The following is a 55,601-nucleotide window of genomic DNA, read 5'->3' as shown; positions in this document are numbered from 1 at the left end:
TCGCATCTGAAATTCACCACCTCGTGGTTCTGCTCGGCGTCGACGGCGTGGATGACCACTCCGGCCAGGAAGCCGGTGTCGAGTTCAGCCAGTTCCTCGACCGCCAGCGCGACCGCATCCGACAAGGATCGGCCAAGCTTCATGGCCAGCACGACGGTCCGTGCGGTGGCGCAGCGCATCGTCATCTCGCCGGTATGGGTGCACGCCGCCGCGCCATAGCGGCTGTCGGCGTAAAAGCCTGCGCCGGGAATGGGAGAATCGCCGAGCCGGCCCGGATATTTCCAGGCCCAGCCCGAGGTCGAAGTCGCGGCATGGATGCCGCGCCGCGCATCCGCCGACAGGAAGACGGTGGTGTCGCGGACGCGCTCGGGATCGGTGATAGTACGGCTGAGCGGCGCCAGATCGATATTGGGGAATTTCGCCAGCTGTTGCGGTGTGAGTTCCTGTTGCAGCCGCTCCCACCAGACGCGCCTGGAGTCCTCGAACAAGACTTTGTCTTCGGCAAAGCCGATTTCGCTGGCAAAGCGCTGCGCCCCTTCGCCGGTCAGTATCACATGCGGCAGGCGCTTCATCACCTGGTGCGCCAGGGCAGCGACCGCCAAGGTCCTTGGCACAGCGCCGACTGAACCGACCTCTCTTGTATTGCCATCCATGACGCCGGCGTCGAACTCCATCTCGCCCAGCATGTTCGGCCAGCCGCCATAGCCGACGCTTCGAACCTTGACCTCTTTCTCCACCATGCCGATGCCGGCAACCATCGCGTCCAGGCTGACGGCGCCATCGCGCAGCATTTGCACCGAGGTTTCGAATCCCGGCCATGCTTCGTTGTTGGCTAACAGCAGCATTCCTAGTCCTTGCGCATCTTGGAGAGAAACTGCGCAACCCGCGGCTGCGCCCGGCCGCCGTCCGCGGCGAAGAAACGATCCGTTGGCAGATCGACCACCAGCCTGCCCTTGTCGAGGAAGACGATGCGGTTGGAAATCTCGCGCGCGAATTCGATCTCGTGGGTGACGAACAGCATCGTCGTGCCTTGCGCGGCGAGCTTTGCCAGGATGGCCAGCACCTCGGAAGTCATTTCCGGGTCGAGCGCGCTGGTCACTTCATCGAGCAGCAGATAGCGCGGCTGCATGGCGAGCGCCCGGCAGATGCCGACACGCTGGCGCTGCCCGCCCGACAACTGCGCCGGGTAGGCGTTGGCCCGATCGGCGAGGCCGACGGACTCGAGCAGCTTGCGCGCCAGCGCCTCGGCCTCAGGGCGCGGCATCTTCAGCACCTCGATCGGGGCGAGCGTAATGTTCTGAAGCGCGCTCATATGCGGATAGAGGTTGAACAGCTGGAAGACGGTGCTTGAGCGCTTGCGCGCCTCGGCCAGCTCCTTCGGCTTGCTGACATCGAAATCGTCGACCGTGATGCGGCCCGACTTCAGCTTTTCGAGGCCGTTGATGCAACGGATCAGTGTCGACTTGCCGGACCCCGACGACCCGAGGATCGAGACCACTTCGCCGGGCGCGATCGTCAGGTCGACGCCGTCCAGCACAGTGACCTCGCCGAACGCTTTGTGCACGTTTTCGATCTTGAGCATGTTAAAGCCCCCGCCAGGCGCTGTGCGCCCGCAGGCGGTTTTCAAGACGCTCGCCAAGCAGGGCGACCAGCTTTGCCGCGCCATAGTAGAGCAGCCCGACGACGGTCCAGACCGCGAACGGCTTCAAGGTTCGCATGTTGAGGATGTGGCCAATCTTGGTCAGGTCGACGACGCCGATGACAGAAATCAGCGACGTCACCTGAAGCTGGTTGACCAGCAGCGCGACGAGCGGGCCGACCGCGAAGGCGGCAGCCTGGGGCGAAACGATATGGCGCAGGACCTGCCACCGGGTCAGGCCGAAGACACGCGCGGCCTCGACCTGCTCGCGTTCGATCGACTCGATCGCCGAGACCGCGATGACATAGACGAATGCCGCGGTGTTCGCCGACAGAGTGATGGTCGCTGCGGTGACCGGCGTCACCCTTATATGCAACAGCGCCGGCAGGCCGAAGAACACCAGGAACAGCTGCACCAACACCGGCGAGTTCTTCAACAGCTCCGACAGGAAGGTGACGACCTGGGCCAGAACCGGCACACGGTAGAACCGCACCAACGCCCAGCTCAGGCCAATCAGCAGTCCGATCAGAGAGGTGACGAGAAACAGCGCGACGTTGGTGCCGAGACCTTGCGCCAGCAGGATCAGGTCGTAGGAGGTGAAATCGCTGAACCGCATCAGCCGACCGCCTCCATCATGTCCCGATTGAGATGGCGGTGGAGCAGGGTGACGCCCAGCGAAACCAGATAAGTCAGGGCCGCATAGGCACAGAGCAGCACCACATAGACCTCGAAGGGCCGATAGGTCTGCGAGACCACGATCTGGGCTGAGCCGGTGAGCTCGTTGAGCGTGATGGTCGAGAGGATCGAGGACGTAAGGATCATGTTGATGAGCACGGATCCGAGCGGTCGCACGGAGGTGCGCAGCGCAATCGGCAGCACGATGCGGGTAAAGACCTTGCGCCTGGACAGGCCGCTCACTTCAGCGGCGTCGATGATGCCCTGGTCGATGGCGAGGATGCCGGCTCGAATGATGTCGGAGGCATAGGCGCCGCCGGCAATGGAAAGCGCCACGACGCCGGTGGTGAAGGCGTCGATGTAAATGCCGAGCTCGGGCAGGCCGTAATAGAAGAAGAACAGCTGGACGATGAACGGCACATTGCGGAAGAGATCGACGTAGACGAAGGCGATCCGTCGAAGCAGTGCCGAGGCGGAGGTGCGTGCGATCGCCACCAACGCGCCCATGACGACGCTTCCCACCAGCGACAGCGCGCAAGCCGCCGCCGTAAGTTCGGCGCCGCGCGCCAGAAAACCCAGATGCGGGAGCAGAATGGACAGATCGAAATGCACCGGCGGTCCCCAGTGAAACCGGTTTCACTCTTTTGGCTTTCGCCTCGTCTGTCAAGATGCAGGGTCTGGTTGCCGCCTGTGGCTTGCATTCGTTGCGATGATTCCGGTTCGCCTCATGCGCGCTATGTCTCAAGCGCCGGCAATTCGCCGCCGGCTTTCAGCTCGAGGACGCCGCCTATGCCAGCCGCGCGTCGCCGCAATCCCTCGGCCATGGCGGCTGGGGGCGGCGCCCTCGATTTTGCCGATCCCGGCGCCGGTGTCGGATTCGGCTACGTCACCAACCGCATGCTGGGTTTCGACGACGTCGATCCACGCCGCAAGGTGTTGATTGATGCCGTTTACGACGCGCTCTGACGTTGGGAGCCGTTATGCGCGGATGTTCCACATGGCGTCCGGCACAACCACCAGCTTGCCGACGAAATCCTTGGCGATGAAGTCGGCCTGCGCCTTGTGGAAATCGGACAGTTTGTAGACACCGGCGACCAGCGGCCGGATTTTCTTCGCTTCGATGTATCCAACGATGCGGCGGAAGTCGGCGCGCGTCCCCTGGCTCGATCCGTGCAGTTGCAGCTGCTTCAGATACATGGTCCGGAGATCGAGCTGCACAACCGGACCGGCAATCGCGCCGGCGGTGGTGTAGCGGCCTTCGGGCCTCAGGATGCGCAAGAGGTCGTTGAAGATCGCGCCGCCGACGAGATCGGCGACCACATCGATCGGCTGGCCGCCAGTGGCTTCATTCACGGCGGCGGGAAGATCGGCAACCCCACGGGTAATAACCGCTTCGGCGCCGATGTCGCGCACCGCCTGCTCCTTGCCCTTGCCGACGACGGCGTAGGGAATGGCGCCGCGCGCCCGCGCCAGCTGCACGATGCCGGAACCGACGCCGCCCGAGGCGCCGGTGACCAGCACGCGTTCGCCGGTTTTCAGCCCGGCGCGCTCCAGCATCTGCTCGCCGGTGAGGTAGGCGCAGCAGAAGGTGGCGAGTTCGACGTCGCTCATGTCAGTATCGACGACATGCGCATTCTCGCCCGGCACCGTCTGGTACTCGGCGTACCCGCCGTCGCGACCGTGGCCCATATAGTCGATGTCGGCGAGGGAATCGTCGTCGCGGTTGTAGATCGAAAAATCGACCATTACCCGTTCGCCGATACGGCCCGGGGAAACGCCTTCGCCGACGGCAGCGATGGTGCCGACCGTGTCGGTGCCCTGGATGCGCGGGAAGGTAAGCGTGTTGCCTTGCCGCCGCCATGTCGACACGGCGGCAGCGTCCTCCTCGGTTCCGTATGCGCCCTGGCGCACCCAGACATCGGTGTTGTTCATACCGCAGGCGCTGACCTTGACCAGCACTTCGCCGGCGGCAGGCACAGGCACTTTCACATCGGTGCGATAGACGAGCTTTTCCGGTCCGCCATGCCCGGTGAGCAGCACGGCGGCCATGGTGGCGGGGAGGGTCTTGGTCATGGCATTCATGGGTCGATCTCAGAGATTGGAAAACACGCTGTTGACGGCATCGGCGGTTTTCGAAACGACGATGTCGGCTTCCTCACGCGTCAAGCAGAGCGGCGGCGCGAAGCCTAGTATGTCGCCCTGCGGCATGGCGCGGCCGATGACGCCGCTGGCGGCAAGTGCTGTCGCCACTTGCGGCCCGATCTTGAGCGAGGCGTCGAAGAACACCCGGTCGTCCTTGTCGGCGACAAATTCGACTGCCGCCAGCATGCCATCGCCGCGCACGTCGCCGACATGTCTGTGGCCGCCGACAGCCTTGGCGAGTTCGGCGCGGAAATAGGCGCCGGTCTCGCGGGCATTTGTCACCAGGTCCATCTCGTCGATCAGTTCGAGATTGGCGACGCCGGCGGCAACGCAGATCGGGTGCGCCGCATAGGTCCAGCCATGGCCGAGCGAGCCAAGCTTGTCGGAGCCCTGCACCAGCACCTGCCACATCTTGTCGGCAACGATGACGCCCGACAGCGGTGCATAGGCCGAGGTCAGGCCCTTGGCGATGGTGATCAGGTCCGGCTTGATGCCGTAATGGTCGGAGCCGAACATGGTGCCCAGACGGCCAAAGCCCGTCACCACCTCGTCGGCGACCAGCAGCACGTCATATTTCTTCAGCACCGCCTGGATTTTCTCCCAGTAGCCGGCCGGCGGCGGCACGATGCCGCCAGTACCGAGGATCGGCTCGCCGATGAAGGCGGCGACGGTTTCGGGACCTTCGGCCAGGATCATCTCTTCCAGTCTGTCGGCGCAATGCTGCGAGAACTGCTCCTCGCTCATCGAGCGGTCGGCGCGGCGGAAATAGTAGGGCGCTTCGGTGTGCAGGACCGGCGCGCGCGGCAGGTCGAAGGCGTTGTGGAACAGGTCGAGCCCGGTCAGTGATCCCGTCATCACGCCCGAACCGTGATAGCCGCGCCAGCGCGAGATGATCTTCTTCTTCCCCGGCCGCCCAAGCACGTTGTTGTAGTACCAGATCAGCTTGATGTTGGTCTCGTTGGCATCCGAACCCGAGAGGCCGAAATAGACCCTCGACATGCCCTTCGGCGCGCGGTCGATGATCATCTTGGCCAGTGTGATCGAAGCCTCGGTGCCGTGGCCGACATAGGCGTGGTAATAGGCGAGGTTCTTCGCCTGGGTGGCGATGGCATCCGCGATCTTTTGGCGGCCATAGCCGACATTGACGCAATAGAGACCGGCAAAGGCATCGATGCTCTTCTTGCCATTGTTGTCCCAGACGGTGACGCCTTCACCGCCGGCCATGATGCGGGTCGGGCTCTCGCCCCGCGCATGCGTGCCCATATGGGTCGAAGGATGGAAGAAATGGTCGCGATCCCAGGCGTTGAGTTCGTTGGACTGGTCGAGCATTTTTTGACTCCTTGAGAGATGGCCGGACGGACTATGTGACGTCCAGACAGAGGTACTTCAGATCGGTGAAAGCTTCGAGCCCGTGGCGCGAGCCTTCGCGGCCGATGCCGGATTGCTTGACGCCGCCGAAGGGGATCGGCGCTCCGGTGATCTTGACGCGGTTGATGGCGACCATGCCGTAGTCGAGCGCGCGGCCCATACGTTGCTGGCGGGCGCCATTCTCGGTAACGACATAGGCGACGAGGCCATATTCTGTGGCGTTGGCACGGGCGATCACCTCGTCCTCACTGTCGAACGGCGTGACTGCGGCGACCGGCCCAAAGGTCTCCTCGCGCATGATCAGCGCTTCGTCGCTGACATCGGCCAGCAACGTCGGCTGGTAGAACAGCGGCCCGGCCTGATGCCGCTTGCCGCCGGTGAGGCAGCGCGCGCCATGGGCGACGGCATCGGCGACCTGTTCCTCGACCTTGGTCACGGCGCGCTCATGCATCAGCGGTCCGATATCGATCTTTTCGACAAGCCCATTGCCGGTCCGCAGCGCCTCGATGCGCTCGGCAAAGGCGGCGCAGAAGCGATCGTAGATCGGGCGCTGGACATAGATGCGGTTGGCGGCAAGGCAGTCCTGGCCTGACGTTGCAAACTTGGCATCGATGGCAATGCTCACTGCGTTGTCGACATCGGCGTCGGCAAAGACGATCAGCGGCGCATGGCCGCCAAGCTCCATCACCAGCCGCTTCATCGTCGGAGCACACTGTGCGGCGATCAACCGGCCGATCTCCGTCGAGCCGGTAAAACTCATGGCGCGGACGCGCGGGTCTTCGCACATGCGCCCGACGATCGTCGCTGCCTTGCCGGTGATGACGTTGAAGACACCGGCGGGCAGGCCGGCGCGCTCGCCGAGTTCAGCCAGCGCCAGCGCCGACAGCGGCGTCTCCGAGGATGGGTGTGCGACGATGGTGCAGCCGGCGGCGAGTGCGGCGGCCGCCTTGCGGGTCAGCATCGCCGCCGGAAAATTCCAGGGCGTGACGACGCCGACAACGCCGAGCGGCTCGCGCCTCACCATCATCTCGGCATTCGGCAGATGGCTGGTGACGCTCTCGGCGTTGAGGCGCTTTGCCTCTTCGGCATACCATTCGACGAAAGAGGCGGCATAGTCGATTTCGCCGAGCGATTCCTGCAGCGGCTTGCCTTGTTCCAAAGTCATCAGCAGGGCAAGGTCGTCTTTCGCCGCGATGATCAGCTCGAACCATTTTCGCAGAATTCTCGACCGCTCCTGCGGCAGCAGTGACCGCCAAGCCGGGAAGGCACGCGCGGCGGCACCGATTGCCCTTGTCGTTTGCTGCGCATCGAGCGCGGCGACAAACGCGACCGTCGCGCCTGTGGCCGGATCGGTGACTTCAAAGCTTTCGGCCGCTTCGCTCGCGGTCCAATGCCCATCGACATAGGCAAGCTCGCGCAGCAGCCGGCGGTCGGAGAGGCGGTCGAGCGCCTCATGGCGATGCGAGCGGGCAAAATGCGCGGACATGGTCGAGGCCTCCCGGTTCGGACGATGCGGGAAGACTATCCGTCACATGCAGACAGAGAGACTGTTTCGACGCCCTGAAGGAGAGAGACTCTCTCTATTGTGCCGTCCCGACAGACATTCTCTCCGGGCTTATGCCGACGCCGGCAGCAGGTCGGCTATCGGCAGCACGATTTCGTCCTTCACCGTCTTGGTGACGATGTAGGTGAAGTAGCGGTCGATGCCGATCTCGCGCTCCAGCAGGTCGTCGACCAGCCGCTGATAGGCGTCGATGTCGCGCGTCATCACCTTGACCACATAGTCGACGCCGCCGCCCACCGACCAGCAGGCGACGATTTCGGGGATGTCGCGGATGACGCGTTCGAAGCGGTCGAAATCGGCCTGGCGATGGCTGGCCAGCGTCACCTCCATCAACACGGTGGCGACCGGCGCCACCACGCGCATGGCGATCCTGGCGTGGTAGCCCGAGACGATGCCTGCCTTCTCCAGCTTGCGCAGCCGCATCCAGCACGGCGTCGGCGACAGCCCGACCTGTTCGGCCAGCGCCAGCTTGGTGATGCGCCCGTCGCGCTGGATGGCGTCGAGTATCCTCAGGTCGACCGCGTCGAGTTTCGATGTCATCGGCGTCCGCTTTTTGTCGGCATCACCATGACGGCGCATTATTTCGATTGTCAATTGCACTGATTTCGATCTCTATTAAGTCATGACATCATGGCAACCCGACCCTGCGCTCATCCGCCGGCCAGCCTATCAAACGCTGGCCGACCAGTTCGCCCGCGCCATTCATGACGGGCGGCTGGCCAACGGCGCGCGGCTTCCAACGCATCGAAGGCTGGCAGACGATTTAAAACTGTCGGTGCAGACGGTCAGCCGCGCCTACGAAGAACTGATCCGGCGCGGCCTGATTTCGGGCGAGATCGGCCGTGGCAGCTTTGTCCAGACGCAGCGCCGCGACCCGGAGCCGCCCTATCTGCCGGAGCGCCTCGGCGAGGTCATCGATCTGTCAATCCTGAAGCCGGTCTGCGAGCCGATGCATCTGGAGCGGCTGAAGCAGGCGCTGGGCTGGCTGGCCGAAAACCTGCCATCCAGTTCGGCGTTGTCGTTCCGGCCCAACATGGTGTTCCCGCGTCACCGCGCGGTGGCTGTCGAATGGCTGAAACTGTGTGGGCTCGACACCTCCGCACAGAATATCAGCCTGACCAATGGCGCGACCGCCGGGATGACCGTGGCGCTGATGAGCGTTGCGCCGCCGGGATCGGCTGTCGCCACCGAGGCTATCGGCCACCACACGCTGGTGCCGCTGGCGCGCTATCTCGGCTTCAACCTGGAAGGCCTGCCGATCGACGGCAATGGCCTGATCCCGGAGGCGCTGGACGAGGCCTGCCGGCTCACCGACATTCGCGCGGTATTCGTGCAACCGTCGGTGATCAACCCGACGGCGACGCTGATGGACGCTCGGCGGCGCGAAGAGATCGCCGCGGTCGCGCGCAAGCACGACATCGCCATCATCGAGAACGATGTGCTGGGTCCGCTGGTCGAGGACCGGCCGCCGCCGGTCGCCGCCTTTGCGCCGGAGCGCACGCTCTACGTCACTTCCTTCACCAAGATCACCGTACCTGGCCTGCGCATCGGCTATCTCGCTGCCCCCGACCGCTATGTCGCCGCCGTTGCCAACCGGCATCTGGTGTCGAACTGGATGGCGACGCCGCTGGTGGCCGAGATCGCCACCAAATGGGTGACCGACGGCACGGCGATGGAACTCGTTCGCTGGCAGCGCGCGGCATTGCGCCGCCGCCAGGACATCGCAGCCGAGGTGCTGGGCGGGGTTGGTTATCGCGCCAGGCGCGACGGGCTGCATGTCTGGTTGCAACTGCCCGCGGACCGTGCCGAGGAAAGCTTCGTCGCCCAGGCCCGCCTGCAAGGCGTGGCGATCGCGCCCGGCACCTCCTTCCGCATCTCGGATGCGCCTTGGCATCCGGCGGTGCGCATCTCGCTCGGCTCGACCACCGAGGGGGAACTGCGCGCCGGCCTCGGCGTTGTCACCAAGTTGCTGCTTGGCGATCCGGAGCATCTGCTGCTCGCAATCTAAGCGGGAATTGCTCTGGAATCATGCAGTGCCGGAAATATTGTCATGATTTTATTTTCCCAATTGACATGATTTGGCGCGTTCCGCATCGTTAAGGGCACAGGCTTCTCCAGCAGGGGAAATTCATTTGTCCTCACCCATCATCAAGGTCGACGCCATTTCGAAGAGCTTCGGCTCGTTCAAGGTACTGGACGGCCTGTCGATGCAGGTCATGCCCGGCGAGAAGCTGGCGCTGATCGGCCCGTCCGGCTCGGGCAAGACGACGATCCTGCGCATCCTGATGACGCTGGAGAAGATCGACGGCGGCCATATCCAGATCGATGGCGAGCAGCTCTACCACATGGAGCGCAACGGCCAGCTGCTGCCCGCCGACGAGCGGCACCTGACCAAGATGCGGCAGAAGATCGGCATGGTCTTCCAGCTGTTCAATCTGTTTCCGCACAAATGCGTCATGGATAACGTCACGCTGGCGCCGATGCTGACCAAGGGCACGCCTCGCGCCGCCGCTGAAAAGCGGGCCATGGAACTGCTCGACATGGTCGGCATGGCCGACAAGGCGAAGTCGATGCCGGCGCAGCTGTCCGGCGGCCAGAAGCAGCGCGTGGCGATTGCCCGTGCGCTGGCATTGTCGCCGAAGATCATGCTGTTCGACGAGGTGACGTCGGCCCTCGATCCGGAGCTGGTCGAGGAGGTGATGAATGTCATGCGCAAGCTCGCCGCAGAGACCGACATGACCATGCTGCTGGTCACCCACGAGATGGGCTTTGCCCACGACTTCGCCGACCGCGTGCTGTTCTTCGACCGCGGCAAGATCGTCGAAGAGGGCAAACCAGACGAGATTTTCCGCCATCCAAAGCAGGAGCGCACGCAAGGCTTCCTGAAGAAGATCATCGCGGCCGGACATCGTGTCTGACCGCTTTGCGGGGCGGAAGACCGCCCCAGACAAAACCAAGAAGACAACAAGGAGTTGGGAACAATGAAGAAACTTGGCATTCTGGCCGGCGTCGCCGGTCTCGCACTGACGGCGGTGCTCGCCGCGTCGAGCACCGGTTCGGCCGATGACAGCAAGCTCGAGCAATTGAAGGCGCAGGGCTTTGCCCGCGTCGCGATCGCCAACGAGCCGCCCTATACGGCGGTCGCCGCCGACGGCAAGGTTTCGGGTGCGGCGCCCGACGTGGCGCGCGAGGTCTTCAAGCGTCTCGGTGTTGCCGACATCGTCGCTTCGATCTCCGAATATGGCGCGATGATCCCCGGCCTGCAGGCCGGCCGCTTCGACGTCGTCACCGCCGGCCTGTTCATGAAGCCGGAGCGTTGCGCGGCGGTCGTCTATTCCGAGCCGGTGCTGTGCGACGCCGAGGCGATGCTGGTGAAGAAGGGCAATCCGAAGGGCTTCAAGAGCTACGAGGACGTCGCCAAGGACACGTCGGCCACCATCGGCGCGCCCGGTGGCGGCACCGAGGAGAAGCTGGCGCTCAACGCCGGCGTGCCGCGCGAGCGCGTCATCGTCGTGCCGGACGGCCAGAGTGGCCTGAAGATGCTGCAGGACGGCCGCATCGACGCCTATTCGCTGCCCGTCCTGTCGATCAACGACCTCGTCAAGAAAGCCAACGATCCGAACCTCGAAGTCATCGCCCCGGTGGTCGGCGCCCCGGTCTATTGCGACGGCGCCGCCTTCAAGAAAGGCGATGAGGCCCTGCGCGATGCCTTCGATGTCGAGCTCGCCAAGCTGAAGAAATCCGGCGAGTTCGCCAAGATCATCGAGCCCTACGGCTTCTCGGCCGCAGCCGCGATGTCGACCACGCGGGACAAGCTCTGCGCGGCGAAATAGGGCCGTTTTGCCTTCTCCCCGTTAACGGGGAGAAGGTGGCCCGAAGGGCCGGATGATGGGCGGCGCCAGGTTCTGAGAATTTAGCGCTGCCCCTCATCTGCCTGCCCGTCCTCCGCAGCAGCTGCGCTGCAGCTACGGAGGGTGGACTGGCATCTTCTCTCCGTGAACGGGGAGAAGGAAGCTAACCGCCAACGTTGGAACCCGAATGACCCAGTGGTCCGGCTACCTCGGCCTGATATTGCAGGGAGCGCTTGTCACCATCGAGCTGACGCTGATGGGGTCGGTGCTCGCCCTGATCATGGCCTTCCTCGCCGGCATGGGCCGCGTGTCGCGCTTCTTTGCGCTGCGCTGGCTGGCCACCGCCTATATAGAATTCTTCCGCGGCACCTCGATCTTCGTGCAGCTGTTCTTTGCCTATTTCGTGTTGCCGTTGATCGGCCTCGAACTGACCCCCCTGCAGGCGGGTGTGCTGGCGCTGGGCCTCAATGTCGGCGCCTATGCGGCCGAGGTGGTACGCGGCGCCATCCAGTCGGTCGGCCGCGAACAATATGAGGCCTGCATCGCGCTCAACCTCGGCCGCTGGCAAGGCATGCGCCATGTCATCCTGCCGCAGGCGCTGCTGGTCATGCTGCCGACCTTCGGCAACAATGCCATCGAACTGCTCAAGGCGACCTCCGTGGTGTCGCTGATCTCGCTCGCCGATCTCACCTTTCAGGCGCAGGTCGTGCGCTCGCAGACCGGTAACACGCTGGCGCCGTTCACCACCATCCTGATCATCTATTTCGCCCTGGCGCTGATCATCTCCTGGGGCGTGCGTTCTCTGGAACGCCGCATGGCGCGCGGCCTGGACGGGGTGCGCGTCTGATGGCCAATGCCCTTCTGATAAATTGGGCCTCCTGATGGATTGGGATTGGAACTTCGTCTGGGAGATCCTGCCGACGCTGATCCAGGGCGTGAAGATCACCATCCTGGCAACGCTGCTCGGCTCCGTGCTGGCCGCTGTCGTGGGTCTGGGCATCGCGCTGGCGCGACGCTCGCCCAACAAGGTCCTGTCACGCAGCATCGGCTGGGCGGCCGAATTCATCCGCGGCACGCCACTTCTGGTGCAACTTTATTTCATCTTCTATGTCCTGCCGGATTTCGGCATCCTTTTGCCGCCCTTGGTCGCCGGCGTCATCGGGCTCGGCCTGCACTACGGCACCTACACGGCGGAAGTCTATCGCGCCGGCATCGACAACGTGCCGCGCGGCCAGTGGGAGGCGGCCAAGGCCTGCAATCTGAGCGCCACGCAGACCTGGACCAACATCATCATTCCGCAAGCGATCCCACCGATGATCCCGGCTTTGGCCAACTATTTCATCGCCATGTTCAAGGAGACGCCGCTCCTATCGGCGATCACCGTGCTGGAGCTGATGAACCAGGCCAAGAGCGTCGCCAACACCTACTACCGCTACATTGAGCCGATCACGCTGGTCGGCGCTTTCTTCCTCGTCATCAGCCTCTTCTCGGTCGTGCTGCTGCGCTGGCTGGAACATCGCTACGGCAAGATCGAAAGGTAATTCTCAAGATGAAACCGCTGCCCGAGATCAGGCTGATGCCGACAAGGCCGGCGCTCGATGCGCGCCCGCTGGAAAAGCGTGTCGGCCTCATCATCCTTGCCACCGACCACACCAGCGAGCCCGATTTCCGCCGCATGGTGGCGAGCGAGCGGATCGGCGTCTATGTCGCGCGCATTCCCTACAAGAATCCGACCACGCCCGAGAATTTACGCAAGATGCAGCCCGAGCTGGCGGCGGGTGCTGCGTTGATCCTGCCCGACGAAAACCTCGACGCGATCTGCTACTCCTGCACCTCGGCCTCGGTGGTGATTGGCGACGCCGAGATCGAGGTCGCGATCCAGTCTGCCAAGCCGGGCGTTCCCGTGGTCACGCCGCCGATGGCGGGCGTGCGCGGGCTGCAGGCGCTGGGCGCGAAAAAGATCAGCATCCTCACCCCTTACACCGTCGAAACCTCCAGGCCGATGGCGACGTATTTCGCCGAGCGCGGCTTCGAGATCGTCAGCTTCACCTGTCTCGGCTTCGAGGACGATCGCGAGATGGCGCGCATTGCGCCGGCAGCGATTGTCGATCTCGCACGAGAGGCGACACACGCTGAGGCCGACGCACTGTTCGTGTCCTGCACCGCATTGCGCGGAGCGCTCGCGGTTCCCGGCGTGGAACAGGCGATCGACCGCCCGGTCGTTACCAGCAATCAGGCCAGCGCCTGGAATTGTTTGCGGTTGTGTGGCGACGGGACGTCGCATCCCGAATTTGGCCGTCTGATGACGCTGCCTTTGCCGCGCGATTGATGATCATGACGACAGTCACCCTTAACGATATTCGTGCCGCCCGGGAGCGAATTGCCGGCAAAATCGAACGCACGCCGACAGGGTTATCTCACAGCCTTTCCGAACGACTGGGCATCCCCGTCCACCTCAAGCTTGAACACCGCCAGACCACCGGCAGCTTCAAGCTGCGCGGCGCCTCGAATGCCGTTGCTTCGCTGAGCGCCGAGGTGAAGGCGCGCGGTGTGGTCGCGGCGTCGACCGGCAATCATGGCCGTGCGCTGGCCCATGCCGCGAAGCTCGAAGGCATGCGTGCGGTGATCTGCATGTCGCGACTGGTGCCGGGCAACAAGCTCGACGAAATCCGTCGGCTTGGCGCGGATGTCCGCATCATCGGCAACAGTCAGGACGAGGCGCAGCAGGAGGTCGAACGGCTGGTGGCGCAGGAGGGACTGGTGATGCTGCCGCCCTTCGACCACCCGGCCATCATCGCTGGGCAGGGCACGCTTGGACTGGAGATGATCGAGCAGGTCCCGGATGCCGCTCTCGTCCTCGTCCAGCTTTCCGGTGGCGGCTTGGCCTCGGGCATCGCCGCAGCTATCAAAGGCACTAGCCCCAGGACAAAAGTGATCGGCGTTTCGATGGCACGTGGCGCTGCGATGAAGGCCAGCCTCGACGCCGGCCGGCCGGTCGAGGTTGAAGAACTGCCGACACTGGCGGATTCGCTCGGCGGCGGCATCGGTCTCGACAACCGGCTGACCTTCGCCATGTGCCGCGATCTGCTCGACGACGTCATCCTGCTCACCGAGGACGAGATCGCCGCCGGCATCCGACATGCCTATGAACAAGAGCGCGAGATCGTCGAAGGCGCCGGTGCGGTCGGCATCGCTGCGCTACTCGCCGGCAAGGTCAGGGCGACCGGGCCGGTGGTCGTGCTTCTCTCGGGCCGCAATATCGACATGAACACGCATCGCAAGATCGTCTGCGGTGACGCAATCGCGGAGCGCGCGGCATGAAAGCTCTCCCACGCCGAATTCCCGCCCACCCCCCTCTGTCCTGCCGGACATCTCCCCCGCAAGGGGGGAGATCGGCAGCTTCGATGTGGTCGCTATTCTTGCTGCGCTGGAGATTGGCGAAGGCAGGAGTGCAGTCCAATCTCCCCCCTTGCGGGGGAGATGGCCGGCAGGCCAGAGGGGGTGTGACGGAACACTATCCTTCGCAGTGCGCGCCTTCGCGGAGCGCGTCGCATGAGCCGGATGACGATCCTCACCGAGAAGGAACTGCGCACAATCGTGACGCTCGATCTCGACGCCGTCGCCTGCGTCGAAAACGCTTTCCGCGCGCTCGCCACATTGCCGGTGGCGATGCCGCCGATTCTGCGGTTGGACATTCACGAGCAGCGCGGCGAGGTCGATGTGAAGTCCGCCTATGTGCCTGGAATAGACGGTTTCGCCGTTAAGATAAGCTCCGGCTTCTTCGACAATCCGAATCTCGGTCTGCCCAGCGGGGGCGGCATGATGGTGTTGCTCTCGGCAAGAACCGGTGTGGTCGAGGCGCTGCTGCTGGACAATGGCTATCTCACAGATGTCCGCACCGCTGCTGCGGGCGCCGTCGCGGCGAAGCATCTGTCGCGGCCGGATTCGTCCGTCGCCGCAATCTTCGGCGCCGGCGTGCAAGCCGGGCTGCAACTCGAAGCGCTCATGTTGGTGCGGCCGATCGCCGAGGCACGTATCTGGGCGCGCGATGCGGTCAAGGCGCAGACGGCCGCAGGCGCGCTGCGCGAAAAGCTCGGCATTCTCGTGCGCGCCGAGCCGGATGCAGCCAAAGCAACCATCGGCGCCGACATCATCGTCACCACCACGCCGTCGACCGAGCCGCTGATCAAGGCCGGCTTTGTCGTTGCCGGGCAGCACATCACCGCCATGGGCTCGGATGCCGAACACAAGAACGAGATCGCGCCGGCGATCCTGCGCATGGCCGATCTCTATGTCGCCGACAGCGCCAAGCAGACACGGCGTCTGGGAGAACTGCATCACGCCATCGCATCGGGCGTGATGGGAGCCGATGCCGCGGTCACCGAACTCGGCCAGATCATCGCCGGCGAACGGCACGGAAGGCGCTCACCCAGCGACATCACCATCGCCGACCTCACCGGCACCGGCGTGCAGGATACGGCGATCGCCACGCTCGCTCGCAACCGGGCGCGGGCGGCCAATGCCGGAACCGTTTTCGAGAGCTGATGCTGGCCGCAAGCATGATCCGGAAAAGTGGAAACCGGTTTTCCGATCAGATCATGCTCAAGCAAAAAATTCCTGGAGCCGGATCCAACGAAGTGAAAACGGGCTCCAGGACCCCAACAAACGAGGACCAAGAACAATGCAACCGAACCTGAAATTCTCGCGTGGCGAATTTGCGGATCGCCTCGCCAAGACGCGAAAAGCCATGGAGGGGAAAGGCGTCGATCTGCTTGTTATCAGCGACCCATCCAACATGGCCTGGCTGACCGGCTATGATGGCTGGTCGTTCTATGTGCATCAGGCGGTGATCGTGCCACCATCGGGCGAGCCGGTCTGGTACGGTCGCGGCCAGGATGCCAATGGCGCCAAGCGCACCGCCTATCTCGCGCATGACAACATCGTCGGCTATGCCGACCACTACGTGCAGTCGACCGAGCGCCACCCGATGGATTTTTTGGCCAGAGTGCTCAGTGATCGCGGCTGGGGCAAGCTGACCATCGGCGTCGAGATGGACAATTACTGGTTCTCGGCTGCCGCCTTCGCCGCGTTGCAGAAGCACCTGCCCAACGCCCGCTTCGTCGACGCGACAGCGCTAGTCAACTGGCAGCGCGCCGTGAAGAGTTCAACCGAGATCGACTATATGCGCAAGGCGGCTCGGATCGTCGAAGCCATGCACCAGCGCATCGTCGACAAGATCGAAGTAGACATGCGCAAATGCGATCTGGTCGCCGAGATCTACGATGCCGGCACGCGCGGTGTCGATGGCATCGGCGGCGACTATCCGGCGATCGTGCCGCTGCTGCCGTCGGGCGCCGACGCCTCGGCGCCGCATCTCACCTGGGACGACCAGCCGATGAAGTCGGGCGAGGGCACCTTCTTCGAGATCGCCGGCTGCTACAACCGCTACCATTGCCCGCTGTCGCGCACCGTCTTTCTCGGCAAGCCGACACAGGAATTCCTCGATGCCGAGAAGGCGACACTGGAAGGCATGGAGGCGGGGCTGGGGGCGGCAAAGCCCGGCAATGCCTGTGAGGACATCGCCAACGCCTTTTTCGCCGTGTTGAAGAAATATGGCATCGTCAAGGACAACCGCACCGGCTATTCCATCGGTCTCTCCTATCCGCCGGATTGGGGCGAACGCACCATGAGCCTGCGCCCCGGCGACCGCACCGAACTCAAGCCTGGCATGACCTTCCATTTCATGACCGGTCTCTGGCTGGAGACCATGGGACTGGAAATCACCGAATCCATCCTGATCACCGAAACCGGTGTAGAGTGCCTCGCCAATGTACCGCGCAAACTGGTGGTGAAGAATTGAGCCCGATGCCTAGCCTTCGCCCATCCCCGATCGCCCCGACCGTCGATTTCGACAAGGACGGCGTGCAACATGGTTTCCTGCGCCTGCCCTACAGCCGCAACGACTCGGCGTGGGGCTCGGTGATGATCCCGATCTGCGTCATCCGCAACGGCAAGGGGCCGACTGCCCTGCTCACCGGCGGCAATCATGGCGACGAGTATGAGGGGCCACTGGCGCTCTACGATCTCGCCCGCACGCTCGATCCCAAACAGGTCAGCGGCACGGTGATCATCGTGCCGGCGATGAACTATCCGGCCTTTCGCGCCGGCACCCGGACATCGCCGATCGACAAGGGCAATATGAACCGCAGCTTTCCCGGCCGTCCCGACGGCACGGTGACGGAAAAGATCGCCGACTATTTCCAGCGCGAATTGCTGCCCCGCGCCGACCTCGTCTTCGACTTCCACTCCGGTGGCAAGACACTGGATTTCGTGCCCTTCTGTGCCGCCCACACGGTGCCCGACAAGGTGCTGGAGCAGAAAGCCTTCGATGCGGTCGCGGCGTTCTCTGCCCCGTTCTCGATGCGCATGATCGAGATCGACTCCGTCGGCATGTACGACACGGCGGCGGAGGAAATGGGCAAGGTCTTCGTCAGCACCGAGCTTGGCGGCGGCGGCACCTCGCGCGCACAGACTGTGCGGATCGCGCGGCGCGGCATCAGCAATGTGCTGCGCCATGCCGGCATTGTTGATGGTGCGGTCGAGAAGGGCAGAACTCAGTGGCTCGACATGCCGTCAGGCGATTGTTTCTCCTTCGCCGAGGAGGACGGCATGATCGAAACCATGGTCGATCTCGGAGAGCCTGTGAAAGAAGGCTCGGTGCTGGCGCGCATCCATTCCACCGGCCGCACCGGCATCGCTCCGCAGGAAATCCGGGCAAAAATGTCCGGCATTCTGGCGGCGCGGCATTTCCCCGGCCTGGTCAAAGCCGGTGACTGCGCCGCCGTCCTGGCCGTTGTGGTTTCATCGTGATTCGCAGAGTACGCCGCGCGAATATCAGTCGGTCTGGATCCAGACCGACTTGGTCTCCAGATACTCGTGCAGATGCTCGATGCCGCCCTCGCGGCCATAACCCGACATCTTCGTGCCGCCGAACGGCACCGCCGGGTCGATGGCATGGTACATGTTGACCCAGACCGAGCCGGCCTTGACGCGGCGCGCAAGCTTGTGCGCGGTGCCCAGATGTGTCGTGAAGATGCCGGCGGCCAGGCCATAGGGCGTCGCATTGGCACGCGCCACCGCTTCGTCGAGCGAGTCGAAGGGCATCGCCGAAATGACCGGGCCGAAAATCTCCTCGCGCGCGATGGTCATCTGGTCCGACACGGCGCCGAAGACCGTCGGCGCAATGAAGTTGCCGCCATCGTAGAGCTCGCCGGTCAGCCGCGAGCCACCGGCGACCAGTTCGGCGCCTTCGTCGCTGCCGGCCCTGATATAGCCCTCCACCTTGGCTGCCTGCCTGGCATTGATGAGCGGTCCGATTTCCGTCTCTGCCTCGATGCCATGGCCGATCCGCAGTCTGCCGGCGAAATCGGCGAGCCGTCGGACGAACTCGTCATGGATTTCGCGCGCCACGAACAGCCGCGAGCCGGCAATGCAGATCTGGCCCGAATGCACGAACACCGCCATCGCCGCGATCGGAACAGCCTTGTCGATGTCGGCGTCGCGGCAGACGATGATCGGCGACTTGCCGCCGAGCTCCAGTGAAACGCGTTTGAGGTTGGCCATGGCTGCCCGCGCGATGGCCTGGCCGGTCAGCGTCGATCCGGTGAAAACGATCTTGTTGACGTCTGGATGTTCGGCGAGCCGCGCACCGGCTTCGGCCCCGGTGCCGGTGACGACGTTGACGACGCCGTCGGGCACGCCGGCTTCCTGCATCAGTTGCGCGATCAGCAGCGGCGTCAGCGACGCATCCTCGGACGGTTTCAGCACGATGGTGCAGCCTGTCGCCAGCGCCGGCGCGATCTTCCAGATCGAGGCGGCGGTCGGCGCGTTCCAGGGAATGATCGCACCAACGACGCCCACCGGCTCGCGCCGGGTGAAGGTGACGATCTCGCCGGGAATCGAATTGTCGATCGCCTCGCCATGCAGCGCCGTCGCCATGCCGGCATAGAAGCGCAGCATACCGATGACGCGGCGCCGGTTGGCGAGCGTGCGCGTGATCGGCAGTCCCATATCGAGCGTGTCGGAAACGCTGAGCTCTTCCCAATGCGTCTCGAACAGATCGGCGATCCTGAGCAGCACGCACTGCCGCTCGTAGGGCGAGAATTTGGACCATGGGCCTTCGAAGGCCGCGCGCGCGGCGGCCACCGCCGAGTCGATATCGGCAGCCCCGCCGCGCGGCACTGTCGCCAGCACCTCGCCTGTTGCCGGATTGAGTGCCTGCATGCCGTGGCCGGACTGCGCCGCGACCCACTTGCCGCCAATGAACATCGGTCGGAATTCGCCATGGTACAACGCCGTGGCCTTCGCCTTCGGGTCGAAGTTCAGCGTCATCTCTTCCTCCTCGCAATTCCGTGGCGACTATTACTCCCGCCGCCGACCTCAAACAAGGAAAGCTAAAGGGCGCTCGGACAATCAGATTGCGCGGACTTCCCGATCACGCCAGCCGCTAGAGCGTGATCCAGAAAAGTGGGAAACGGTTTTCGGAAAAGATCATGCTTCGACAAACGGCATCTAGAAAATCACCGGCATCTAGAAAAATCATCGCGAGTTGTCGGAGCGCGTCGCTGAAAGCTCAAGGAGGCAAGCCGATCATTGCCCACGGCGACCGCGATGCCGGCATTGCAGACGAGAGCGCAACAGGTAGTCGCCAGCCGCCACCCAGCGCTCACCCGTGGCCGGATCGATCGTGGCCGTTCCAGCCGGCTTCACCGTGACAGAGGTTTCGCGCGCCGCTTCGCTGCAATCGCTGTTGGATGACTGCACGCGGAAGCAAGATCGGTCGAGCGGCCTCGCGACTTGCAAACATTGACAGATTGAGCCGCAACCGACGGTGCCTGGCATTCGATCGAGCACGCCGGTCCGTCACTCCGGAAGGCCGGCCTTTCGGAAGCCATCGACGAAATGGTCGAGCGTGGCCGTGTCGCGGAACGGCTCCGTCTCGACCCAGTGGCTGGTGGTGAAATGTGGGTTCGCGACAAGGAACAGGTCGACCTCGGCGCGCGCCTCATCGATCCGGCCGAGTTGCGCAAGGCTTGCCGCAAGGAAACGGCGCGAGCTTGTCCGATACGTCTCGTCCCGGCGCGTCGTCTCGACGGCGGCTTCATAGTCGCGCGCCGCATATTGCGCCTGGCCGAGCGTCAGGTAGTACCAGCTTGCCGGAAACGGGTTCAGCCGGAACGCCTTGCCGATATAGTCGAGGCCGTCCTCGACGCGCCCGGCCAGGACCGCGATGTCGGACAATGTCGCCCAGGCATCGGCCTCGTTCGGGTCGAGTTCGAACGCCTTGGCAAATCCCACATCCGCTTCGTCGAATCTGCTCTCATAGGCAAGCAGGTTGGCAAGCACCCAGTGGCAGCCGGCATCGTTGGGATCGATCGCCACAGCCTTGCGCGCCAGTTCCAGGGCAAGGCCGCGGGCAGGCTCAATGGGCTCTCCCCAATGCACCCATCCCATCCAGTGGTTCATGGCAAGCCAGCGATAGGCTTCGGCATAGTCCGGATCGAGCGCAAGCGCGCGCGTCAGCAACAGATGCGCTTCGCGCGCCGTCTCCGGCGAGACGTCGATCAGGTTGCGGGCTCGCACGCACAGATCGTAGGCCTCGAGATTTCGGGGCCGGTTGCGCGGCAGCGGCGCGCGCAGCCGGCCAAGCAGCGCCTCGACGATCTTGGCCGTCACCTCGTCCTGAACGGCAAAAATATCTTCCAGGCCGCGATCGAAGCGGTCTGCCCACAAATGCTCGCCGCTCAGCGCGTCGACCAGCTGGGCGTTGATGCGCACGTGCCCGGCGGCGCGTCTGGCGCTGCCCTCCAAGAGATAGCGCACGCCAAGTTCCCTGGCGACCTCGCGCACATCCACCGCCTTGCCCTTGTAGGCAAAGGTCGAGTTGCGCGCGATGACGAACAGGCCGCCAATCCTCGACAGGTCGGTGATCAGGTCTTCGGTCAACCCGTCGGCGAAGGCTTCCTGCTCGGGGTCGTTGCTGAAATTGGCAAAGGGCAGCACGGCTATCGACGGTTTGGCGGGCAGCGGCAAAGCCTGTCGCTTCTCGTCGCCGAGCTGTTCGATGGCGCCGGCGAAGCGATAGCCGACGCGCGGAACGGTCGATATCCATTCTCCGCCGTTCGTGGCCGGACCCAGCAGCTTGCGCAGTTGCGCAATCTGGACGGTGAGGTTGCCTTCCTCAACGGCGGTGCCTGGCCATGCCGCATCCATCAACTCGGCCTTGGCCACGATCTCGCCGGGCCGGGCGACGAGCGCCGCCAGCAGCTGCAGTCCGCGGTGGCCGGCGGCGACGGGAACTTGGTCCCGAAGGAGCGTTCCCGCACCCGGATCAAGCACGAACGGACCAAAGGCAAAGCGCGATCCCTGCATAACGCGCATCTATAGAGCAATTCCAGGAAAGGTGTGAAGGCGGTTTTCCCACGGGAAAGCGCGGAGCGCTTCACGGACGTATGGCGTCAAAACAAAGAGTTGAGCACCTCGTCGTTTCCATGAAACGGCGAGGTGCTCTAACTGCTTTGGAACTTTTGAGAACTATTTGGCTGCGCTTAATTACGGCGTCGTCCGCATGCGGCAGAATTCAACCTCTTTCAAGCCGAGGGCTGTCGCTCCTCAAACCGAATGGAGGTTGCCATGAACGATACCCTTGCTTCTGCTCGTGCAGCCTTGCCGGAAAAGGCGGTGTCATCGGGCCGGCGTCCGACGGGCCCGCGGGGCATGATCGCGGCCTGGCGCGAGCGGATACGCTTTCGCTGGGACCTCAAGCAGATGGCGGAGGCCAATCCGCATCTGATCGACGATATCGGTCTGACCAGACGCCAGGTCGAGGCCGAAATCGTCAAACGCTTCTGGCAAGTGTGAGCTGATGTCGCGGATAAGACCCGCCCGCCTGTTTGGGCGTACCGCGGCGTTTTGCCGGCATTTGCACTTGCCGGAACGTGCCGATCCTGCTTCGAAGCCGGCATGAGCGCCGAAGACGCGACGTCACCGCCAGAGAACCGCATCCCATGGGTCGCGATGGCCGGCATCATCGCGACCGTTACGGTGTTCGCCGTAGCACAGGGGCTGACCTATCCGCTGCTCAGCTTCATCCTGGAACGGCAAGGGACGACACCGGGCCTTATCGGCCTCTCGGCCGCGATGACGCCTCTGGGTTTCATTGTATCATCGCTCTTCACGCCGGCGCTGGTGCGGCGGGTGGGTGCGGCCCGCCTTGCGGTTGTGTGTTCGATCCTGGCAGCAACCGTCCTGATCGCGATTGCCTGGACGCAGGATGTATGGGCCTGGATGCCGTTGCGCTTCCTGCTCGGCTTCTTTGCCAATCCGCTTTACGTGATCAGTGAAACCTGGCTGGTCTCGATCACGCCCGCGGCACGCCGAGGCCGCATCATGGGCCTATACTCCTCCATCGTTTCCGCCGGCTTTGGCCTCGGCCCGCTGTCGCTAGGCTTGGTCGGCACGCAAGGATGGCCACCCTTCATCATCGGCAGCGCGGCCTTCCTTGTCTGCGGCCTGATCGTGCTTGCCGTCGCGCCACGCCTGCCCGACATGCCGCGTGATGGCGAAGCGGTGTCGGTCGGCGGCTTCTTCGCGCTGGCGCCGCTGCTCTTGTTCGCAGTCTTCACGGCTGCCGCCTTCGAGCAAGTCCTGCTTTCGCTGTTCGCGGTCTATGGTGCCGCGCTCGGCAGCACTGAGCAGCGCATCGCTTCGCTCATCACCTGTTTTATCGCCGGCAATGCCGTGCTGCAGGTCGTGCTTGGGCGCGCCGCCGAACGGTTTGGCTCGAAGCCGATGATGCTGTTCTGTGTCCTGGCTTGCCTGGCCGGTTGCCTGCTGTTGCCATTGCTCTTCGCTACATGGCTTGTCTGGCCGCTCTTCTTCGTCTGGGGCGGGGTCTCGTTCGGGATCTACACGCTGTCGCTGATCCAGCTCGGCGAGCGTTTCACCGGTCAAGCCTTGATCGCCGGCAATGCCGCCTTCGCGTTCGTATGGGGCGTAGGCGGCATCGTCGGCTCCCCGGTGGCCGGGCTGGCGATGCAACTGACCGGACATCAGGGACTGCCATCGTCGCTTGGCATCCTGTGCTGCGTGCTGGTGGTGTTTCTGCTGGCGGAACTACGGCGGGTTGACCGCGTTCAGGCGTAAGGCGTGCCTGCCATTGCGGCCTTCGGGCCGATGCTGCCCTTGTCGACAAGAGCGAGAAAGGCCGAACCCGCCTCGTCGCGTTCCTCGAAGCGTCCGATCCGCCTCGATGAACGCCACGGCCGCCAGGCGGGTGTCGGGGTCTGCAGCATTACGCCCGGCGTCTTCGGATAGTGCCACCATTAGGATATCCCAGCTCGTCGCGTTCGCTCGCGCCGACGCCGGCCCAGTGTTTCCGGACCAGCAATGTCTTCAGCTGCCATGTCTTCAAACCTCGATGTCAGGCGAAAACGCGGCCGCCGTAGAAACTCGGCGGCCGCCAATGGCGACGCTATATTCGCCCGAGAACAACCAGAATGATCACGATGATCAGCACCAGCCCGAGGCCACCGCCGCCATAGTAACCAGTGCCGTAGAACGGGCCGCCGCCGAGGCCGCTGAAGCCGCCGAGCAACGCGATGATCAGGATGATAATAAGAATGGTACCCAGGCCCATATGCCGTCTCCTTCGCTGCCGCGCCGTTCACGGCGCGGCTCGGAGAACTAAACTCCCAGCAAGCCTTCCTGTTCCCCGGCGATTTTCATCCGACGGCTAAGGAACGAAAGCCATCATGACGGCGTTTGCTGAGGTTCAGGCGCAAGCTGCGCGTGCATCGCGCGCCAGGCGGCGCGTAGAATTCAGAATTTACGCGGGATTGCCCTTTAGGCGGCCGGCCGCTCCTCCACCTGAACGCGCGGCAGGCGTGACGCCGGGCTTACGCTGGAAGGCGAGCTGAAACGTGTCGTCATCTGAAGCCGAATTGGTCGACGACGAGTTTTGGCCCCGCACCATTCCCAGTCGAGCTGAACCGGCAGCAGCTCACGTCGCCTTGCCGGCCGGCGCGCCTATGTCTTCCTCGGCAATATCGTCGAACGATGCGTAGTTCATGTTGTAGAGCCTGGCATAGAGGCCCTTGGCCGCCATCAGCTGCTCGTGATTTCCGCTCTCGACGATCTCGCCGTTCTGTAAGACGATGATGCGATCGGCGCCGCGTATGGTCGCCAGCCGGTGCGCGATGACCAGCCCGGTGCGGCCTTCCAGCAGCGTGACCAGTGCCTTCTGGATCAGCATCTCGGTGTAGGAATCGATGCTCGCCGTCGCCTCGTCCAGCACCAGGATTTTCGCATCCGCCACCAGTGCGCGTGCAAAGCTGATCAGCTGGCGCTGGCCGAGGGACAGATTGCCGCCGCGCTGTTCGAGCTCGGTGTCGTAGCCGTCAGGCAAATGCTCGATGAAGTCGTGCGCGCCAACGGCTTGCGCGGCGCGCACAACCTCTTCGCGGGTGGCCTCGGTCTTGTGGTAGCGGATATTTTCTAGCACCGTGCCGGAAAAAAGGAACGGCTCCTGCAGCACCATCGCCACCTGGTCGCCGAGCGAATCCTGCCTGACGTCACGGACATCGTGGCCGCCGACCCGCACCTCGCCCGACCAGACATCATAGAAGCGATGCACCAGCGCCATGCAGCTCGACTTGCCCGAACCGGTCGGACCGACAAGCGCGACCGTCTCGCCGGGATTGACGCGGAAGGACATGTTTTTCAGCACCGGCTGGTTCTGCCGGTAGCCGAAGGTGACGTTCCTGAACTCGACCGAACCTTCCATGTCGCGCGTCAGCGCCACCGCGCCTTGTCTGTCGCTGACATCGACCGGCACGTCGAGCACTTCGGAAATTCGCTGGCCCGACGCCATGGCACGCTGCATGACCGAGTACTGCATGGTGAGCGAGCGGATCGGGTCGAAGAAGCGCTGGATATAGAACAGGAACGCTACCATGACGCCGATGTCGAGGCTGTGCGACAGCACCATCGAACCGCCGACGACGATCACGGTTGCCATCGCAATGCCGGTCAGCGTGTCGACGATCGGCACCATCACCTGCGCATATTTGGCCGAGGTCAGGTGAGCCCTGAGATTGGCCAGCACCTTCTCGTCATAAAGGTCGAAATTGACGTGCTGGCGCTCCAGGCTCTGCACCGTGCGAACGCCATGGATGCCTTCGGCCAGCGCGCCATTGGCGATCGAGTTGGTCTCATGCGCGGCCATGAAGGCGACCTTGGCACGCGGCAGCCAGAACAGGCGCACGATGAACAACGCCGGCATGGTCGACAGCGTCAGCAGACCGAGCCGGAAATCGAGCCACAACAGAACGCTGACGATGCCGAACAGCAGCACGATGTCGCCCACCGACATCACCGAGGTCTCGAGGAATTCCTGCATGGAATTGACGTCGCCCTGCAGGCGCGACATCAGCCGTCCCACTTCGGTCTTGTCCATGAAGCTCAGCGACACACGCTGCAGATGGCTGAACATGGAGCGGCGCAAATCCGACAGCACATTCTCGGCCACCTTGCCGACGACGCTTTCCTGGATATAGCTGGCGGCATAGTTGATCAGGATGATCAGGGTGAAGGCACCGATCGCCCAGTTCATGACGGAGCTGTCGGCCTTGCCCGCCGCCATGCCGTGGTCGATGGCGTAACGGATGACCAGCGGGATCGCCAATTGCGTCAGCGTGAACACCAGCACGGCGGCCACCGAGATGAAGATCCGGCCCTGATACGGTTTCACGAAGCTCAAGATGCGGCGCACGATACGCGGATCGTAGACCTTGCCGAAGACCTCTTCCTCGTCGCGGTGCGAACCGACGACGGCCCTGGTGGGCCGCCGGCTGGTGTCTTCCTTCTGGTCGTCGTTCTGTGTCGACATTATGCGGCTCCCACCGCCACCGGCAAATCGTCGTCCGGCCGCAGCTGCAGGTCGTAAAGCGCGCGGTAGCGTCCACCCAGCGCCAACAATTCCTGGTGCGTGCCGCGCTCGGAGATGCGGCCATTCTCGACGAACAGGATCTGGTCGGCATGCATCAGCGAGCTCAGCCGGTGCGAGATGATCAGCGTCACGCGGTCCTTGGCAAAGCGCTTCATCGCGGTGCGGATTCGCTGCTCGGTGCCGGCGTCGACAGCCGCGGTGGAATCGTCGAAGACCAGCACCGAAGGCCGCAGCATCAGGGTGCGGGCGATGGTCAGGCGCTGCCGCTGGCCGCCGGAAAGCGATGAGCCGCGCTCGCCCACGACCGTGGTGTAGCCGGCCGGAAGCCCGATGATGTAATTGTGCAACTGGGCGTATTCAGCCGCCTGCCCGATGCGGGTCTCGCGCGCCCAGGGATTTCCATAGGCGATGTTGTTTTCGATCGAGGTGGTGAACAGGAAGGCGTCCTGCTGCACGACGCCGACCGCCTTGCGCAACGATTGCAGCGTGACCTCGCGTATATCCTGCCCGTCGATGGTGATCGCGCCTGACGTCACATCGTAGAAGCGCGGGATCAGATGCGCGATGGTCGACTTGCCGCTGCCCGGCGGGCCGACAATGCCGACGGTCTCGCCGGACCTGGCCTCGAAGGAAATGCCCGACAGCGCCGGCCGGCCGCCGGCGCCCGCGTAGCGGAAGCCGACATTGTCGAAGCACAGCAAGCCTTCGGTGACCACGAGATCCTTGGCATCAGGCGCATCCTCGATGTCAAGTTCGGCGTCAAGCAGTTCGAACAGCCTTGTGCCGCAGGTCGAGGCGCGGGCGAACGAGTTGACCATCAGCCCGAGCTGGCGCACCGGCATCTGCAGGATGGTCATGAAGGTGAGGAACTGCGCCAGCGTGCCGACGCTGATCTGGCCCGCGATCACCTTCTGGCCACCGAACCACAGCACCAGGCCCATGGCCGCCAGGAAAGAAAAATTCATGGCGCTGGTGTTAGAGACGCGGATGTCGACGCGCTGGTCGGCAAGCTCCAGCGCCGACTTCTTGGCGCGGTCGAATTTTTCCAGCTCATGCCGCTGCGCCGCAAAGGCGCGCACGACGCGGATTCCGCCGAGGTTCTCGTCCATCACCCGGCTCAGCACTGACAGCCGCTCCTGCAGCGTCAGCCAGGTGCTGCGCAGCCTGAGCTGTGTGACCGAGGAGCGCCAGGCGACGAACGGCACGAAACTCAGACTGAGCAGCCCGAGCTCGAGATCGGTGCTGATCAGGAGATAGGAGCCGACGCCGATCAGCACGCCGAGCAGCACCACGCGCAATATGCCGGTGGAAAAGAACATGCGCACGCCGTCGAGGTCGAGCAGGCCAAGCGTAATCAGGTCGCCGGTATGCACCCGGTCATGGAAGGAGAAGCTCAGCCGCTGGATCTTCTCGTAGAAGGCCAGGCGCAGCTCATAGCCGGTGCGGTGGCCAACGGCCTCGCCATAATAATTCTGCGCCATGGTGAAGAGGCCGCGCAGAATGCTGACGACGAGCAAGGTGATCGCCGTCGTCCACAGCGCCTGCTCAGCCGCCGCGCCGCCGCCTCCAGCCATCACGCCTTGCGCCTGGTCGATGGCGTGGCCGAGCAGGCGCGGGATGAACAGCTGCAGCGTCGCGGCAATGAAGGTCGAGGCGATGGTGATCGCAACTTGCCAAGGATGGCGCAGCGTCATGCGCACGATGCGCAGCAGCGTGCTGAGGCCCTTGCCCCAGGACGCCTCCGCCACATGGGCAAACGATTTGCCGCGCATCGCTGCGCCGCGGGTTGCATCCATTGCCAAGGAAAATACCCAATCCGATCCGGACATTAGCCCAGACGAATGAAAACAGACTCAGTTTCAGATACCGCGATGTTACGCCTCCATTTTGGCCGTTCAAGGGCCAATGGCGGCATCGCACTGTGCCTGAAAGGGGCTGATCGTCCGCGACCGCTTAAGCCCGTGTCGGCGTTAGAGGCGGCAGGCTCGTCACTTTAGGCCGATTGAAAAGATGCGAGCATGTGGGTTGCGCCAACCGCCATCATGCGTGACCTCGGCCAATGTGATCGGCTGCGGGACCGAGCGCAGTGAGCAGCGCCTTGCCGCTTTCCAGCGTCGCATTCTCATGCGGCGCGCGCAGGTTGAGCCAGCGTTTGTCGCCGGAGCGCACCGCCAGCACGGCCTTCATTGCCGGGATCAGGCCTGCATCCTGGATCACCTTGCGGAACGCCCTGATCGCGGCGTCCGCTTCCGTGACGTCTTGGCCGGCGATCGTCGCGTCGTAGAGGGCGCGGATAGCCGCAGCGTTGAGATTGACGGTCGCGGAGATACAGCCCGCAGCACCACTGGCGAGCCCCTTGGTCAGTTGCGCCTCCGAGCTGGGGAACACCGCGACGTCGGGTGCGGCGGCAATCACCGCCGCCGTGTTGTTCCAGTCGCCGGCGCTATCCTTGTAGGCGACGACCGTCTCTGGAAACGCCGCGCTCAACCGGGCGGTCAGGGCAGGGCTTACCGGCACGCCGGAGTTCTGCGGGATGTGGTAGAGGATCATCTTCAGCGCCGGGTTGGCCACCCTTTCGATCAGCTCGCTGTAGTAGCGCGCCTGGCCATCGTCCCCGGCGGCCGTGTAGAAGAACGATGGCAGCACCATCACGGCGGCGCAGCCGAGGCCGACCGCGTGCTTCGACAGTTCGACGGTTTCGGGCAGTGCGGTGACGCCGGTGCCGGGCATCATGCGCCCCGGCGAAATGCCTGATGCAACCAGCCATTCCAGCGCCTGCATGCGCTCGTCGAGCGAGAGCGACAGTGCCTCGCCCGTGGTGCCGAACGGCGACAGCAAATGGGCGCCCTGGCCCAGCACCCATTTGGCATGTGAGATCCACAGGTCACGGGCAATGCGGCCATCGTTCTCGAACGGCGTCAGGATCGGGGCGATGGTTCCTTGCGGGCGGGGCATGTCGGTCCTTCCATCGGTGCTGGAAATCAGCTTGGCATAGAGCATACGTGCGATGCGATCTGCCAGAGGCGATCTCTTGGGCCACCGCGCCGGCCGTGGGAAAACTTGCGGGTCATTGCCGCGAAATTCTGGCCCCTTGGTCTGCCGCAACCAGATGACGCCGGCGTCAATGGGTTGCAAATGGACCGGGGTTGCAAATGGACCAGGGTTGCAAATGGACCGGCCAAGCCCGAAATATCGGACTGAGACCAGATCCGGAAACGGCATGCACCCACGATTGCTCAAGACCTTCCTCGCCGTGGCGCGGCACCGCAACATCACCCGCGCAGCGCGGGAGGTTCATCTGGCGCAGTCGAGCGTCAGCGACCAGATCCAGTCGCTGGAAAGCGAACTTGGTATCGTCCTCTTCATCCGCTCGCGCCACGGCCTCGACCTGACGACGGCCGGCGACGCGCTGAAACCTTATGCGGAAGAGATTCTGCAACTGGCGGAGGAGGCGCGTATTGCCGCCGAGGCAACGACGGGAATGACCGCCGGAACGGTTACGGTCGGCGCGCTGGAGACGATTGCCACTGTCAAACTTCCGCAATGGCTGGCGGCCTTTCGAGGCGACCACCCGGAGATCGGTCTGCGGCTCAAAATCGCCGGCAGCGATGCCCTGCTGCGGCAGCTCGAAGAAGGCGAGATCGACGTCGCCTTCTGTTTCGACAAAGGCGGTCTGGATGAACGTCTGGCCCGGCGCACGATATCGGCCGAGCCGCTGGTCCTTGTCGCCTCACCCGAACATGCGCCCGCATCGGGGCAGAGCGACCTGGCCGCGCTCGCCGCGATGCGTTTCGTGGTGACGGAAACCGGATGCGTCTACCGGCATCTGTTCGACACTGCCTTTGCCGAGACGGAAGCGCCAGAACTTGCCGCCGAAGTCGGCAGCATCGGCGCCATTGCGGGCCTGGTGGCGACTGGTGTCGGCATGGGCCTGGTGCCGCGGCTGGCCGTTGCCGACGCGCTCGATCGCGGCGAGATCCTCGAATTGCCGTGGCCGGGTCCGGCCCGCACGGCGTCGCTGGTCATGATCTGGCGCCGCCGGCGGGTTCAGCCGCCGGCGCTGAAACTGCTGGCGGCCGCGGCCAGGAATTTCGCTGCGCTCAGATCAGCCGGTGACCGCCCTCGACATGCAGAACCGTCCCTGTCGTAAAACCGTTGCCCATCAGAAAGGCGATGGCATCGGCAATGTCGTCCGGCTGTCCGACGCGGCCGACCGGCAGGCGCATGGCCATTGCATCGAGCGTCTCGTCCTTCTTGTCGCCGGCCACAAAACTCCAGATCGGCGTGTCGACCCAGCCCGGCGAGACGGCGTTGACACGGACCGGCGCCAGCTCGACCGCCAGCGCCCGCACCAACCCTTCCAGCGCAGCGTTGACAGCGGCAACGACCGAGCCGCGCGCCGCCGGCCGGTAGGCGGCAATGCCTGAGGTGAAGGTGATGGAGCCGTTGGCCGAAAGCTGCGGCGCGCCATGCTTGGCGAGCAGCAGCGGCCCGTAGAATTTGCTTTCGACGACCCGCTGCGCCGCCTTCAGGTCGACTGAAGGCAATAGCTCATAGGCGCCTTCGATGTCGGCGGCGGTGCTGACAATATGGTCTAGCCGGCCAATTCGCTTGAACAGGTCAGCGACTTGATCCTCCCTGGCGATATCGGCCGCGACGGCGCTCAAAGCGGAAGGGTTCTGCAGCGCCTCGCCGGCACGCTTGAGCCTGGCTTCACTGCGGCTGACGATGATGACTTCGGCGCCTGAGTCCAGGCACCGCCTTGCCAACGCCAGCCCCATTCCGGAGCTGCCGCCAATGATAGCGATTTTCGATTTCGCGATGTCTGCCATGTTTCCGTTCCTGTCCTGAACCGCTCCGGATGAGAGTTCGCAAACCGGCGGCAGCAGTGGAAACGGAAGAAAGCGATAGTGCCATCGGAGGCTCCGATGGCACTATCGTCTATAGGAGCCGGCGCGGGCCGCTCCGTCGAGTGGCCCACCTGTCAATGAAGTGCGCTCAGTAGCCGACCGTGAAGCGCTGCTTGATATGCGCCGGCTTTTCGATCTCGTCCGCCATGACGATGGCATAGTCCTCGAAGGAAATGCTGCTGCCTTTGTCTGACGTCAGCAGCGTGTCCTTGCCGATGCGGTATTTGCCGGTCCGCTCGCCGGCGACGAACAGCGCGGAAGGAGACAGCAAGGTCCAGTCGAGATCGTCGACCGTCCGCAGCGTGTCGAGGAAGTCGGCGCCCTTCTGCGCCTCGGCCTTGTAGATATCAGGGAAGGTCGGCGTGTCGACCAGGCGCTTGCCGGGCGCAACCTCAAGGCTGCCGGCGCCGCCGACGACGAGGTAGCGTTTGACGCCGGAAGCACGCACGGCTGCGATGAGCGTATCGGGATCGCTGTCGAGGAAATGCACCGAGGAGATCACCGCGTCATGACCCTTGATCAGGGCGGCAAGGCCATCCTTGTCGAAGACGTCGCCCTTCTTGGCAGTCACGCCCGGAAGTGCCGCGATCTTGTCTGGATGCCGGGCAATGGCGGTGACGCTGTGACCGCGATCGGAGAGTTCCTTAAGCAGGCGCGAGCCGACCTGGCCGGACGCGCCGATAAGTGCGATTTTCATGGGGATTTTCCTTTCGTCTGGGGAGAATTTCGTCTGGGGAGAATTTCTGGGACTACGCCGCCTCGATGTGAGCGACGAGATTGTCGTAGCTGCCGAACAGCGCGTTGGCGCCGATCAGGCGCGGCGCCGTTTGGCCGATCACCGCGAGCGCGGGAACGCCATTGACATGCAGCCGCTGGAACAATGTCCGCCCGCGGCTGACCAGGTAGTCATGCTTCGCCAGAAACGCCTGCGTCGGCGCTTTCAAAAGCTTTGCCGCGTCGCTCATGCCGGCGTCGGCCAGTACCGCGGCGACGCCGTCAACCGTCACAATATCGCGGCCGTCGACATAGCGGGCATGCTGGATCGCCTTCAGTGCCGCAAGTCGCTGGCGCCAGTCGTCCAGTCCGGCGGCGTTGATGCCCATGGTGGCAGCGGAAGAATCGAGCAAGGTGCCGCTGACATTGAGCACATTGTCGAGATAGGCCTGGCTGAAGCGCTGTCCGCCCAGCCGCGCGATGCGCTGGTCATTGTCCCAGGCATGGGCGGCGAAGCCTGCATCCAACGGCCGCGCGCCGGCACCGGAGAAAAGCCCCACCGGCAGCAGTTCGAGCGCGGTCCCGGCGGCCAGTCGATCCAGCATCGGCGTGGCGCCATAGCACCAACCGCAGAGCGGGTCGAAAAGATAGGTTAGGGTTGCATTGGTCATGGCGGCATCATTCTGTTGCCCGATAGATGACAGCTGGACCGCTTGCGAAAAATAGCGATCAATCATACAAACTGTCTGATAAAATCAGACAATGAGCGGCCTGTGACCGAACTCCTCAATCTCAATCGGCTCGTCTACTTCGCCACCGTGGTGGAGACCGGCTCGTTCACGGCCGCTGCCGACCGTCTCGATGTTGCCAAGGCTGTGGTCAGCCATCAGGTCGGCAAGCTCGAAGAAGAGCTTGGCGCTACGCTGTTGCGGCGCACGACCCGGCGCGTGACGGCGACCGAAGAGGGTCGTCTGTTCTATGACCGGACCGCGATCATCCTGCGCGAGGCGGAGGCAGCCTATGGCGACATTTCGCAGCGAGCGGCGCAGCCGACGGGGACGCTGCGGCTGACGGCGCCGCTCGATTATGGCGAGAAGGTCGTGGCGCCGACCATCGCCGCCTACATCAGAAAATACCCGAAAATGCGGGTCGAGACGATCTTCGACGATGCGGTCAGCAGCCTGGTCGACGAGCAGATCGATCTCGGCATCCGCGTCGGCTGGCTGGCCGATTCCAGCAATCTGGCACGGCGGCTGGGCAGCCTGCAGCAATTCGTTGTCGCCAGCCCGGAACTGGCCGAGATGCTGCCTGGGAATGCCGAGCCCAGGCAGGCGAAGTCGCTGCCCTGGGTCGGCAACGCCCAGTTGCGCGGGGTGGGCCAATGGCTGTTCTCGAGGGGCACGGAAACGGTGCTGGCCGAACTCAACCCTGTCGTCAGTTGCGACAAGACACCGGGCGTTCTGTCCTGCGTGCTGGCCGGCATCGGCCTCGGCATCTTTCCGGATTACAGTGTCGCCGACGACATTGCGCGCGGCCGGCTGGTGCGGGTGTTCGCGGACTGGACCTTGCCGTCCGGTGGCATCCATGCCGTCTTCCCGCCAGCGCGCTTCAGGCCGGCCAAGGTGCGCGCTTTCGTCGACCTCTTGGTTGCAGCCGAACGGCGGCGCGCGCGCAGTGCCGTTACAGGCTGATTTCGGCGCTGGCTATGGTAATCAGGGAACCTTTGTTCGGCCCACGCTTTTGGATATGCTGCGATTCCGAACCGTCAGAAGGGTATTGCCGATGACCATCAAGATCCTCGCGACCTCCGCCCTTGTTCTCGCGCTTGGCTGCAGCCTGTCTACCGCAGCGCTCGCCAAGGAGAAGAAGCACCGCCATCGCCAGCCGGAACCGGAGCAACGCTACGTTCCCGCCCATCGCGACCTCTTCTATGCCCTGTTCGGCGGCCCGCGCTACTATGACAAAATGCTGATCACCACGGCGGCCGGCCCGTGCTCTTACGACCGGGTCGGGCCGGACGCGAATGCGCTGAACAAGGTCAACGATCACCATTGCGGAAAGTAGATTGGTCCCAAAGGCGGGGTCCTGCGTCCCAGGGTTACCGGATGACGGCCGCCGCGAACACGATAGAGACAGTCGATGACCGCTGGTGAGAAATGGTCTCCGTCCGAAAAGAAAGTCGCCCGCACTGCCTATGACGCAGCGCTGAAGGTGGCGCTCGACAAGACGTTGGCTGAACTCAAGAGCAGGGCCCACGTTGCGGCAACGCCTTCCGAAATATGGGATGTCGAAGACTTTCTGCGGCAGCAGCGACGGAAGATCAACCAGATGTTCGACTATCGCTATTCACAGCTAATACAGGTCTTCGCCAATCTCATCCGGCAAGGCTATCTCGAGGAGAATCTCCTTGTTGGCTTGTCGGAAGACAAGCGGCAAACGATCCGAAAATACGCCAGCTGGAATCGCGAAGGGTAGGGGTCCTCTTCGGGGACCTTGGCGCTGCATTCAAACTGGACCATTCACCATCTTCGCGCGCGCCGCGCAGCTCGAGTTCAGCCATGGCGTGCCTCCGTGGCATCGGCTGTCGCGCCTCTGTCCTTGTCGTCCTGCGCCATCGCCAGCGGCGCACCCGGTTCGCCTTCCCACAGGATCAGGCTGGCGGCGCCGATCAGCCCGGCCCGGTCGCCGAGTTCAGCCTGCACGATCGGCACGTCGCGATAGGCCGGCATCGCCCGCTGCTGGATGACCGCTCTGATCGACGGTGCCAGAAGGTCGAACCCGTTGGAAAGGCCGCCTCCCATGACAATCAGATCGGGCGAATAGAGATGAAGCAGGTTGGTGAAGCCGATGCCCAGCCATTGTGCTTCCGCCTCGATCAGGTCGAGAGCGTTGGCGTCGCCGGCCTTGGCAGCCTCTACGACATGCCTGGCCGAGACGTCGCCATCATTTGACAGCCGTCGTAAGAGCGAGCCGTCGCCCGGCGCGGTCAGTCGCGTCGCGCGGCGGCCGAGCGCGGTTCCGGAGGCAACGGCCTCGAAGCAGCCGATGGCGCCGCAAAAGCAGCGGTCGCCTTCACCGGTGATGGTCATGTGGCCGATCTCGGCCGCCAGTCCGCGCCTGCCGTGATAGATGTGGCCATCGGCGACGACGCCGCCGCCAATGCCGGTCGATACGGTGACGAACACCAGCGATCCGCTGCCACGTCCGGCGCCAAAACGCCATTCGCCGAGCGCCGCCGCATTGGCGTCATTCTCCAGCCGCACCGGCAGGCCGAAATGCTGCCCCAGAATGTCGATCAGCGGCACATCATGCCAGCCGGCCAGCGTCGGCGGCGCGATCACGATGCCCGCCTTGGGGTCGAGCGGTCCCGGCGCGCCGACGCCGATGCCGGCGACGTTTGCCTGCGGGTGTTCCCTAAGCAGCGTGCCTGCCAGAGCGACGATCTGGCCGATCACCGCCTCGGATCCCGCACCGGCAAGCGTCGGCGCTGAAGCATGAGCGACGATGCGGCCATCGCTTTCGACCAGCGCACCGCGCAGCGCCGTGCCGCCGAGATCGAAGGCCAGCGCAAGCTTGGTCATCAGGCGGCGACCTCCAGCCCGTGCAGCCAGGCCATGCGCCGGGCAAGGTCGGGATCGCCGAAGGCCAGCGAGCCCAGCACCACGGTCTCCGCACCTGCGGCGCGCAGCAAAGGCACGGTCTCGTGGCGGATGCCGCCATCGGCGGCGAGCACGATGTCGGCCTCGCGGCCGGCTTTGCGCATCAGCACGCGCGCCTCGATCAGGCGCGGACACGCCTGCTCCGACAGGCTTTGGCCCTTGACGCCGATGGAAGTGCCGAGCAGCGTCACGAACGCCACTTCCGGCAGGAAGGGCGTGACGGCCGCGACCGGTGTTTCCAGCCGCAGCACCACGCCGGCCTCGGCCCCGAGTTCACGCGCCAGTCTCACGGCGCGCAGACCGGTCTCGCCATTTTCGGCGTGCACACTGATCAGGTCGGCGCCGGCCTCGATGAACTGGCGCGTCTGTTCCTCGACGATCTCGGCTTCGACCATCAAATGGACATGGATAGGCTTTGCGGTGAGCTTGGCGATGTGCGCCACCAGGTCCGGGAAGAACAGGAAGCCAGGGGTGAAGCGGGCATCGGCGACGTCGATATGATGGACATCGGCATGGGTCTCGATGCGCTTCAAATCGCGCTCCATATTGGCGAGGTCGGCCGACCACAGCGAAAACTCGCCGATAAGCCGGTTGCGCGGCAGGGCGGCAATTGCTGCGGGGCCGGACAGGGGCTTGTTCGTCGTCATCGTCTCAGGCTCCGTAGCCGCGCATTGTCTGGCGGTTGGTTTTGACGGCGCCGGCAGGGTCGGCGGCGGCCGTTTCGGACTCTTCCTCCAGCACCAGCCAGCCGTTGAAATTGGGTGCAGCACCAGCGATCTCGATCACCTTCGCCGTGTCACAGACGCCCTTGCCGAGCATCGCCCAGGTTCCATTCGCGTCGACATCCTTCAGATGCACATAGCGGATGCGGTCGCGATAAGTGGTGAGCGTATCCGCCATGTCCTGGCCACCGCGCAAGATGTGGCCGGTGTCGGGCACCCAGCCCACCAGCGAGGCGTCGAGCAGCCCGAAGATGCGGTCGTAGTCGGCGCGGTCGAACAGCAGCGTGTTGTGATGCGAGCTTGGATGCACCGCGACCTGGACGCCGGCCTCGCGCCCGAGCTCGCCGGCTTTGTTGTAGACCTCGGCGGCGATGGCAAACTTGTCGTCGCGCGGCCCGTCGGAAACGATCGTGGCCGAGCCCATCGACACCAGCGCGCCGGGAAAGGCGGCGGCGAAGTCGATCCAGCGTTTGGCGGTCTCCAGGTCGGCGCCGATCTCATCCCTGAGCGTGAAACCGCTCTTGGAGCCGAAGGCGAAGGAGACGAGCGTCAGCCCGGATGACTTCAGCGCGGCGGCGAACTCCGCTGGCTTGGCGGCATAGCGGCCGATCATCGTGTCGGTGATCTCGATGCCGGCATAGCCGCCATCGGCGATCGCCTTGAGCAGATCGTCCGGGCCGCCGGCAAAACGGTCGCCGAGCATTTCCCAGGTAAAGGTCTGGCAACCGACTTCCAGATCTTTCACGGTCATCCTTTCATTCCTTGATTCCACCTCCGTTGGAGGGACATCCTACTTGACCGACCCTGCGGTCATGCCGGCGAGGAAGAACCTCTGGGCAACCAGGTAGATGACCAGGAGCGGCAGCGAGCCGAGCACGCTCATCGCCATCATCTGGTTCCATTCGAATGCGTGTTGCCCCATCAACAACTGGATGCCGATCGGGACGGTGCGCATGGACGTCGACTTCGTCAGTGTCAGCGCAAAGAGAAATTCGTTCCAGCACAACAGGAAGGTGTAGACCGACGTCGCCACGATACCAGGCAGTGAAATCGGCACGATCACCCGCCACAGTGCGGTCCAACTGGTGCCGCCGTCGACAGCCACCGCTTCATCGAGGTCGCGGGGCAAGGTGTTCAGATATCCCGTCATCAGCAGGATCGCATAGGGCAGCGTAAACACCAGATAGGTCAGGATCAGCGCGACATAGGTGTCGAAGATGCCATACGAGACGACAAGCCCGAAGAAGGGGATCAAAAGCGTGATCGGCGGGATCGTCTGCGTGCTGATGATGAGAGTGTTGAGGCTGCCCTTGCCGCGGAAATTGAAACGGCTGAACCCATAGGCCGCCAGCAAGGCGATCAGCACCGTCAGCACGGTCACCGCTCCGGCCACGAAGTAGCTGTTGAAGAAGAAGCGCAGCTTTACCGGGTCGCCCAGGATGGCCGCATACGCTTCCAGCGTGAAGGCCTTCGGCAGGACGGTTGGTGGCAGGGCAAAGATTTCGGTGTTCGACTTGAACGAGCTGCTCAGCATCCAGTAGATCGGGAAGGCCGCGAAAAAGAGCCCTGCGGCAAGCGCGACATGGAGCGCGGCGGTGATCAGCCTGTCTTTGGGCGTGTGCATTTTCCTCATGTGACTACCGAGCCTTTTGATAGCGGATGTAGAACAGCGTCAGGCCGAGAGAGATCAGCAGGATGACCACGGCGCTCGCCGAGGCCTGCGACAGGTTGTAGCTCGAAAACGCCAGCTTGTACGTGTAGGTGCTGAGGACCTCGGTAGAGTAGATCGGACCGCCACCCGTCGTTATCCAGATCAATGGAAAGACCTGCATGGTCCAGATGAAGTCGAGCAGCGAGATGCTGATGATGATCGGCATCAGCTGCGGAATGGTGATGAAGATCAGCTTCTGGTAGGCCTTCGCGCCGTCGATATCGGCGGCCTCGTAGAAATCCTTGGGAATGCCCTGCAAGCCTGCGAGCAGGCTGACCATGAAAAGCGGGTAGCCCGCCCAGATATTGGCGAAGGTGACGGCGTGCAGCGCGGTCGCGGGCGAGGAAAACCACTCGACCTTGGAACCGATGATGCCCATCTGCATGAGAACACTGTTCACGACACCGTTCGGCTCAAGCAGAAGGCGCCAGATCACCGCGATAATCACCGCGGTGAACAGCCAGGGCAGTATGTACAGCACGCGCAGGATGTTGCGCAGCGTCGGATTGATGCGGTCGCTGTTCAGCATGAGTGCGAAGAGCATGCCGATGGTCATATGGAAGACGACACTCATGCAGGTGAAGTAGAGCGTGTGCCACAGCGAGGCCCAGAACACCGGATCGGCAAAGATCGCCTGGTAGTGTTTCAGTCCGGCAAAGGACGGGTCGCGACGCAGCACCGCGCTGTTCTGGAACGAATAGCCAATCACCGTCACCATCGGCAGCAGCATCAGAAGGCCGATTATGAGGAGCGATGGTGACAGATAGAGATAGGGTGCGACCGCTCGTTTCAGTCGATGGTGGGAGCGCTTCTGCCCGGTCATGTGCGACCCCTGGGATGTGCCTTCAAGAGGAAGGTGCGCTTCAAAAACAGGTCCATCTCAAATTGCCGATCCGTTGTTGACGGGTGGCCTGGCCGAGGCCGGGCCACCCGGTGGAAGATAGCAAACGGGCAATGGCCGCTCAGAATTTCGCCATCCAGCCCTTTTGAGCGTTGGTTGCGGCTTGTTCCGGAGACTGCTCGCCGGCAAGCATCTTCTGAGCCTCCACGTCGAACTGGGTCATCAGGTCTTCAGCCACCGGCAGGCCCGTGAACTCGTTGGCGAGATAGCCGGTCTTGAAGATTTCGAAAGCCTTGGCGAAAGCCTTGTCCGCAGTCACGAAATCGGGCTTGGCGTTGACGTTGCCCGGGAAGGCATTTGCAAGCGACACGAGCTTGGCATTCACCTTCTCGCTCATCAGATATTGGACGAGCTTCCAGGCTTCATCCTGATGTTTCGAGGCGGCGGAGATGCCGATGCCCCAGGAGGCGTAGGGAAGGCCGCGCTTGCCGCTGTAGTCCGCCACGACCGGGACCGGGATCAGGTCGAAGTTCAGCTTGGGATTGCGTTTGCGGATGAGGTTCACATGCGCAAGCGAGTCGATCATCATTCCGACCCGATCGTTGACGAATTCCTCGACCTTCTCCTGCTCGGTCTTGGTGGCAATGCCGGGCGAGATGACGCCGGCGTCGTTCAGTGATTTGACGAAGGTGAGCATATCGACGACCGGCTTGCCCTCGAGAGCCGGCTTGCCTTCAACCATCATCGATTGGCCCGAGGCCCAGACCCACGACATCAGGTCGTTCTGGACACCGGACGGCGTTTGCAGCGACAGGGGCAGCACCCAGCCATACTGGTTCTTGTCGGCGTGGGTCATCTTCTTGGCGGCTTCGAGAAACTCCGCGCGGGTCGACGGCAGCTTGGTCACGCCTGCCTGGGCGGCGAGGTCCAGATTGACGAAGACCGGATAGACGAACGAAGCCACGGGAAACATCACCGCCTTGCCGTCCACCTTGATGATATCCGCGACCTGGGTCTTGTCGAACCCGCTCGCATCCATCATCGGGTTCATGTCGGCCAGCGCACCCTGCGCGTTCAGATTGTTCACCCAGGCGCCGTCGAGACCGACGACGTCGCTGAGCGTTCCGGTTGCGGCGCCGACCGAGATCTGGTCTCGCGTGGTCGCATAGGGACCGCTGACCAGCGTCACCTTGATGCCGGGGTTTGCAGCCTCGAAGTCGTTCATGATTGCCCTGAGCGATCCCGCCGGCAATTCGGGCTCCCACCATTGGGTGAATTCCAGCGTCGTGTCCGCCATGGCGCCGGTTGCACCAAGCAACCATGCGGCCGCGGCTATTTTCAGCATCGCGGGTCCTATCCGAAACATCATTTTCTCCTCCTTCTTCAAGATCGGCCGCACAATGCGGACGATCGTCTGTTCATTCAGAAGCCTTCTTGTATCTTCCGCAGGCACCTCGCTCCCGCCCGCGGTCTTCCGCAGATCTTCAGATCGCCAGATGCGTTTCGGGATCGAAGAAATGGAACTTGGCATCATCCACGGCCAACCGGATTTCCGAGCCGGAGCGGACGGCGCTGATCGGCTCGAACCTCGCCACCGCGTTCGACGCCAGGCCGAAATCGTCCACCGCATCCGGATCGCCGGAGTCCACCCGGACCGCGTCGATGTTCATGTGGACGATCTGTTCGGAGCCGAGTTCCTCGATCGAGGTCACCCTGGCCGGTATCGTCTGATACTTGCGACCGGATTCAAGGCTGCTGTCATAAAGATCCTCCGGTCTGATCCCGAGCACGACCTTGCGCCCCGCATACGACCTCAAGGCCGGCCTGCGCACGAAGGCTGCATCCTGCAGCCGGACGGCGAAGTCGCGAAAAGCGAGCTCGCCGCCCTTCAGGGTCGCCTCGAAAAGGTTCATCGAAGGAGAGCCGATGAAGCCGGCAACGAAGGCGTTAACCGGCGATTCATAGAGCCTCTTGGGTGTGTCGACCTGCTGCAGCACACCGCCTTTCAACACCGCGACTCTGTCGCCCATCGTCATCGCTTCGATCTGATCGTGGGTCACGTAAATGGTCGTGACGCCGAGCTGCTTTTGCAGGCTGGTGATTTCGGCGCGCATTTGCACACGCAGTTTCGCATCCAGATTGGAAAGCGGCTCGTCCATGAGAAAGGCGGCCGGCTCGCGCACCATGGCGCGGCCCATGGCAACCCGTTGACGCTGCCCGCCTGACAGGTTCGCGGGTTTGCTGTCCAGCAAAGACGTCAGCTGAAGAGTTTTGGCGATCTCGTCCACGCGCTTCTTGCGCTCGGCCTTCGGCTTGCCTGCCAGCCGCATCGAAAAGGCGATGTTTTCGGATACCGTCATATGCGGGTAGAGCGCGTAGCTCTGGAACACCATCGCGATGTCGCGGTCCTTGGGCGGCATGTCGGCGACGTCGACCCCGCCGATCCGAAGGCTGCCGCTGGTGATGTCTTCCAACCCCGCGATCATTCGCAACGCCGTGGATTTGCCGCAGCCGGAAGGCCCGACGAGGATCAAGAACTCGCCGTCCTTGACCGACAGGTTCAACTGGTCGATTGCGCGAAAACTGTTCCCGTAGGTTTTGCAGATCTTCTCAAGAATGACTTCTGCCATATTCCTCCCTCCACAAGTATAAGCCCTGATTTTTTATGATTCTCCTGGGCTTGTGTTCGCCTGCGAAATGTTTCGTCGGATCGTTTCAGGTCATGCTCCAGCATCCACATGCGCATTTTTCAGGTTGACTGCTGACGGCGCGTTCGCCGATGCCAGGAGTTGCGTGACCTGGTCCTCGGTCGGAAGCGCCTCGCGCCCGCCACGCCCCGTTATCGAAACGGCCGCCGCCGCGGCCGCGAATGCCACCCGGCCCGCGGTGTCGGCTCCGCGCGTCAACGCATGGGCATAGGCGCCATGAAAGCAGTCACCCGCGCCTGTGGAGTCGACGACCGCAACCCGGTGCGGGGGCAGGTGCCAGAGACCTGTCTCTTCACGGCCGCGATAGTACACACCCCTGCCTCCATCGGTCAGAACCACGGCGGATCGCGATGGCAACCACAAGGCATCGAGCATCTCGGCAGGCGATCGGCGCCCCGTGGCAGTCCGTGCAAAGCTAAGTGGAACAATGAGATGGTCGCAGAGCGCGATCAGCCGCTCCGTGGCGGGGCCGCTGCTCCATTCGATATCGCCGAGGATCGCAAGGCCGAGATCGCGAGCCCGAGCCACGACATCCAGCGACCCGGTCGCATAGCTATCTACGATCAGGACGGTTGCGCGGCTGAGGATATCGTCCGGAAAGTCCGGAGCGGTGCCCAGCATCGCATCGTCGTCATACGCGATGAACCTTTCCCCGTCCGAGCCGACGGTGATCCGCGAGTGCACCGGGCGCGCGTCGGGATGGCGCGGCGCGAATGCGGTTTCAATACCGCTCGCCACGAGATCGAGCTGCACCGCGTCGTCCGAGGCACTGGCCAGCCATCCGACGAACCCGGCGGTTCCGCCGAGCCGCGCGACGGCGGCCAGCGCCGTCGCGACATTTCCCCCGAAGGCGCGGGTACTTTGCAGAACCTTACCCTTGCCCGCCGACAATGGCTGATCGACGTAGACGATGTCGTCTATCGCAATAGCGCCGAAGCCGAGGATCGAGGGGATGGTGGGCATCGTTCAGGCACCCGCCTTCGCCAGGGCGTCTTGCGCCGAAAGGCCGTCATGGATGACGCCGCGAAAGGCAAGCGCTGCCTTCTCCGGATCGCCGTGCCCCCAGAGATTGCGGCCGACCACGGCGCCGCGCGCGCCGGCACGGATGGCGTCCGCCGTCTGCTGAAGCGCGCCGAGCAGCGTATCGGTCTTTGGACCGCCCGCGATGACAACCGGCACCGGGCAGGTCCGGACGGTCTCCCGGAACGACTCGAAATCGCCGGTGTAGCCGATCTTGATCACGTCGACGCCGGACTCGTAACCGATGCGCGCCGCATAGGCGATCTCGTCGGGGGTGAAGACGATCTTTGCTCCGTCGGTGAAATCGCGAGGGTAGATATGCGCCACCACAGGCATGCCGTAGCGGGCCGCCGCATTCACCGAATCGGTCAGCCAGCGTATGTATTTGCCCTCCGTCGCGCCGCGCACCGGAATGGCCACGGCCAACGCATCGGCGCCCGCGCGCACCGCATCCTCGGGCGTTGCGATCAGCTCGCTGATGCGATCGTCCGCGGTGAAACAGCCCGCCTGAATTACCAGGGAAGCTTTGCCCGCATATTGCGGCCACAGATGGCGCGCAGTGCCAGGCTGGATGCTGACATAGTCGGGTTTGCCCGCCATGACGCGTGCGAGCGCACCCGGCAGGTCGGCAAGGCCGCCTTTGCGCACGTCGCCATAGCCGACGAAGTGGTCGACCGCGCCGCCAAAAAGGTTCCCCGATGGATGCGAGAAGAGGCGCGCGAGACGCACCTTGGTTCCTAGGCTCATGAGTGCAAAATTCCCTGATCGGTTGATTTAAAAATGCTCGATCCAGTGTTTCCGAAAGAAAAAAGAAAAACAATCTTTCGAAAGCTTTCGAATCTGCATATTTCTCCGTAAGGTGAGCCAAGGCCAGGGCGATTGCCTGGCGCGGGAAGGCAAGGCAGGGCAATGTTGTCGGAGCAGAGACGCCAATCGATCCTGGGTGAGGTGCAACGCAGCGGACAGGTTCGCATCAAGGACCTGTCGGACGGGTTTGGCGTGTCGGAGGTCACGGTGCGCTCCGACCTCGAAATACTGGACCGCAAGGGACTGCTGACCAAGACCCGTGGAGGGGCGGTGACCCGGACCACCGATTCGACGACGGCCGCGTTCGCCCGGCGGATGCAAACGAACCTCGACGCAAAGAAGCGCATCGCCCGGGCGGCGCTCGACCTGTTCGAGGACAACCAGTCAGTCATCTTCGACGGCGGCTCGACCTTGATGCAACTTGCCATGCAGTTACCGCCGCTCAGCAATGTCGTGGTCGCGGCCACGGCCATGAACATCGTGCAGCATCTTATGCATCGTCCCGGGCTCGACGTTCATATGATCGGCGGCCGGGTCTATCCCGACACGGTGAGCACGCTGATCACCGATGCCGATACGGCTCTCGGCGGCCTGGTAGCGCATCAGGTCTTTGTTGGAGCGCATGCGATAGACTCGTCACTGGATGTGGTCGACGTGAACGAAGACATGGCGCGAACGAAGCGAAACCTCGTTCGCATGGCCCGGCGCGTTGTCCTGCTCGCCGATTCGAGCAAATGGGGCGTCAGCGGGACGTCCAAGGCATTTTCGCTGTCGGCCGTCGATGTGGTGATCACCGACGATGGCCTGCCCGGTCCAATACGCAGCGAGCTTGATAGGATCGGGGCCAAGGTGATCTATGCCTGAACCCATCCCGGTCTCTGATGCGCGACGGAAAGCGCGCATGACCCACGGGCTTCGCAGCGGCCGTCGGCCGTTTTTCATGCCGGTCATGTTCTCCTCCTCACGCTGGCGGCCTCCCAATCCTGCGCCAGAACTCTCACATGCTCTATAAAAATTTTACGCGCGTCAACATTTAAAGTCCTGTATAGCGGATTGCGGGGGGTCGTGGGAACTGCAACGGTTGCGCAGCATGCCCTTGGCTTGGGAGGAAAGCTGGAAATGCACGGAAAATCAGAGACAAAGCTCGGCATCGGTGTCATCGGCTGCGGCAACATCTCGATGATCTATCTGCGCAATGCAGCGCTCTTCGGTGGTGTCGAGCTACGCGCCTGCGCCGACATTTCCGCTGACATGGCTGAGCTGCGCGCCAGGGAATACGGCATCCGTGCCCTGGGCGTTGACGCGCTGCTGGCCGACCCCGATATCGACCTCGTGCTGAACCTGACAATCCCCGCGGCGCATTTCGATATTTCGTTGTCAGCGCTCTCGGCGGGCAAGCATGTCTTCACCGAAAAGCCGCTGGCAACCTCTGCCGCCGACGGCCGCCGCCTTGTCGCCGAGGCCGCGAAGCGCGGCCTGCTGATCGGCTCGGCGCCGGACACATTCCTGGGTGCAGCCGGCCGCCGCGCGCGCCGGCTGATGGATGACGGCGCGATCGGCAAGCCGGTGACCGGCACCGCTTTCATGATGGGACGGGGCATGGAGCACTGGCATCCCAATCCGCAATTCTATTATCAGCCCGGCGGCGGTCCGGTGTTCGACATGGGTCCCTATTACCTGACCGTGCTGGTCAATCTGCTCGGGCCGGTCGAGCGCGTCATGGCGATGGCGACGCGCGGCCAGGAGGAGAGGCTGATCACGGCCGACGGGCCGTTCAAGAACACGACATTCAAGGTCGGCACGCCGACCAACATAATATCGCTGCTCGAATTCCGCTCGGGCGCCACCGTCACCTTCGGCGCCTCATGGGATGTTTTCAAACACTCCAACCATCCCATTGAACTGCACGGCACCGAAGGCTCGCTCAGGCTGCCCGACCCCGACACGTTCGGCGGCACCGTTTCGCTGTCGGAGCGTGGCGCCGACTGGGCCGATTTCGCCAGCGAGAGCGAACTCTATGGCGACCGCAACTGGCCCTATTCCGCGCCCGACCGCGCCAATTACCGCATGCTCGGCGTCGCCGATCTGGCGCGCGCGCTGGCCGCGGGCAGAAAGCCGCGCGCCTCCGGTGAGCTGGCGCTGCATGTGCTTGAGATCATGGAGGCGATCCTGGCTTCGGGCGAAAGCCGTGGCTCGGTTGCCGTCAACGGCACGGTCGACCAGCCGCCGCTGCTTGGCGAAGACGAAGCCGCAACCCTGCTTGCCTGACGGAGGTTCGCCCGTGACGCCATCGCCACCGTCCCCGTTGCCCCTAGATCCGGAGGCCCGGCATGTGCTCGAGCTCGGCAGCCAGGCCGGCGCGCCGCCGTTCGAAACGGGAACGCCTGAACAGGCGCGCCGTGCCTACAATGAGGGCTTCCCAAACCTGCAAGGCGAGCGTGATCCGGTAGCGGCACTCAGCGAGCGCATCGTCGCCGGACCCGGCGGACCACTTAGGCTCAGGATCTATCGCGGGCAGGGCGCGCCTTCGGCAGGCGCTCCGGCGCTGCTCTATCTCCATGGCGGCGGCTGGGTGATCGGCAATCTCGACTCGCATGACGAGATCTGCCGCTGGTTCGCCAACGAGGCAGGCGCTGTCGTCGTTTCCGTCGACTACCGGCTGGCGCCGGAACACAAATTCCCGGCGGCAATAGAGGATTGCCGAGCGGCACTTGCCTTCATGCAAAGCGCCGCGGACGAACTCGGCATCGACGCTGCCCGCATCGCGGTTGCCGGCGACAGCGCGGGCGGCAATCTCGCCACGGTGCTCGGCCTGCTCACGCGGGGGGACAAAAATCCGCCGGCAGCGCAGCTGCTGTTTTATCCCAACACCGATGCCGGGCAGACGACGGACAGCTATCGCCGCTTCGCCATAGGCTTTGGCCTGACCGCCTCGACCATGGCCTGGTTCCGCGACCATTATATCCGCAATGCCGCCGACATCGGCGACTGGCGTACCTCACCGCTGAAGGCGGAAAGCCTCGCCGGTGCGCCGCCCACCTTCATCGCCATCGCCGGTCGCGACATCCTCGCCGACGAAGGCGAGGCCTATGCCAGGCGTCTGCAGCAGGCCGGCGTGCCGGTCGTGCTGGAACACTGGCCCGGTCAGATCCACGGCTTCGTCTCGATGGGCCGTCACGGCCCGGCAGCGAGACAGGCGGTTGCCGCCGCCATTGCCGCGTGGCGAAGCTTCGATCCTGCCTTTGGAAAGGCTCAAGCGGACTGACGCATCACCAGGGCGGCGTCGAGGCTGACCTTCGGCGCGACGTTGGCCGTATCCTCGTTGAGCAAAGCGAGCAGTGTCTCGACGCTGCGCCCCGCCATGGCGGCAAAATCCTGCGCGATGGTGGTCAGTGCGGGGCAGGTGTAGCGGCTCAGCGGATGGTCGTCATGGGCGGCGATACGCAGGTCGCAATCGGCCTTGCGGCCGATCTTCAGCCCTTTCGCGAAGGCTGCCGCCATCACGCCGAAGGCCAGGCGGTCATTCGCACACAGTATGGTCTTGCCGGGCAGACCCCCGGTCTTGCCGGGCAGACCCCCGGTCTTGCCCGGCAGGCCGCTGGCCCCGAGCATCTGTTCCATCTGCTCGTAGCCGATGCGCTCGAAATCCCATGTGTAGTCTCGGGTGTTGCCGATAACCACCGGCTCCTGGCCAAGCTGACGCATCGCGGCGACGTAACTGTTCAGGCGCTCCGGCGAATTGTGATTGACATGCGGGATATCGAAATAGACCGGGGCGTCGCCGGAGCGGCAGAGATAGTCGACGATGGTCGAGACACTCTGGGCATTGTTGTTGCCGACAAAGGGCGTGCCGCCTTCGAGATAGGTATCGAAATAGACGACCGGCATTGTCTGGGTCAGCTTCTCCAGCGTGCGCCGGTCCGAGCGCAAGCCGAGCGGCGCGATCAGCGCGCCCGAAACTTTCAGCGACAGGATGGTACGTGTCGCCTCCATTTCGAGCTCGGTCGAGCCATGCGAGGAGATGACGATCGGCCAGTAGCCCTCGTCGCGCAGCCGAAGTTCGATGCGGCTGACCATTTCGGAATAGAAGGGGTCGGTGACCGTCGGTACGACAATGCCGATGGCGCGGGTGCGCTTGCGGTTGAGGTTGCGGGCAAACAGATTGGGCTGGTAGTCGGATGAGCGCAACGCCTCTTCGATGCGCTTGCGCGTTGCCGGCTTGACGCTGGTCGGATCGTCGAAATATTTCGACAGCGTCGGCCTGGAGACGCCGCAGGAGCGGGCGAAATCCTCCATCGTCTTGTGCGTCATCGGCATTCAATCCCTCGTCTGGCACGCGCCAGAACCTCGGTCATCCCTTGACGCTGCCCAGGGTCCTGCAGCCGGCGCGTCCGCCACGCAACGGCAGACGAAATTTACAGGAAACGTCAGTGGGTTCAACGCGCAATGACAGATTATACCGTGCGTAAAATTTGTTCAATTGACGCGAAAATTGTCGCGCATCAAAGTCTCGGTCACAAAGAGCGCTGAAACAGTCCAGGCACCATGACACAACAGATCGATCGGCTTCTTTCCCAGCTTTATCGTCGGCTCGATGCCGCCGCGATTGTGATCGGCGATGCCATCGATCCGCGCTACAGCGACGACCTCTCCGGCAAGGGCGGCGGCCAGCCCGAACTGGTCTTGCGTCCGCGCAACGCCGCCGACGTCGCCGAAATCCTGCGCCTATGCAGTGGTATCGGCCAGAAGCTGGTCGTCCATGGCGGCCGCACCGGGCTGGCCGGCGGCGCGCGCGTGCAGCCGGGCGAAGCAGTGCTGTCGCTGGAGCGCATGACCGCGGTCGAAGCGCCCGACGGCGCCGCGGCAACCATCATCGCGGAAGCCGGCGCGCCGCTGCAAATGGTGCAGGAAGCGGCCGATGCGTCCGGCCTGATGTTCGGCGTCGATATCGGCGCGCGCGGCACGGCGACGGTCGGCGGCAACATCGCCACCAATGCCGGCGGCATTCGCGTGCTGCGCTACGGCATGTACCGCGCCCAGGTGCTGGGGCTGGAGGCCGTGCTTGCCGACGGCTCGATCCTGACTTCGTTGCGTGGCCTGGCCAAGGACAATTCGGGATACGATCTCAACCAGCTTTTCATTGGCAGCGAAGGCACGCTGGGCGTGGTTACTCGCGCCTGCCTGCGGCTGCATCCCAAGCCCGCCACCGAGGTTGCCGCCTTTTGCGCCCTTGGCTCGCTGGAGGCGGCGATTGCGTTGCTGGGGTTGCTCAAGCAGCGGCTCGGGCCCTTGCTTTCGGCCTATGAGGTAAACTTCTCGCCGCTCTACGGCGCCATGATTGCCGGCATGGCCGCGCCGGCGCCGCTGCCTGCCGGCGCGCCGGTTTATGTTTTGGCCGAGATCCAGGGCAACCAGGCCGAGCTGGACGGCGAGCGTTTCGCTTCGGTGCTGATGCAGGCGGTCGAGGACGGCATCGTCGCCGACGTGGTCGTCTCGCAGTCGCCGCGCGAATTCCGTGCGCTATGGGATGTGCGCGAAGAGGCCAACCGCTTCCTGTTTGCGATCGAGGGCATGATCGGCGTCGACATCAGCATCCCGTTGGCGACCATGGCGGGTTTCCTGCGCAACGCCGAAGCCGCGATCCACGCCGTCGACAGCCGCGCCGAGATCTACGTCTTCGGCCATCTCGGCGACGGCAATCTGCACTATCAGGTCGACACCACGGAACCGGCGGCCGCCTATGAGATCATCTATCGCGGCGTGGCGGCATGCGGTGGCGCCGTCTCGGCCGAGCACGGCATCGGCCTCGACAAGAAGAAATGGCTGAACCTCGTGCGCAGCGACGCCGAAATATCAGCCATGCGCCGGCTGAAGGTGGCGTTCGATCCGCACAACATTCTCAACCCAGGGCGGATTTTCGATATCATTTGATCGCCAGGAGAATCTAGCTTGCAACTGGCGAGAGCAGCGCGTGTAAGTCGACCGTTCTCATCTGCTCGACGCCGTCCAGAGTCATATTTCCCGCGACATAGACGATGATTGCCAGACCGAGCCAGCCGATCCAGCGATACCTGGCAAGCAGCGCCGCCACCAGCGTCGAGGCGACCGCCATCAGAACCACCGACAGGATGAGACCGAACACCAGCGCATTCATGTCGTGGGCGGCGGCGCCCGCCACGGCCAGCACATTGTCCAGCGACATCGAGACATCGGCGACGACGATCTGCAGGATCGCGGTGCGCAGCGCCTTGGCCGGCCGCGCCGTCGCAAGTGCTGCGGCTTCAGTGTCGACGTCCTCGCCGTCGCCGGCCGAGCGCAACTCCTGGAACATGTTCCAGCACACCCAGAACAAAAGCATGCCGCCGACCAGCATGATCCCCGGAATTTCCAGCAGTTGCACCGCGATCACCGCAAAGACGACGCGGATCACCGCCGCCGCGGCAATGCCGGCGATGATCGCCTTCTGCCGCAACGCCTTGGCGAGGCCTGCGGCCGCCATGCCGATCACCACGACATTGTCGCCAGAGAGCACAAGGTTGATGGTGATGACTTCCAGATAGGCGGCGACAGTCGTCTGGTCGAAACTCATAAAGCGGTCTCCCCGGAAGGCTCCGGCTGGTTGCGGGCGCATCGGACCGATGTCTGCGCAAACGCGAAGACAGCTGATTTGAGTGCAGCCCGGCATTGAAACAAGACGCCAGCGCGGCCAATCGGTCCTCATCCACGGGAATTCATCGCCGGGTCGTGATTTCCGACCAGAAATGCCCGTCCCAGAATGCCCATCATGGAAGGAAGACAAAAGCGTTCCGCTTGCCTATCAATATTGCCGACCAAAGGAGAGATGAGCATGAGCAAGACGGCACTGATTTTCTGGGGCGGATGGGAAGGCCACACGCCGGCTCGCAGCGCCGCTGTCGTCAGCGAGATATTGACCGGGCATGGCTTCGAGGTGCGGATAGAAGAGGGCACATCCGCGCTCGCCGATCCGCAGCTCCCGGTCATCGATCTGATCGTGCCGGTGATCACCATGTCGACGATCGAGAAACCGGAGCTGCAAAACCTCACCGCCGCCGTCAGCGGCGGAACCGGCCTTGCCGGCTTCCACGGCACAATGGGCGACAGTTTTCGCAACGAGCCGAACTATCAGTTCATGACCGGCGGCCAATGGGTCGCGCACCCCGGCGACATCATCGACTACCGTGTCGACATCATCAGCGACGATCCGATCGTCAGGGGTATCGAGGGTTTCGCCTACCATTCCGAGCAGTATTACATGCAGGTCGACCCGAGCAACGAGGTGCTGGCGACGACGACGTTCAGCGGTGAGCATCTCGACTTCATCGACGGCGTCGTCATGCCCGTGGTCTGGAAGCGCCGCTATGGCAAGGGCCGCGTCTTCTTCAGCGCGCTCGGCCACACCGCGGATGAGTTTTCCGTGCCGCAAATGCGCACCATCTTCGAGCGTGGGGTGCTGTGGGCCAGCCGGTAACCGGGGCCTGTCCAAGCAAGCAACGGCGATATCACGCCTCCGCTACTCGCTAAGCCGCGGCTAACGCACTATGGTGGCTGAGGTGACGACGTTCGACCGCCGTCATCGCAACTGAAATGTGTTGTCACGGGGGGCATGCATGTTCGGGGTCGTCGGATTAGTAAGGCATGGAAAGCCGTCGCAGCGCTGGCGTCCGCCGGCTCTGGTGGTCGTGGTGTTCGGCCTGTTGCTGCTTGCGCCGGAAGTTGCGAATGCGCAGCCGAACTGGACGCTCGATCCGGCGAATTCGACATTCACCTATCAATCGGTGAAGAAGAACACCATTGTCGAAACCAACAAGATCAGGAACCTCTCGGGCACGCTGACATCGGATGGCGCCGCCAAGGTCACGTTCGACCTCAACTCGGTCGACACCGGCATCGACCTTCGCAATGTCCGCATGCGCTTCCTGTTCTTCGAAACCTTCAAATTCCCGACGGCGGAAGTGACGGCGAAAGTCGATCCCGCCGCTTTTGCCGATCTCGCCACCAAACGGCGCATGAGCGCGCATATCCCGTTTCGCCTGAGCCTGCACGGCGTCGACAAGGACCTTGAGGCCAATGTCGTCGTCACCATGATCACCGACAGCATGGTGTCGATCGCCTCGGAGGCGCCGGTCGCCGTGCATGTCGAGGATTTCGGCCTGTTGCCCAACATCGAAAAACTCCAGCAGGCGGCCAATGTCAGCAGCATCGTGCCGACGGCTTCGGTGTCGTTCGACTTCGTCTTCACCGCTGACGGGGCCAAGCCGGCGGCGGCGCCTGCCGTCGCAGCCGCAGCCCCAGCCGATGCCGGGCCGGTCGCCACAGATGCAGGCAAGACGTCCTTCAGCGACGATGAATGCCTGAACAGGTTCGAGGTGCTGTCGCGCACCGGCGCCGTCTATTTTCGCCCAGCCAGCGCTCGGCTCGATGAAAAGAGCCGCCCGCTGCTGGCCGAGGTGGTCGGCGTCGTCGGCAAATGTCCGAAACTGAAGGTCGAGGTTTCGGGCCATACCGATTCCGACGGCTCGCCGACGGCCAACAAGAACCTGTCGGAACGGCGCGCCAAGGCGGTCGCCGACGCGATCATCGCTGCGGGCATTCCATCGGCGCAGATCACGGCTTCCGGCTATGGCGAGGAAAAGCCGGTGGCGCCGAACGATACGCCGAAGAACAAGGCGCTGAACCGGCGGATCGAGTTCTCCGCCACGCCGCTCTCCAACTAAGCCGGTCCTTAACTGAGAAGGCCCGTCAACCGAAAAGGAATCCGGTGCGTTTGGACATGATTGCAAGTTGCGGCAACTTCATGCGCGGCATCGGCCTCGCCGTGCTGGCGCTTGCGTTGACCATGACCATTACCATGACCGCGGCCAGTGCCGAACGCCGCATCGCCCTGGTGCTCGGCAATTCCCACTACCGGAACGCGCCGGTGCTGCCCAATCCGGTGAACGATGCGCAGGCAATGTCCGATCGCCTGAAGGGGCTGGGCTTCGAAATCGTCTCCGGCCTCGATCTCACCAAGGCGCAGACGCAGGAAAAGATCGCGCAATTCGCCAGGCAGGTGCGTGGCGCCGATATCGCGCTGTTCTTCTATGCCGGTCATGGCCTGCAGGTCTCGGGCAGGAATTACCTGCTGCCTGTCGATGCGGCGCTGGAGGACGAGACCTCGCTGGACTTCGAAGCCGTGCAGGTGGATTTCATCCTGCGGCAGATGTCGCGCGAGACCAGCATCAGGCTGGTGTTCCTCGACGCCTGCCGCGACAACCCGCTCGCCGATGTGCTTGCCAAGGAGACCGGCGGCGACAGCACGGCAAGCAGCGGCCTTGCCGAAATACCGATCGAGAATGGCGGCGCCGGCACGCTGGTCGCCTTCGCTGCCAGTCCCAACCAGCTCGCCTATGACGGACCGGGCGAGCACTCGCCGTTTTCGGCGGCGCTGCTTGCGCATATCGGCGAGGTCAACGTCTCGATCACCGAAGCGATGAACCGGGTGACGTCGGATGTGTTCAAGGCCACAGCCGGACGCCAGCGGCCCTGGATCAACGTTTCGCTGACCACCGATGTCGTGCTTCACAAGGTCGATCTCAAGGCGCCGCTGATCGTCGGCGATTCCGGCGCGGCTGCGCCCGAAGGCGATACGCAGGCGCGCACCGGCGCGGCCGCCAATCCGCCGGGTACGGACGCCGGCGAGCAGCCGCTGGAACAGCTGCGTGAGGAAATTCCGAAGCTGGGCTCGGACGCGCCAGTCCTTTTCGACGTTCCGGTCAATTTCGGCGACCCGGCGATCGACGGCAAGAGCATCGCCCAACTCATCCAGGGCAAGCCGCACTTCAGTCCGGTCGAGGGCCTGGAAAAGTCCGTCTGGGACAACCAGTGCAGCAACTGTCATCAATGGACCGAGGAGCGGCTGTGCGATCAGGCCAAGACCTACGTCACCAATGATGTCTTGGTGTTGCGCCTGCAACACCCGCTGGGCACGCGCTTCAAGGTGGCGCTCGGCAAATGGGCGCAAAACGGCTGCAAATGAGACCGCCAACAATGGGTTGGATCAGATTTCAATGAAATCTCATCACGATCCAGAGCAATCAGGCTCGGCGCAGCGCCTCGGTTTCGGCCAGATGGATGCCCATTTCGACAAAGGCGGTGAGCACGGAGAAACGGTCCGCCACCGCAACCCGCGCCAGTCCGGCCAGTATACCGGTATTGACGGCGTGCGCAGCCGGCAGCGGCCGCAGCCCCGACCCGTTCTGCGCAGCCAGGCCGCTGATATGCCGTTGCGCCGCGAGCGCGATCCAGCCGGCAGGCGTGTGCTGCTGCGTCATCGCCGCCCCGGCGACAGCCTCCCGGCGGGTTGCATTGTTGGGGTCGCCGACCCACTCCTGGATCAGTGTCAGCGTTGCGAGGTCCTGCTCTTCGAGCAGCTCGGTCAGATGCCCCAGGCACTCATGGCCCCACCAGATTGCGGCCCGGTCAGGCAGGAGATAGGCGCAAAAGGTAATCGCTTCCTCGGGGATGCGCCCGGCCATCAGCCGGCGGCAGAACTCGAGCGAGGGTTGGTCGGTCGGAACGGCCGTCATGTCCCGGGCGACAGCCGTGTTCGCGGCGAAGAGATCGCGTGCGGTCTGGAATCGAAGCCCCTTGACCATCGCTGCTGTTATCCTCCCCCAGCCCTCACTCAACCCGCCTGCGAGGCGTGGGTCAAGTCTGTCGACCACCACATGTCCATGACGTTGTTCACAGACAAACGCCTCACGGTTTGGTATATTCCACAGCCGACCGTGATCTCGACAGATCATTGTCGAACAGGAAGAGTTGGCCCGGATCCATGGATCGGGCCTGAGTGAAAATCGGATGCTCGAAACGGGAGTAACCGTTATGCAGCGGCACATTTCAGTCTTGGCATTGGCGACCGTGCTTTTCTCGACCCACGTCTATGCCGACCCACTTCAGAAATCGGAAGACATTGTGAAGTTCTTTGCCGGCACGATCGATCACGGCGCGGCACGCGGGATTTGTGTCGGCACCGAGGACGAGTGCAAGAGCAAGACCGGCCAGAAAGAAAAGCCTCCGGAGAAGACCGGCCTCGATATGCTGATCAATTTCAGCCTGGATTCGTCCGAGCTCGACGCCAAGGCGCGCAGCGAACTCGACGAATTCGCCAAGGCGCTGAAGGACGATCGGCTGAGCAAGCTGTCCTTCGTCGTCGAAGGCTATACCGACGCATCCGGCTCGGCGACCTACAATGAGGGGCTGTCGCAGCGCAGAGCGCAGTCGGTGACGGCCTTCCTCGAATCCAACGGCATTGAAGGCACCCGCATCAAGGCGGTCGGTCTCGGCGAGGCCAATCCACGCAATCCCGATCCCTACGATCCCGTCAACCGGCGGGTCGAGATGCGGATCAAGGCGCAGTAGCGTCGCCGGCTGCGTCTTCCGGCCGTCGTCAAACACAACGCCGCGCGTCCAACGGACACGCGGCGTTTTTGTTGTTTGACATGACCGATCAGTTCTTGAGCACGCCGCCGACCGCTACGCCGGTGCCGAAGATCAGCGCCTTGGTCAGGAAATCATTGTTGTCCCGCGGCGGCGGCTCATCCTCGCGCACGACCTCCCGGTTGCGCCTTTTCTGCACGAACTGCTGTTGCCGGCGCGGCTTCTGGGCGTACTGCTTCTTGCGTGGCTTTTCCACCACCGGCTTCAGCGTGCGGGCCTTCTGCACCACCTGTTTTCTCGGCTTGTCCACGCCGGCCTGGTCGGCCTCATGCTTGGCACGCACGGCCTCCATCATCGGATCCGTCTGGATAACCAGGAACGCCAGCTGCTCGCGCGTCAGGAAGGTGGTCGGAGGCAGCCCGTTCCCCGCTTGCCAGTCGCCGATCGCTTGCCGGGTCTTGGCGCCGATATTGCCGTCGACGCGGCCAAGCTCGTTGCCCAGCGCCTCGACGCGCAATTGCAGGTCGATGCGGCCCTGGCGATCGAGACCGATCGCGTTCTCCGTCGCCTCGGTGCCCAGCACCTTCTTCATGTCGTCCGAAATGCCGACCGAGGTGCGCACGGCAGAACCCGAGTTCGCTTCGTCCGCAGCAAGCGCGGCGACTTCCCGTTCCTGGGCTTTCGGATCGTTCAGCGCATCGATGTTGAGCCGCGCCACCGTGGCGAAGCGGCCATTCGGGAACTGTTCGAGATAGGCTTCGTAGAATGGCGCGGTGTTGCGCTTCGAGGCCTCGTCCCACAGGCGCTGCTCGACTTCCCACGAA

56 protein-coding genes (2 of these 56 running past the window's edge) are annotated in these 55,601 nt (G+C 63.5%); 25 read left to right on the top strand and 31 right to left on the bottom strand.

Annotated elements, in window-relative coordinates:
• The 4 genes in view from NKL06_RS08395 to NKL06_RS08380 are tightly spaced (at most 2 nt apart) and all read right to left on the bottom strand, a layout consistent with a single transcriptional unit that may run on beyond the window.
• Positions 1–845, bottom strand: the 5' portion of a protein-coding gene (locus NKL06_RS08395) for an isoaspartyl peptidase/L-asparaginase (RefSeq protein ID WP_023807550.1). Its footprint begins 76 nt before the window's first position; the window shows 845 of its 921 coding nt (coding positions 1–845); its start codon is at positions 843–845; its stop codon lies off the left edge, out of view.
• Positions 846–847: 2 nt separating this feature from the next.
• Positions 848–1,582 carry an amino acid ABC transporter ATP-binding protein gene (locus NKL06_RS08390; RefSeq protein ID WP_023692243.1) on the bottom strand — a complete coding sequence of 245 codons (735 nt, stop codon included), beginning with the start codon at positions 1,580–1,582 and terminating at the stop codon, positions 848–850.
• 1 nt (position 1,583) lies between these two features.
• On the bottom strand, positions 1,584–2,255 hold the full coding sequence (locus NKL06_RS08385) for an amino acid ABC transporter permease (protein ID WP_023692242.1): 672 nt from the start codon (positions 2,253–2,255) through the stop codon (positions 1,584–1,586).
• Positions 2,255–2,926, bottom strand: coding sequence for an amino acid ABC transporter permease (locus NKL06_RS08380; protein WP_023807549.1), 672 nt, complete (start codon positions 2,924–2,926; stop codon positions 2,255–2,257). Before NKL06_RS08380 ends, NKL06_RS08385 begins: the two co-directional genes overlap by 1 nt.
• A gap of 177 nt (positions 2,927–3,103) precedes the next feature.
• On the opposite strand from NKL06_RS08380, the gene NKL06_RS08375 reads away from it, so the two are divergent.
• On the top strand, positions 3,104–3,280 hold the full coding sequence (locus tag NKL06_RS08375) for a hypothetical protein (protein WP_023692240.1): 177 nt from the start codon (positions 3,104–3,106) through the stop codon (positions 3,278–3,280).
• Positions 3,281–3,292: 12 nt separating this feature from the next.
• On the opposite strand, the gene NKL06_RS08370 is transcribed toward NKL06_RS08375, so the two are convergent.
• The 4 genes from NKL06_RS08370 to NKL06_RS08355 all read right to left on the bottom strand — a co-directional run bounded on the left by NKL06_RS08370 (position 3,293) and on the right by NKL06_RS08355 (position 7,928).
• The gene (locus NKL06_RS08370; RefSeq protein WP_023692239.1) at positions 3,293–4,396 is read right to left on the bottom strand and encodes an alcohol dehydrogenase family protein; all 1,104 of its coding nucleotides are present in this window, start codon (positions 4,394–4,396) and stop codon (positions 3,293–3,295) included.
• Positions 4,397–4,405: 9 nt separating this feature from the next.
• Positions 4,406–5,785: an aspartate aminotransferase family protein gene (locus NKL06_RS08365; RefSeq protein ID WP_023692238.1), complete on the bottom strand. Its 1,380-nt coding sequence runs from the start codon at positions 5,783–5,785 to the stop codon at positions 4,406–4,408.
• Positions 5,786–5,816: 31 nt separating this feature from the next.
• Positions 5,817–7,310: an NAD-dependent succinate-semialdehyde dehydrogenase gene (locus tag NKL06_RS08360; RefSeq protein ID WP_023686965.1), complete on the bottom strand. Its 1,494-nt coding sequence runs from the start codon at positions 7,308–7,310 to the stop codon at positions 5,817–5,819.
• Between the two features lie 129 nt (positions 7,311–7,439).
• Entirely contained in the window at positions 7,440–7,928 is a 489-nt protein-coding gene (locus NKL06_RS08355) for an Lrp/AsnC family transcriptional regulator (RefSeq protein ID WP_023686966.1), read from the bottom strand.
• Between the two features lie 82 nt (positions 7,929–8,010).
• Between NKL06_RS08355 and ehuR the strand changes: the two genes are divergently transcribed.
• From ehuR to doeB, 10 genes are all read left to right on the top strand, one after another.
• The gene (gene ehuR / locus NKL06_RS08350; protein WP_023692237.1) at positions 8,011–9,396 is read left to right on the top strand and encodes a MocR-like ectoine utilization transcription factor EhuR; all 1,386 of its coding nucleotides are present in this window, start codon (positions 8,011–8,013) and stop codon (positions 9,394–9,396) included.
• A gap of 124 nt (positions 9,397–9,520) precedes the next feature.
• Positions 9,521–10,306: an ectoine/hydroxyectoine ABC transporter ATP-binding protein EhuA gene (gene ehuA / locus NKL06_RS08345; RefSeq protein WP_023682675.1), complete on the top strand. Its 786-nt coding sequence runs from the start codon at positions 9,521–9,523 to the stop codon at positions 10,304–10,306.
• Between the two features lie 63 nt (positions 10,307–10,369).
• Positions 10,370–11,221: an ectoine/hydroxyectoine ABC transporter substrate-binding protein EhuB gene (gene ehuB, locus NKL06_RS08340; RefSeq protein WP_023682674.1), complete on the top strand. Its 852-nt coding sequence runs from the start codon at positions 10,370–10,372 to the stop codon at positions 11,219–11,221.
• A gap of 205 nt (positions 11,222–11,426) precedes the next feature.
• Positions 11,427–12,086: an ectoine/hydroxyectoine ABC transporter permease subunit EhuC gene (gene ehuC, locus NKL06_RS08335; protein ID WP_023667875.1), complete on the top strand. Its 660-nt coding sequence runs from the start codon at positions 11,427–11,429 to the stop codon at positions 12,084–12,086.
• Between the two features lie 34 nt (positions 12,087–12,120).
• A complete protein-coding gene (gene ehuD / locus NKL06_RS08330) occupies positions 12,121–12,780 on the top strand; it encodes an ectoine/hydroxyectoine ABC transporter permease subunit EhuD (protein WP_023692236.1) in 660 nt (219 codons plus the stop codon).
• An 8-nt stretch (positions 12,781–12,788) separates the two neighbouring features.
• The gene (gene eutA, locus NKL06_RS08325) at positions 12,789–13,568 is read left to right on the top strand and encodes an ectoine utilization protein EutA (RefSeq protein WP_023692235.1); all 780 of its coding nucleotides are present in this window, start codon (positions 12,789–12,791) and stop codon (positions 13,566–13,568) included.
• Positions 13,569–13,573: 5 nt separating this feature from the next.
• Positions 13,574–14,560 carry a hydroxyectoine utilization dehydratase EutB gene (eutB, locus tag NKL06_RS08320; RefSeq protein WP_031208319.1) on the top strand — a complete coding sequence of 329 codons (987 nt, stop codon included), beginning with the start codon at positions 13,574–13,576 and terminating at the stop codon, positions 14,558–14,560.
• A gap of 231 nt (positions 14,561–14,791) precedes the next feature.
• The gene (locus NKL06_RS08315; protein WP_352580143.1) at positions 14,792–15,784 is read left to right on the top strand and encodes a cyclodeaminase; all 993 of its coding nucleotides are present in this window, start codon (positions 14,792–14,794) and stop codon (positions 15,782–15,784) included.
• A 136-nt stretch (positions 15,785–15,920) separates the two neighbouring features.
• Complete coding sequence (gene doeA, locus NKL06_RS08310) at positions 15,921–17,099, top strand: ectoine hydrolase DoeA (protein ID WP_023692232.1); 1,179 nt, start codon at positions 15,921–15,923, stop codon at positions 17,097–17,099.
• Positions 17,100–17,104: 5 nt separating this feature from the next.
• Entirely contained in the window at positions 17,105–18,109 is a 1,005-nt protein-coding gene (gene doeB / locus NKL06_RS08305) for a N(2)-acetyl-L-2,4-diaminobutanoate deacetylase DoeB (RefSeq protein ID WP_023682666.1), read from the top strand.
• 24 nt (positions 18,110–18,133) lie between these two features.
• Here doeB and NKL06_RS08300 read toward each other — a convergent pair whose 3' ends face one another.
• Together NKL06_RS08300 and NKL06_RS08295 are read right to left on the bottom strand one after the other, a co-directional pair.
• Positions 18,134–19,630: an aldehyde dehydrogenase family protein gene (locus NKL06_RS08300; protein WP_023692231.1), complete on the bottom strand. Its 1,497-nt coding sequence runs from the start codon at positions 19,628–19,630 to the stop codon at positions 18,134–18,136.
• Between the two features lie 531 nt (positions 19,631–20,161).
• Positions 20,162–21,670, bottom strand: coding sequence for a winged helix-turn-helix domain-containing tetratricopeptide repeat protein (locus NKL06_RS08295; RefSeq protein ID WP_023692230.1), 1,509 nt, complete (start codon positions 21,668–21,670; stop codon positions 20,162–20,164).
• 261 nt (positions 21,671–21,931) lie between these two features.
• On the opposite strand from NKL06_RS08295, the gene NKL06_RS08290 reads away from it, so the two are divergent.
• Positions 21,932–22,159 carry a DUF1127 domain-containing protein gene (locus NKL06_RS08290; protein ID WP_023692229.1) on the top strand — a complete coding sequence of 76 codons (228 nt, stop codon included), beginning with the start codon at positions 21,932–21,934 and terminating at the stop codon, positions 22,157–22,159.
• 102 nt (positions 22,160–22,261) lie between these two features.
• Positions 22,262–23,443 carry an MFS transporter gene (locus NKL06_RS08285; protein ID WP_023692228.1) on the top strand — a complete coding sequence of 394 codons (1,182 nt, stop codon included), beginning with the start codon at positions 22,262–22,264 and terminating at the stop codon, positions 23,441–23,443.
• On the opposite strand, the gene NKL06_RS08280 is transcribed toward NKL06_RS08285, so the two are convergent.
• The 5 genes from NKL06_RS08280 to NKL06_RS08260 form a co-directional block, all read right to left on the bottom strand.
• Complete coding sequence (locus NKL06_RS08280; RefSeq protein ID WP_023692227.1) at positions 23,434–23,592, bottom strand: hypothetical protein; 159 nt, start codon at positions 23,590–23,592, stop codon at positions 23,434–23,436. The genes NKL06_RS08285 and NKL06_RS08280 overlap by 10 nt on opposite strands.
• Positions 23,593–23,771: 179 nt before the next feature.
• Positions 23,772–23,936, bottom strand: coding sequence for a DUF3309 family protein (locus NKL06_RS08275; protein ID WP_023667887.1), 165 nt, complete (start codon positions 23,934–23,936; stop codon positions 23,772–23,774).
• Positions 23,937–24,299: 363 nt separating this feature from the next.
• Entirely contained in the window at positions 24,300–26,186 is a 1,887-nt protein-coding gene (locus NKL06_RS08270; protein ID WP_023692226.1) for an ABC transporter ATP-binding protein, read from the bottom strand.
• Positions 26,186–28,018 carry an ABC transporter ATP-binding protein gene (locus tag NKL06_RS08265; RefSeq protein ID WP_245267103.1) on the bottom strand — a complete coding sequence of 611 codons (1,833 nt, stop codon included), beginning with the start codon at positions 28,016–28,018 and terminating at the stop codon, positions 26,186–26,188. Before NKL06_RS08265 ends, NKL06_RS08270 begins: the two co-directional genes overlap by 1 nt.
• A gap of 268 nt (positions 28,019–28,286) precedes the next feature.
• Positions 28,287–29,201, bottom strand: coding sequence for a dihydrodipicolinate synthase family protein (locus NKL06_RS08260; RefSeq protein WP_023692224.1), 915 nt, complete (start codon positions 29,199–29,201; stop codon positions 28,287–28,289).
• 265 nt (positions 29,202–29,466) lie between these two features.
• Here NKL06_RS08260 and NKL06_RS08255 point away from each other — a divergent pair, with 265 nt between their 5' ends.
• Positions 29,467–30,396, top strand: coding sequence for a LysR family transcriptional regulator (locus NKL06_RS08255; protein ID WP_031208315.1), 930 nt, complete (start codon positions 29,467–29,469; stop codon positions 30,394–30,396).
• On the opposite strand, the gene NKL06_RS08250 is transcribed toward NKL06_RS08255, so the two are convergent.
• The 3 genes from NKL06_RS08250 to NKL06_RS08240 all read right to left on the bottom strand — a co-directional run bounded on the left by NKL06_RS08250 (position 30,347) and on the right by NKL06_RS08240 (position 32,541).
• A complete protein-coding gene (locus NKL06_RS08250; RefSeq protein WP_023692223.1) occupies positions 30,347–31,078 on the bottom strand; it encodes an SDR family oxidoreductase in 732 nt (243 codons plus the stop codon). The two genes, NKL06_RS08255 and NKL06_RS08250, sit on opposite strands and share 50 nt — an antisense overlap.
• A gap of 166 nt (positions 31,079–31,244) precedes the next feature.
• Positions 31,245–31,853, bottom strand: a complete 609-nt coding sequence (locus NKL06_RS08245) for an NAD(P)-dependent oxidoreductase (protein WP_023692222.1) — start codon at positions 31,851–31,853, stop codon at positions 31,245–31,247.
• 52 nt (positions 31,854–31,905) lie between these two features.
• A complete protein-coding gene (locus tag NKL06_RS08240) occupies positions 31,906–32,541 on the bottom strand; it encodes a DsbA family protein (protein WP_023692221.1) in 636 nt (211 codons plus the stop codon).
• A gap of 102 nt (positions 32,542–32,643) precedes the next feature.
• Here NKL06_RS08240 and NKL06_RS08235 point away from each other — a divergent pair, with 102 nt between their 5' ends.
• The 3 genes from NKL06_RS08235 (at position 32,644) to frp (ending at position 34,345) form a co-directional block, all read left to right on the top strand.
• Entirely contained in the window at positions 32,644–33,561 is a 918-nt protein-coding gene (locus NKL06_RS08235) for a LysR family transcriptional regulator (protein WP_023692220.1), read from the top strand.
• Positions 33,562–33,652: 91 nt separating this feature from the next.
• A complete protein-coding gene (locus NKL06_RS08230; protein ID WP_023692219.1) occupies positions 33,653–33,934 on the top strand; it encodes a hypothetical protein in 282 nt (93 codons plus the stop codon).
• Between the two features lie 75 nt (positions 33,935–34,009).
• Positions 34,010–34,345 carry a fluorescence recovery protein gene (frp, locus tag NKL06_RS08225; protein WP_023692218.1) on the top strand — a complete coding sequence of 112 codons (336 nt, stop codon included), beginning with the start codon at positions 34,010–34,012 and terminating at the stop codon, positions 34,343–34,345.
• A gap of 77 nt (positions 34,346–34,422) precedes the next feature.
• Here frp and NKL06_RS08220 read toward each other — a convergent pair whose 3' ends face one another.
• The 9 genes from NKL06_RS08220 to NKL06_RS08180 form a co-directional block, all read right to left on the bottom strand.
• Positions 34,423–35,451, bottom strand: a complete 1,029-nt coding sequence (locus NKL06_RS08220) for an ROK family protein (RefSeq protein ID WP_023692217.1) — start codon at positions 35,449–35,451, stop codon at positions 34,423–34,425.
• A complete protein-coding gene (locus NKL06_RS08215) occupies positions 35,451–36,176 on the bottom strand; it encodes a ribulose-phosphate 3-epimerase (RefSeq protein WP_023807540.1) in 726 nt (241 codons plus the stop codon). The genes NKL06_RS08220 and NKL06_RS08215 overlap by 1 nt, the downstream gene beginning before the upstream one ends.
• A gap of 4 nt (positions 36,177–36,180) precedes the next feature.
• Positions 36,181–37,002 carry a sugar phosphate isomerase/epimerase family protein gene (locus NKL06_RS08210; RefSeq protein WP_023692215.1) on the bottom strand — a complete coding sequence of 274 codons (822 nt, stop codon included), beginning with the start codon at positions 37,000–37,002 and terminating at the stop codon, positions 36,181–36,183.
• Positions 37,003–37,041: 39 nt separating this feature from the next.
• Positions 37,042–37,884: a carbohydrate ABC transporter permease gene (locus NKL06_RS08205; RefSeq protein WP_023686993.1), complete on the bottom strand. Its 843-nt coding sequence runs from the start codon at positions 37,882–37,884 to the stop codon at positions 37,042–37,044.
• 4 nt (positions 37,885–37,888) lie between these two features.
• Positions 37,889–38,785 carry a carbohydrate ABC transporter permease gene (locus tag NKL06_RS08200; RefSeq protein ID WP_023682645.1) on the bottom strand — a complete coding sequence of 299 codons (897 nt, stop codon included), beginning with the start codon at positions 38,783–38,785 and terminating at the stop codon, positions 37,889–37,891.
• A 139-nt stretch (positions 38,786–38,924) separates the two neighbouring features.
• Entirely contained in the window at positions 38,925–40,172 is a 1,248-nt protein-coding gene (locus NKL06_RS08195) for an ABC transporter substrate-binding protein (RefSeq protein ID WP_023692214.1), read from the bottom strand.
• Positions 40,173–40,287: 115 nt separating this feature from the next.
• Entirely contained in the window at positions 40,288–41,433 is a 1,146-nt protein-coding gene (locus NKL06_RS08190; protein ID WP_023692213.1) for an ABC transporter ATP-binding protein, read from the bottom strand.
• 90 nt (positions 41,434–41,523) lie between these two features.
• On the bottom strand, positions 41,524–42,474 hold the full coding sequence (locus NKL06_RS08185) for a PfkB family carbohydrate kinase (RefSeq protein ID WP_023692212.1): 951 nt from the start codon (positions 42,472–42,474) through the stop codon (positions 41,524–41,526).
• Between the two features lie 3 nt (positions 42,475–42,477).
• Positions 42,478–43,278: a beta/alpha barrel domain-containing protein gene (locus NKL06_RS08180; RefSeq protein ID WP_023692211.1), complete on the bottom strand. Its 801-nt coding sequence runs from the start codon at positions 43,276–43,278 to the stop codon at positions 42,478–42,480.
• Positions 43,279–43,440: 162 nt separating this feature from the next.
• On the opposite strand from NKL06_RS08180, the gene NKL06_RS08175 reads away from it, so the two are divergent.
• The 3 genes from NKL06_RS08175 to NKL06_RS08165 all read left to right on the top strand — a co-directional run bounded on the left by NKL06_RS08175 (position 43,441) and on the right by NKL06_RS08165 (position 46,603).
• Entirely contained in the window at positions 43,441–44,202 is a 762-nt protein-coding gene (locus NKL06_RS08175) for a DeoR/GlpR family DNA-binding transcription regulator (RefSeq protein ID WP_023692210.1), read from the top strand.
• Between the two features lie 255 nt (positions 44,203–44,457).
• Positions 44,458–45,606, top strand: coding sequence for a Gfo/Idh/MocA family protein (locus NKL06_RS08170; protein WP_023692209.1), 1,149 nt, complete (start codon positions 44,458–44,460; stop codon positions 45,604–45,606).
• 37 nt (positions 45,607–45,643) lie between these two features.
• Entirely contained in the window at positions 45,644–46,603 is a 960-nt protein-coding gene (locus NKL06_RS08165) for an alpha/beta hydrolase (protein ID WP_023692208.1), read from the top strand.
• Here NKL06_RS08165 and NKL06_RS08160 read toward each other — a convergent pair.
• The gene (locus tag NKL06_RS08160; RefSeq protein WP_023807536.1) at positions 46,591–47,655 is read right to left on the bottom strand and encodes a LacI family DNA-binding transcriptional regulator; all 1,065 of its coding nucleotides are present in this window, start codon (positions 47,653–47,655) and stop codon (positions 46,591–46,593) included. The two genes, NKL06_RS08165 and NKL06_RS08160, sit on opposite strands and share 13 nt — an antisense overlap.
• A 228-nt stretch (positions 47,656–47,883) precedes the next feature.
• Between NKL06_RS08160 and NKL06_RS08155 the strand changes: the two genes are divergently transcribed.
• Entirely contained in the window at positions 47,884–49,269 is a 1,386-nt protein-coding gene (locus NKL06_RS08155) for an FAD-binding oxidoreductase (protein ID WP_023692206.1), read from the top strand.
• A gap of 13 nt (positions 49,270–49,282) precedes the next feature.
• Here the strand turns inward: NKL06_RS08155 and NKL06_RS08150 are convergent, their stop codons facing one another.
• Entirely contained in the window at positions 49,283–49,927 is a 645-nt protein-coding gene (locus tag NKL06_RS08150; protein WP_023692205.1) for a YjbE family putative metal transport protein, read from the bottom strand.
• Between the two features lie 258 nt (positions 49,928–50,185).
• Between NKL06_RS08150 and NKL06_RS08145 the strand changes: the two genes are divergently transcribed.
• From NKL06_RS08145 to NKL06_RS08135, 3 genes are all read left to right on the top strand, one after another.
• On the top strand, positions 50,186–50,827 hold the full coding sequence (locus NKL06_RS08145; protein ID WP_023692204.1) for a ThuA domain-containing protein: 642 nt from the start codon (positions 50,186–50,188) through the stop codon (positions 50,825–50,827).
• Positions 50,828–50,966: 139 nt separating this feature from the next.
• A complete protein-coding gene (locus tag NKL06_RS08140; protein ID WP_023692203.1) occupies positions 50,967–52,073 on the top strand; it encodes an OmpA family protein in 1,107 nt (368 codons plus the stop codon).
• 44 nt (positions 52,074–52,117) lie between these two features.
• Positions 52,118–53,374, top strand: coding sequence for a caspase family protein (locus NKL06_RS08135; RefSeq protein ID WP_245267102.1), 1,257 nt, complete (start codon positions 52,118–52,120; stop codon positions 53,372–53,374).
• Positions 53,375–53,432: 58 nt separating this feature from the next.
• On the opposite strand, the gene NKL06_RS08130 is transcribed toward NKL06_RS08135, so the two are convergent.
• Positions 53,433–53,993 carry a DUF6931 family protein gene (locus NKL06_RS08130; protein ID WP_023692201.1) on the bottom strand — a complete coding sequence of 187 codons (561 nt, stop codon included), beginning with the start codon at positions 53,991–53,993 and terminating at the stop codon, positions 53,433–53,435.
• 229 nt (positions 53,994–54,222) lie between these two features.
• Here NKL06_RS08130 and NKL06_RS08125 point away from each other — a divergent pair, with 229 nt between their 5' ends.
• Positions 54,223–54,759 (top strand): OmpA family protein, encoded by a 537-nt coding sequence (locus NKL06_RS08125; RefSeq protein ID WP_023692200.1) that lies wholly within the window; start codon positions 54,223–54,225, stop codon positions 54,757–54,759.
• An 88-nt stretch (positions 54,760–54,847) separates the two neighbouring features.
• Here the strand turns inward: NKL06_RS08125 and NKL06_RS08120 are convergent, their stop codons facing one another.
• Positions 54,848–55,601: the end of a caspase family protein gene (locus tag NKL06_RS08120; RefSeq protein ID WP_245267101.1), read on the bottom strand. It continues 851 nt past the right edge of the window; only the last 754 of its 1,605 coding nucleotides appear in the window; the start codon falls outside the window, past its right edge — the gene reads right to left on this strand; it ends in the stop codon at positions 54,848–54,850.

It is taken from the genome of Mesorhizobium sp. C268A, assembly GCF_040324475.1.
Taxonomy (GTDB): Bacteria; Pseudomonadota; Alphaproteobacteria; order Rhizobiales; family Rhizobiaceae; genus Mesorhizobium.
This window is presented reverse-complemented; position numbering and strand designations above follow the sequence as displayed.

What these genes read in the sequence shown, in the direction of transcription:
- NKL06_RS08390 (WP_023692243.1), bottom strand. Translation starts at nt 1,582, where the DNA reads ATGCTCAAGATCGAAAACGTGCACAAAGCGTTCGGCGAGGTCACTGTG.
- NKL06_RS08385 (WP_023692242.1), bottom strand. Translation starts at nt 2,255, where the DNA reads ATGCGGTTCAGCGATTTCACCTCCTACGACCTGATCCTGCTGGCGCAA.
- NKL06_RS08375 (WP_023692240.1), top strand. Translation starts at nt 3,104, where the DNA reads ATGCCAGCCGCGCGTCGCCGCAATCCCTCGGCCATGGCGGCTGGGGGC.
- NKL06_RS08370 (WP_023692239.1), bottom strand. Translation starts at nt 4,396, where the DNA reads ATGAATGCCATGACCAAGACCCTCCCCGCCACCATGGCCGCCGTGCTG.
- NKL06_RS08365 (WP_023692238.1), bottom strand. Translation starts at nt 5,785, where the DNA reads ATGCTCGACCAGTCCAACGAACTCAACGCCTGGGATCGCGACCATTTC.
- NKL06_RS08360 (WP_023686965.1), bottom strand. Translation starts at nt 7,310, where the DNA reads ATGTCCGCGCATTTTGCCCGCTCGCATCGCCATGAGGCGCTCGACCGC.
- NKL06_RS08355 (WP_023686966.1), bottom strand. Translation starts at nt 7,928, where the DNA reads ATGACATCGAAACTCGACGCGGTCGACCTGAGGATACTCGACGCCATC.
- ehuR (WP_023692237.1), top strand. Translation starts at nt 8,011, where the DNA reads ATGACATCATGGCAACCCGACCCTGCGCTCATCCGCCGGCCAGCCTAT.
- ehuB (WP_023682674.1), top strand. Translation starts at nt 10,370, where the DNA reads ATGAAGAAACTTGGCATTCTGGCCGGCGTCGCCGGTCTCGCACTGACG.
- ehuC (WP_023667875.1), top strand. Translation starts at nt 11,427, where the DNA reads ATGACCCAGTGGTCCGGCTACCTCGGCCTGATATTGCAGGGAGCGCTT.
- ehuD (WP_023692236.1), top strand. Translation starts at nt 12,121, where the DNA reads ATGGATTGGGATTGGAACTTCGTCTGGGAGATCCTGCCGACGCTGATC.
- eutA (WP_023692235.1), top strand. Translation starts at nt 12,789, where the DNA reads ATGAAACCGCTGCCCGAGATCAGGCTGATGCCGACAAGGCCGGCGCTC.
- eutB (WP_031208319.1), top strand. Translation starts at nt 13,574, where the DNA reads ATGACGACAGTCACCCTTAACGATATTCGTGCCGCCCGGGAGCGAATT.
- NKL06_RS08315 (WP_352580143.1), top strand. Translation starts at nt 14,792, where the DNA reads ATGAGCCGGATGACGATCCTCACCGAGAAGGAACTGCGCACAATCGTG.
- doeA (WP_023692232.1), top strand. Translation starts at nt 15,921, where the DNA reads ATGCAACCGAACCTGAAATTCTCGCGTGGCGAATTTGCGGATCGCCTC.
- doeB (WP_023682666.1), top strand. Translation starts at nt 17,105, where the DNA reads ATGCCTAGCCTTCGCCCATCCCCGATCGCCCCGACCGTCGATTTCGAC.
- NKL06_RS08300 (WP_023692231.1), bottom strand. Translation starts at nt 19,630, where the DNA reads ATGACGCTGAACTTCGACCCGAAGGCGAAGGCCACGGCGTTGTACCAT.
- NKL06_RS08295 (WP_023692230.1), bottom strand. Translation starts at nt 21,670, where the DNA reads ATGCAGGGATCGCGCTTTGCCTTTGGTCCGTTCGTGCTTGATCCGGGT.
- NKL06_RS08290 (WP_023692229.1), top strand. Translation starts at nt 21,932, where the DNA reads ATGAACGATACCCTTGCTTCTGCTCGTGCAGCCTTGCCGGAAAAGGCG.
- NKL06_RS08285 (WP_023692228.1), top strand. Translation starts at nt 22,262, where the DNA reads ATGAGCGCCGAAGACGCGACGTCACCGCCAGAGAACCGCATCCCATGG.
- NKL06_RS08280 (WP_023692227.1), bottom strand. Translation starts at nt 23,592, where the DNA reads ATGCTGCAGACCCCGACACCCGCCTGGCGGCCGTGGCGTTCATCGAGG.
- NKL06_RS08275 (WP_023667887.1), bottom strand. Translation starts at nt 23,936, where the DNA reads ATGGGCCTGGGTACCATTCTTATTATCATCCTGATCATCGCGTTGCTC.
- NKL06_RS08270 (WP_023692226.1), bottom strand. Translation starts at nt 26,186, where the DNA reads ATGTCGACACAGAACGACGACCAGAAGGAAGACACCAGCCGGCGGCCC.
- NKL06_RS08265 (WP_245267103.1), bottom strand. Translation starts at nt 28,018, where the DNA reads ATGCGCGGCAAATCGTTTGCCCATGTGGCGGAGGCGTCCTGGGGCAAG.
- NKL06_RS08260 (WP_023692224.1), bottom strand. Translation starts at nt 29,201, where the DNA reads ATGCCCCGCCCGCAAGGAACCATCGCCCCGATCCTGACGCCGTTCGAG.
- NKL06_RS08255 (WP_031208315.1), top strand. Translation starts at nt 29,467, where the DNA reads ATGCACCCACGATTGCTCAAGACCTTCCTCGCCGTGGCGCGGCACCGC.
- NKL06_RS08250 (WP_023692223.1), bottom strand. Translation starts at nt 31,078, where the DNA reads ATGGCAGACATCGCGAAATCGAAAATCGCTATCATTGGCGGCAGCTCC.
- NKL06_RS08245 (WP_023692222.1), bottom strand. Translation starts at nt 31,853, where the DNA reads ATGAAAATCGCACTTATCGGCGCGTCCGGCCAGGTCGGCTCGCGCCTG.
- NKL06_RS08240 (WP_023692221.1), bottom strand. Translation starts at nt 32,541, where the DNA reads ATGACCAATGCAACCCTAACCTATCTTTTCGACCCGCTCTGCGGTTGG.
- NKL06_RS08230 (WP_023692219.1), top strand. Translation starts at nt 33,653, where the DNA reads ATGACCATCAAGATCCTCGCGACCTCCGCCCTTGTTCTCGCGCTTGGC.
- frp (WP_023692218.1), top strand. Translation starts at nt 34,010, where the DNA reads ATGACCGCTGGTGAGAAATGGTCTCCGTCCGAAAAGAAAGTCGCCCGC.
- NKL06_RS08220 (WP_023692217.1), bottom strand. Translation starts at nt 35,451, where the DNA reads ATGACCAAGCTTGCGCTGGCCTTCGATCTCGGCGGCACGGCGCTGCGC.
- NKL06_RS08215 (WP_023807540.1), bottom strand. Translation starts at nt 36,176, where the DNA reads ATGACGACGAACAAGCCCCTGTCCGGCCCCGCAGCAATTGCCGCCCTG.
- NKL06_RS08210 (WP_023692215.1), bottom strand. Translation starts at nt 37,002, where the DNA reads ATGACCGTGAAAGATCTGGAAGTCGGTTGCCAGACCTTTACCTGGGAA.
- NKL06_RS08205 (WP_023686993.1), bottom strand. Translation starts at nt 37,884, where the DNA reads ATGAGGAAAATGCACACGCCCAAAGACAGGCTGATCACCGCCGCGCTC.
- NKL06_RS08200 (WP_023682645.1), bottom strand. Translation starts at nt 38,785, where the DNA reads ATGACCGGGCAGAAGCGCTCCCACCATCGACTGAAACGAGCGGTCGCA.
- NKL06_RS08195 (WP_023692214.1), bottom strand. Translation starts at nt 40,172, where the DNA reads ATGATGTTTCGGATAGGACCCGCGATGCTGAAAATAGCCGCGGCCGCA.
- NKL06_RS08190 (WP_023692213.1), bottom strand. Translation starts at nt 41,433, where the DNA reads ATGGCAGAAGTCATTCTTGAGAAGATCTGCAAAACCTACGGGAACAGT.
- NKL06_RS08185 (WP_023692212.1), bottom strand. Translation starts at nt 42,474, where the DNA reads ATGCCCACCATCCCCTCGATCCTCGGCTTCGGCGCTATTGCGATAGAC.
- NKL06_RS08180 (WP_023692211.1), bottom strand. Translation starts at nt 43,278, where the DNA reads ATGAGCCTAGGAACCAAGGTGCGTCTCGCGCGCCTCTTCTCGCATCCA.
- NKL06_RS08175 (WP_023692210.1), top strand. Translation starts at nt 43,441, where the DNA reads ATGTTGTCGGAGCAGAGACGCCAATCGATCCTGGGTGAGGTGCAACGC.
- NKL06_RS08170 (WP_023692209.1), top strand. Translation starts at nt 44,458, where the DNA reads ATGCACGGAAAATCAGAGACAAAGCTCGGCATCGGTGTCATCGGCTGC.
- NKL06_RS08160 (WP_023807536.1), bottom strand. Translation starts at nt 47,655, where the DNA reads ATGCCGATGACGCACAAGACGATGGAGGATTTCGCCCGCTCCTGCGGC.
- NKL06_RS08155 (WP_023692206.1), top strand. Translation starts at nt 47,884, where the DNA reads ATGACACAACAGATCGATCGGCTTCTTTCCCAGCTTTATCGTCGGCTC.
- NKL06_RS08150 (WP_023692205.1), bottom strand. Translation starts at nt 49,927, where the DNA reads ATGAGTTTCGACCAGACGACTGTCGCCGCCTATCTGGAAGTCATCACC.
- NKL06_RS08145 (WP_023692204.1), top strand. Translation starts at nt 50,186, where the DNA reads ATGAGCAAGACGGCACTGATTTTCTGGGGCGGATGGGAAGGCCACACG.
- NKL06_RS08140 (WP_023692203.1), top strand. Translation starts at nt 50,967, where the DNA reads ATGTTCGGGGTCGTCGGATTAGTAAGGCATGGAAAGCCGTCGCAGCGC.
- NKL06_RS08130 (WP_023692201.1), bottom strand. Translation starts at nt 53,993, where the DNA reads ATGGTCAAGGGGCTTCGATTCCAGACCGCACGCGATCTCTTCGCCGCG.
- NKL06_RS08125 (WP_023692200.1), top strand. Translation starts at nt 54,223, where the DNA reads ATGCAGCGGCACATTTCAGTCTTGGCATTGGCGACCGTGCTTTTCTCG.